Origin of the sequence: Pseudomonas sp. PB103 (assembly GCF_009764635.1) — a bacterium.
Lineage (GTDB): Bacteria > Pseudomonadota > Gammaproteobacteria > Pseudomonadales > Pseudomonadaceae > Aquipseudomonas.
Genome location: NZ_RWIL01000040.1, coordinates 57672 through 100217, shown reverse-complemented (window position 1 = coordinate 100217; position 42546 = coordinate 57672). Strand labels below are relative to the sequence as shown.

The 42546-nt window shown below is 59.7% G+C and carries 40 protein-coding genes (1 of these 40 cut by a window edge); 12 read left to right on the top strand and 28 right to left on the bottom strand.

The features are described from left to right. Positions 1-171: 171 nt before the first annotated feature. The 11 genes from EJA70_RS07470 to EJA70_RS07420 all read right to left on the bottom strand — a co-directional run bounded on the left by EJA70_RS07470 (position 172) and on the right by EJA70_RS07420 (position 10473). Complete coding sequence (locus EJA70_RS07470) at positions 172-981, bottom strand: MetQ/NlpA family ABC transporter substrate-binding protein (protein WP_158830332.1); 810 nt, start codon at positions 979-981, stop codon at positions 172-174. A 260-nt stretch (positions 982-1241) separates the two neighbouring features. Then, positions 1242-2162, bottom strand: a complete 921-nt coding sequence (locus EJA70_RS07465) for a sigma 54-interacting transcriptional regulator (protein WP_158830331.1) — start codon at positions 2160-2162, stop codon at positions 1242-1244. A gap of 52 nt (positions 2163-2214) precedes the next feature. Next, positions 2215-2796, bottom strand: coding sequence for an alpha/beta hydrolase (locus tag EJA70_RS07460; protein WP_158830330.1), 582 nt, complete (start codon positions 2794-2796; stop codon positions 2215-2217). Positions 2797-3068: 272 nt separating this feature from the next. Further along, positions 3069-3470 (bottom strand): biopolymer transporter ExbD, encoded by a 402-nt coding sequence (locus EJA70_RS07455; protein ID WP_003220570.1) that lies wholly within the window; start codon positions 3468-3470, stop codon positions 3069-3071. 1 nt (position 3471) lies between these two features. After that, positions 3472-4197, bottom strand: a complete 726-nt coding sequence (locus EJA70_RS07450) for a MotA/TolQ/ExbB proton channel family protein (RefSeq protein WP_158830329.1) — start codon at positions 4195-4197, stop codon at positions 3472-3474. A 45-nt stretch (positions 4198-4242) separates the two neighbouring features. Further along, entirely contained in the window at positions 4243-5073 is an 831-nt protein-coding gene (locus EJA70_RS07445; RefSeq protein WP_158830328.1) for an energy transducer TonB, read from the bottom strand. A gap of 262 nt (positions 5074-5335) precedes the next feature. Continuing rightward, positions 5336-5671 carry a hypothetical protein gene (locus EJA70_RS07440; RefSeq protein WP_158830327.1) on the bottom strand — a complete coding sequence of 112 codons (336 nt, stop codon included), beginning with the start codon at positions 5669-5671 and terminating at the stop codon, positions 5336-5338. Positions 5672-5738: 67 nt separating this feature from the next. Continuing rightward, the gene (locus EJA70_RS07435; protein WP_158830326.1) at positions 5739-6062 is read right to left on the bottom strand and encodes a hypothetical protein; all 324 of its coding nucleotides are present in this window, start codon (positions 6060-6062) and stop codon (positions 5739-5741) included. Positions 6063-6228: 166 nt separating this feature from the next. Then, complete coding sequence (locus EJA70_RS07430; protein WP_008081769.1) at positions 6229-6555, bottom strand: hypothetical protein; 327 nt, start codon at positions 6553-6555, stop codon at positions 6229-6231. A 190-nt stretch (positions 6556-6745) separates the two neighbouring features. Further along, positions 6746-8089, bottom strand: coding sequence for an aryl-sulfate sulfotransferase (locus EJA70_RS07425; protein WP_158830325.1), 1344 nt, complete (start codon positions 8087-8089; stop codon positions 6746-6748). A gap of 23 nt (positions 8090-8112) precedes the next feature. Beyond that, complete coding sequence (locus EJA70_RS07420; RefSeq protein WP_158830324.1) at positions 8113-10473, bottom strand: TonB-dependent receptor; 2361 nt, start codon at positions 10471-10473, stop codon at positions 8113-8115. Positions 10474-10638: 165 nt separating this feature from the next. Between EJA70_RS07420 and EJA70_RS07415 the strand changes: the two genes are divergently transcribed. Beyond that, entirely contained in the window at positions 10639-11583 is a 945-nt protein-coding gene (locus EJA70_RS07415) for a LysR family transcriptional regulator (RefSeq protein ID WP_158830323.1), read from the top strand. A 215-nt stretch (positions 11584-11798) separates the two neighbouring features. Then, a complete protein-coding gene (locus tag EJA70_RS07410; RefSeq protein ID WP_158830322.1) occupies positions 11799-13415 on the top strand; it encodes an alkaline phosphatase family protein in 1617 nt (538 codons plus the stop codon). Between the two features lie 107 nt (positions 13416-13522). Here EJA70_RS07410 and EJA70_RS07405 read toward each other — a convergent pair whose 3' ends face one another. Further along, positions 13523-14443 carry a TauD/TfdA family dioxygenase gene (locus EJA70_RS07405; RefSeq protein WP_008081764.1) on the bottom strand — a complete coding sequence of 307 codons (921 nt, stop codon included), beginning with the start codon at positions 14441-14443 and terminating at the stop codon, positions 13523-13525. A gap of 180 nt (positions 14444-14623) precedes the next feature. Between EJA70_RS07405 and EJA70_RS07400 the strand changes: the two genes are divergently transcribed. Beyond that, complete coding sequence (locus EJA70_RS07400) at positions 14624-15544, top strand: LysR family transcriptional regulator (RefSeq protein ID WP_007917649.1); 921 nt, start codon at positions 14624-14626, stop codon at positions 15542-15544. 77 nt (positions 15545-15621) lie between these two features. Here EJA70_RS07400 and EJA70_RS07395 read toward each other — a convergent pair whose 3' ends face one another. Next, positions 15622-16635, bottom strand: a complete 1014-nt coding sequence (locus EJA70_RS07395; protein WP_158830321.1) for an ABC transporter substrate-binding protein — start codon at positions 16633-16635, stop codon at positions 15622-15624. A 392-nt stretch (positions 16636-17027) separates the two neighbouring features. Between EJA70_RS07395 and EJA70_RS07390 the strand changes: the two genes are divergently transcribed. The 3 genes from EJA70_RS07390 to EJA70_RS07380 are packed head-to-tail and all read left to right on the top strand — an operon-like array spanning position 17028 to position 21063. Further along, complete coding sequence (locus EJA70_RS07390) at positions 17028-18626, top strand: ABC transporter permease (RefSeq protein WP_158830320.1); 1599 nt, start codon at positions 17028-17030, stop codon at positions 18624-18626. After that, a complete protein-coding gene (locus EJA70_RS07385; protein ID WP_158830319.1) occupies positions 18623-19438 on the top strand; it encodes an ABC transporter ATP-binding protein in 816 nt (271 codons plus the stop codon). Before EJA70_RS07390 ends, EJA70_RS07385 begins: the two co-directional genes overlap by 4 nt. A gap of 14 nt (positions 19439-19452) precedes the next feature. Next, the gene (locus EJA70_RS07380) at positions 19453-21063 is read left to right on the top strand and encodes an arylsulfatase (protein WP_158830318.1); all 1611 of its coding nucleotides are present in this window, start codon (positions 19453-19455) and stop codon (positions 21061-21063) included. A 129-nt stretch (positions 21064-21192) separates the two neighbouring features. On the opposite strand, the gene EJA70_RS07375 is transcribed toward EJA70_RS07380, so the two are convergent. Beyond that, the gene (locus tag EJA70_RS07375; RefSeq protein ID WP_158830317.1) at positions 21193-22266 is read right to left on the bottom strand and encodes a fatty acid desaturase; all 1074 of its coding nucleotides are present in this window, start codon (positions 22264-22266) and stop codon (positions 21193-21195) included. Between the two features lie 100 nt (positions 22267-22366). Here EJA70_RS07375 and EJA70_RS07370 point away from each other — a divergent pair, with 100 nt between their 5' ends. Next, a complete protein-coding gene (locus EJA70_RS07370) occupies positions 22367-23371 on the top strand; it encodes an AraC family transcriptional regulator (RefSeq protein ID WP_158830316.1) in 1005 nt (334 codons plus the stop codon). Positions 23372-23474: 103 nt separating this feature from the next. Here the strand turns inward: EJA70_RS07370 and EJA70_RS07365 are convergent, their stop codons facing one another. Next, positions 23475-24860, bottom strand: a complete 1386-nt coding sequence (locus tag EJA70_RS07365; RefSeq protein WP_158830315.1) for a heavy metal sensor histidine kinase — start codon at positions 24858-24860, stop codon at positions 23475-23477. Then, complete coding sequence (locus tag EJA70_RS07360) at positions 24850-25530, bottom strand: heavy metal response regulator transcription factor (RefSeq protein ID WP_158830314.1); 681 nt, start codon at positions 25528-25530, stop codon at positions 24850-24852. Before EJA70_RS07360 ends, EJA70_RS07365 begins: the two co-directional genes overlap by 11 nt. A 135-nt stretch (positions 25531-25665) precedes the next feature. Between EJA70_RS07360 and EJA70_RS07355 the strand changes: the two genes are divergently transcribed. Beyond that, on the top strand, positions 25666-26151 hold the full coding sequence (locus EJA70_RS07355) for a heme-binding protein (RefSeq protein WP_158830313.1): 486 nt from the start codon (positions 25666-25668) through the stop codon (positions 26149-26151). Positions 26152-26163: 12 nt separating this feature from the next. Continuing rightward, positions 26164-26574, top strand: coding sequence for a hydroxyisourate hydrolase (uraH, locus tag EJA70_RS07350; protein WP_008080038.1), 411 nt, complete (start codon positions 26164-26166; stop codon positions 26572-26574). A gap of 256 nt (positions 26575-26830) precedes the next feature. Here uraH and EJA70_RS07345 read toward each other — a convergent pair whose 3' ends face one another. Continuing rightward, the gene (locus EJA70_RS07345) at positions 26831-27508 is read right to left on the bottom strand and encodes a Crp/Fnr family transcriptional regulator (RefSeq protein ID WP_008080036.1); all 678 of its coding nucleotides are present in this window, start codon (positions 27506-27508) and stop codon (positions 26831-26833) included. 84 nt (positions 27509-27592) lie between these two features. Between EJA70_RS07345 and EJA70_RS07340 the strand changes: the two genes are divergently transcribed. Continuing rightward, entirely contained in the window at positions 27593-28117 is a 525-nt protein-coding gene (locus EJA70_RS07340) for a DUF962 domain-containing protein (RefSeq protein ID WP_008080034.1), read from the top strand. Between the two features lie 44 nt (positions 28118-28161). Here the strand turns inward: EJA70_RS07340 and EJA70_RS07335 are convergent, their stop codons facing one another. The 10 genes from EJA70_RS07335 to dibA all read right to left on the bottom strand — a co-directional run bounded on the left by EJA70_RS07335 (position 28162) and on the right by dibA (position 39104). Continuing rightward, positions 28162-30372 carry a GMC family oxidoreductase gene (locus tag EJA70_RS07335; RefSeq protein ID WP_158830312.1) on the bottom strand — a complete coding sequence of 737 codons (2211 nt, stop codon included), beginning with the start codon at positions 30370-30372 and terminating at the stop codon, positions 28162-28164. Further along, positions 30369-30881: a sorbitol dehydrogenase gene (locus EJA70_RS07330; RefSeq protein ID WP_158830311.1), complete on the bottom strand. Its 513-nt coding sequence runs from the start codon at positions 30879-30881 to the stop codon at positions 30369-30371. Before EJA70_RS07330 ends, EJA70_RS07335 begins: the two co-directional genes overlap by 4 nt. Beyond that, positions 30878-32245 (bottom strand): cytochrome C, encoded by a 1368-nt coding sequence (locus tag EJA70_RS07325; protein WP_158830310.1) that lies wholly within the window; start codon positions 32243-32245, stop codon positions 30878-30880. The genes EJA70_RS07330 and EJA70_RS07325 overlap by 4 nt, the downstream gene beginning before the upstream one ends. Before the next feature lie 242 nt (positions 32246-32487). After that, positions 32488-33477 (bottom strand): sulfate/molybdate ABC transporter ATP-binding protein, encoded by a 990-nt coding sequence (locus EJA70_RS07320; RefSeq protein WP_003220514.1) that lies wholly within the window; start codon positions 33475-33477, stop codon positions 32488-32490. Between the two features lie 3 nt (positions 33478-33480). Further along, positions 33481-34353, bottom strand: coding sequence for a sulfate ABC transporter permease subunit CysW (gene cysW / locus EJA70_RS07315; protein WP_008080021.1), 873 nt, complete (start codon positions 34351-34353; stop codon positions 33481-33483). 12 nt (positions 34354-34365) lie between these two features. Then, on the bottom strand, positions 34366-35184 hold the full coding sequence (gene cysT / locus EJA70_RS07310; protein ID WP_158830309.1) for a sulfate ABC transporter permease subunit CysT: 819 nt from the start codon (positions 35182-35184) through the stop codon (positions 34366-34368). A gap of 228 nt (positions 35185-35412) precedes the next feature. Then, positions 35413-36426: a sulfate ABC transporter substrate-binding protein gene (locus EJA70_RS07305; RefSeq protein ID WP_158830308.1), complete on the bottom strand. Its 1014-nt coding sequence runs from the start codon at positions 36424-36426 to the stop codon at positions 35413-35415. A 144-nt stretch (positions 36427-36570) separates the two neighbouring features. After that, entirely contained in the window at positions 36571-36753 is a 183-nt protein-coding gene (gene oscA / locus EJA70_RS07300; protein WP_007917682.1) for a sulfur starvation response protein OscA, read from the bottom strand. Between the two features lie 99 nt (positions 36754-36852). Continuing rightward, a complete protein-coding gene (locus tag EJA70_RS30810) occupies positions 36853-37212 on the bottom strand; it encodes a hypothetical protein (protein ID WP_178116838.1) in 360 nt (119 codons plus the stop codon). Beyond that, positions 37185-39104: a phosphodiesterase DibA gene (gene dibA, locus EJA70_RS07290; RefSeq protein ID WP_158830307.1), complete on the bottom strand. Its 1920-nt coding sequence runs from the start codon at positions 39102-39104 to the stop codon at positions 37185-37187. Before dibA ends, EJA70_RS30810 begins: the two co-directional genes overlap by 28 nt. A 146-nt stretch (positions 39105-39250) precedes the next feature. Here dibA and desA point away from each other — a divergent pair, with 146 nt between their 5' ends. Together desA and EJA70_RS07280 are read left to right on the top strand one after the other, a co-directional pair. After that, a complete protein-coding gene (gene desA / locus EJA70_RS07285) occupies positions 39251-40432 on the top strand; it encodes a delta-9 fatty acid desaturase DesA (RefSeq protein WP_008080012.1) in 1182 nt (393 codons plus the stop codon). Positions 40433-40667: 235 nt separating this feature from the next. Further along, positions 40668-41657 carry a sensor domain-containing diguanylate cyclase gene (locus EJA70_RS07280; protein ID WP_158830306.1) on the top strand — a complete coding sequence of 330 codons (990 nt, stop codon included), beginning with the start codon at positions 40668-40670 and terminating at the stop codon, positions 41655-41657. Between the two features lie 162 nt (positions 41658-41819). Here the strand turns inward: EJA70_RS07280 and EJA70_RS07275 are convergent, their stop codons facing one another. Beyond that, positions 41820-42546 carry the 3' portion of a response regulator gene (locus EJA70_RS07275; RefSeq protein ID WP_008080001.1) on the bottom strand. Its footprint extends 485 nt past the window's final position, so only the last 727 of its 1212 coding nucleotides appear in the window; its start codon lies beyond the right edge, outside the window; its stop codon occupies positions 41820-41822.

Here is a 42546-nt window from a genome sequence, read left to right as displayed (position 1 = left end):
CGGCAGCTCCTACAGGTGTTCATTTCCCTGTAGGAGCTGCCGAAGGCTGCGATCTTTTGCTTCTGGCTGCTGATTTTGTGAATTTACAAATCCAGCACACACAAAAACGCCGATGCCCATCGCTGGCCATCGGCGTTTTCACACCTTGAAGGGGGTGGTTCAAGCGTCAGATCAGAACGCCGGCAGTACCGCGCCGTTGTACTTCTTCTCGATGAACGCTTTGACTTCCGGGCTGGTCAGGGCTTTGGCCAGTTTCTGGATCGCGTCGCTGTTCTTGTTGTCCTCACGGGCCACCAGGAAGTTCACGTACGGCGAGTCAGCGCCTTCAATCACCAGCGCATCTTTCTGCGGGTTCAACTTGGCTTCCAGCGCGTAGTTGGTGTTGATCATGTCCAGATCAACTTCCTTCAGAACGCGTGGCAGCAGCGCCGATTCCAGTTCCTTGAACTTGAAATTGTGCGGGTTCTTGGCGATGTCTTTCGGCGTTGCAAGGGCGTTTTTCGGGTCTTTCAGCTCGATCAGGCCAGCCTTCTGCAGCAAGATCAGCGCACGGCCGCTGTTGCTGCCTTCGTTGGGGATGGCGATGGTCGCGCCGTCCGGCAGTTCAGCCAGGGTCTTGTACTTGCTCGAGTAGCCACCGAACGGTTCAACGTGCACACCTTGCACGGTCACCAGGTACTTGGACTTGTCGTCCTTGTATTTACCCTGGTTGAAGCTGTTCAGGTACGGCAGGGTCTGGAAGTAGTTGGCGTCCAGACGCTTCTCGCCCACTTGTACGTTCGGCTGAACGTAGTCGGTGAACACTTTGATTTCCAGATCCACGCCTTCTTTGGCGAGGGTCGGTTTGATCAGCTCAAGAATTTCAGCGTGCGGGACCGGGGTCGCGGCAACCACCAGTTTCTCGCCGGCGTTGGCCAGAGAAGCAGTCAGAGCAGCAGTCAGAGCAGCCGCCAATGCGGTAAACAACAGAACCTTTTTCATGCAGTGTCCTTATCGAAAATCACGGTCGCAAATGGCGACGGCATTTAATACGAGTGCCAGTGAAGTGCTATCTCTGGCGTGAAGCGGACAATACCGGGATTTTTTATTCCCGGACAATAACGTTTATTCACGTTGTTATTCCATTTTGCTCATACACGCACGCTAGACGTGTAGGAGCTGCCGCAGGCTGCGATCTTTTGATTTTCAACAAGTTAAAACGTTGAAAAGCAAGATCAAAGGATCGCAGGCTTCGCCAGCTCCTACAGGAGGCCGGTGTTTTTCAGCAGTTGCTTGAGGGCGGCCTGGTCGGTTGTGGTGCCAGTGGAGAGGATCTGGTTGATCTGGGCCTCGATCTGCGTCAGTAGCGGCGGCAGGTTCAGGTGTTCCGGGAGGATTTCGTCACCGGTGCTCACCAACAAGGCAAAGTGAATGACGTTTTCCAGCTCGCGGGTGTTACCCGGCCAGCTGTGTTGTTCGAGCACGTGCTGCGCCGCTTCGCTGATCAGCGGCACCGGCAGGTCGAGGCGCTGGCTGTAGATGCCGAGGAAGTACTCGGCCAGCGAGAGGATATCGCCGGTGCGCGCGCGCAAGGCCGGCAGTTCGAGATGGCCTTCGCTGAGGTAGTGATAGAGGCGCTCGTGGAATTTCCCGGCGTCCACCGCTTGTGCCAGATCAATGCTGGTGGCGGCGACCAGACGCACGTCGACCGGGCTCGGCTGATGCGCACCGACACGGGTGACTTCATGATTTTCCAGGGCAGCAAGCAATTTGATCTGGATCGGCAGCGGCAAGTCGCCGATTTCATCCAGGTATAGGGTGCCGCCGTTAGCCGACCCGAACCAACCGGCGCGACTGCTCGCCGAGCCGCTGAACGTGCCAGCGGCATAGCCGAACAACTCGGCATCGGCGTAAGTCGGACTGATCGCACCGCAATTGACCGAGACGAACAGACCGCTGCGATCACTGGCACGATGGATATGGCGGGCGAGCAATTCTTTACCGGTGCCGGTCTCGCCGCGGATCAACACCGAGATCGAGCGCGGTGCCAGTTGTTCCAGTTCTTCACGCAATTGACGCGAACGCGGATCGACGAACACCAGCGCCTTGGCGCGAATGCTCAGGGGGCTTTTTTCCGCATCGGGAAAGGTCAGCAACGGCTGACCGAAAGTTTCAAAACTCATGGCAGACTCCCGCCCAAAACCGCCGGAGACGGGGGCGTTGAAAGAAAAAAGATCAGGCGCGGCGGCGAGCGTGGTGTTCCATGCGGTTTTGCAGGCGATAGAGATACGCAAAACCCTGCTCCCAACGCTGATGCCCGGACTTCACATTGATGTGCCCGGCACCGGCAAGAATTCCCGCCTCGGCGCCCCAGTTGCGCGCCAGCTCCATGGCACGCGGCGCACTCACCGCGGCATCGTTGTCGGAGCTGACCACTTGGCTCGGGAATGGCAGCAAATCAGTCGGGATCGGTGCGAAATTGCGCAGCGCGGGTGCGCAGGCCGGACGTTCGACATCGGCCGGCGCGACCAGCAAGGCACCGCGCACCTGACGCAGGTAGTGCAGCGGCGCAGTGGCTGCCCAATGGGCAACGGTGATGCAGCCGAGACTGTGTGCGATGAGGATCACCGGCGTGCTGTCAGCGGCAATCGCCTCGGCCAGGGCCGCGACCCAGTCTTCACGACGCGGCGTCAGCCAATCGGCCTGTTCGACCCGCGCACTGTTCGGCAGGCTGTTCTGCCAATGGCTTTGCCAATGATCTTCTGGCGATCCTTGCCAGCCCGGCACAATCAGGTAGCGGATTGATTCGTTGCGCATGGGGAGCTCTCCTGCGTCGTGTCTGTTCCTGAACGAGTATAGGGACGGGATTTATATTCGTTAAGGAATAAGAAGCTATTTATTAAGACCTAAATTGCATATACAAAACCCTATGTAGGAGCTGCCGAAGGCTGCGATCTTCTGATCTTGTTTTTTAAAAATCAAAATCAACAGATCGCAGCCTTCGGCAGCTCCTACAGGGTTGATGTTCGACCAATAAAAAAAGGGCCGCACCCTGCCAAGGAGACGGCCCCGGAAAAACGTAAATCCTGTTACCGCGCGGTGATCACCGACAATTTGGTGATGCCCGCCCGCTCGATCGAAGCCATGGCGCGCGCCACTTCGCCGTAGTTCACCCCATCATCCGCCTGCAACTGCACGCGCACTTCCGGGTCCTTGGCCTTGGCCGACTTGAGGTTGAATTCCAGCAAGTCCGGCTGAATCTCATCCTTGTTGATAAACAGCTTGCCGGCGCCATCGATGCTCACCACCAGCGGGTCCTTCTGCTCGACCGGCGCCACCGCTTCGGTCTTCGGCAGGTTGATCGGTATCGCGTTGGTCAGCAGCGGCGCGGTGACGATAAACACCACCAGCAACACCAGCATCACGTCCACCAGCGGGGTCACGTTGATCTCGCTGAGCACCTCATCACTGTCTTGCGTGGAGAAGGCCATATCAGGACGCCTCCTTCACTTTTGCCGCGTTGCCCGGCGCTGCAACCTTGTGTGCCGTCGGGTGGATCAACACGCGGAACGCACTCTTCTGCGCCAGGCTGTAGAAGTCGTGGGCGAAGTCATCCAGATCCGCCGCGGTCAGTTTCAGACGACGCAAAAAGTAGTTGTAAACCAGCACCGCCGGCACCGCGACGGCAATCCCCACACCGGTCGCGACCAGTGCCGCACCAATCGGGCCGGCGACTGTTTCCAGGCTCGCCGAACCCGCTGCGCTGATACCTTTCAACGCCTCCATGATTCCCCACACCGTGCCGAACAAACCAATGAACGGCGACGTACTGCCGATACTGGCGACCACTGCCAGGCCTGTCTCCAGCGAACGACGCTCGCGGACGATCTGCTGACGCAAGGCACGCTCCAGACGATCCTGATGGTTGATCGCCTGGCTCAAATCCGTGGCCTGTGGCGCCTCGCCTACTTGAATCGCCGCGTAACCGGCCTGTGCCACTCGCGCGGCTGCGCCGGGTTGGGTCTCGCTCAATTCAGCAGCGGCATCCAGACTCGACGCCGCCCAGAAGCGTTTATGAAAACGCCGATCCTGCGCCTTCAGACGACCGAACTGCACAGCCTTGAGCAATGCCAGCCCCCAGGTGGCGACGGAAAAAACCACCAGCAGCCAGATCACCGCGCTTTCGATGGATTCCAGTGGAGATGCCAGTAACGTCATGATGTATTCCCTCGTGTAAACGTTTCGCGCGAATTTGGTTGCGGTTTAATGAATCTTGAAATCGATGGGTACGCTGACCCAGCCGTCCTGGGCGACATCGCCCTGCTTGGCCGGGACGAAACTCCAACGTTTGACGGCGCTTAAGGCCGCGTCGTCGAGCTGTTGCCGGCCACTGCTTTTTGCTATCTGGATCTCACCCGGTTTGCCGCTGGCCAACACATGCACGCGCAGCAATACCGTGCCTTCCCAACCGCGACGCTGAGCCAGTGACGGGTATTCCGGCGCCGGGTTTTTCAGGTACGCGGCGTTGGCCGAAGCGGGCGTCACCGGAGCCGGCGCCGGTGGTGCCGGTGGTGCCGGTGGTGCCGGTGGCGCGGGCGCAGCGACCGGGGCTGCCGGTTGTGGCGGCGCCGGTGGTTGCTCGACCGCTTTCGGTGCCGGTTTCGGAGGTTGCTTGACCACCGGTTTCGGCTTTGGAATCGGCTTCGGCGGCGGTGGAGGTTTTACCGCCAGTTCGTCTTCCACCGGCGGCGGAGGCTCGACCACCGGTGCCGGTGGTGGCGGCACGACGACCGGTGGCGCAGGCGGTGCCGGACGCGAGAATTCGATGGTCATCGGTGGAATTTCCGGCGGTACGATCGGCAGCACCGGCGTCTGCTTCTGGCTGATCCAGTAGATCACCGCGCCATGCGCCAACAACGCCAGTACAGCCAGCAGAATCGCTTCACGCCGGCTCAGAATGCCTTTGGGTGCACGTTGCAGGCGCAACTGCCCCAACGGCACACGATGGGGCCGGCCGAGATCGACCAATTCGCCACTCGGTGCCTGGCGCCACAGCACCTCCTGTGCACTGGCGGCGGTCTGGACATTGCCCATTGATTAACTCCCTGCGGTCTTTTTGCGAAGTACCGGACAGATCGCCGCTACATCCCCCGAGCGACCGGTCGTTGGGTGAATCATTGGAGCAATCGTTTATCTCCGAAAGTAATTTTTATCGATTTATTTAGATCATTAAGGAATATTAATTCTGCTTGATTCGCTGCGAGCCCCGGCGGGTAAAGGCTTGCGCCACAGTGGAAATTTACAATGCTTTTCAAGCATGAAAAATATTCGGCGAAGGCATGTGAAAACCCTTGTTTCAAGGCGTTTGGCGGATAAATTCGCGGGCTGTCAGGCCGACGTCTCCGTTATTTGCGACATCAGTCCCCATGGCCCTCAGCCGCGTGTATCGCTGATCAGCAGAAAACAGCACCCAGGCCTGCGCCATGCCCGAGGTAAATTCGACACTGAAACTGATGGCTACCGGGCCGGAGGAAAGGCCATGTTTGAAGTGATAATTGGCAAATCCCAAGGGATATTCGATCCCAGCCAGCGACAGCGTTCCGCTGCAAGTGCCGTGGCTGTCGTCGCCCTCTTCGAGGGTCAGCGTCGTATTGGAAGACTCGTGGCGATACACGCCGTTGATTGCGGACATGGTCAGCATCCTTGCTAAAGATTGAAAAAAACACGGTAGGCGCTGCCGACGGCTGCGCCTGAAGAAGTCAGGGGTGACGACGGAAGTCAGCGGGCAGGCTACTGAGCACGCCATCGAAGGTGACCCGGACGCAATGCCCACGAAGTTCGTGGGTACCCCGTGTCGATGAAAACAGCGACAGGGCGAAATACCCGTGGTCTTCCTGCGCTGCGATCAAGGTGACCGTGGTGGGGGGCTGATAGCCGTTCAGATGGGTGTAACGACCATTGATGATCGGGTAATCAACACCACCGTAATGCAGGGTGCCGCGAAAACTGCCGGTGCGGTCGTCAGAGTCGACGATCGTCAAGGTCGGGCCAGCAAACGTGCTGGAATAAAAAGCGTTTTGCATGGGAAGTGTCATCGCTGCGTGCGGGATTGCGAAACGAGCTTAATAGCGGCTCGCGGTAAACGCTGTCATCCACAGGTAGTCTGCCTCATATGAAAACGACTTATTTCCTGTACGAAAAAGCCGCCAGACTTCTTGAAAGTCTGGCGGCTTTTTTATTACAAGGGAATTACTGTTTTACAAACTCTCCGGCCAAACCCACTACATCACCATCAAAGTTAGTACGTGAGCCCACCGCACGAACTTTCGAATAGTTATGATCCGGCGAGAACAAGGTCCAGGACTGATAACCCGTGCCCTCATTCAACGCCGCGAACGTGATGATCGTAGGCTGCCCGGTGCTGTTCTGGAAATGGTAGTGACCGTACGCAATGTCGTAATTCACGCCGTTCTGGCTGAACTTGCCGCTGAACGTGCCGTTGGAGTCGTTGCCATCGGTAATCGTCAGTTTGGCGCCAGCGTTAGCGTTTACATAATTGCCATTAATGCTCGACATGATGCGACTTCCTTTATCGTTGGGATAAGTGTCTTCCGATGAGAGCAAGTTTCCTCCTGGAAACTCACGACTCAGAGAATGGTTCGACATTCCCCTGCTGTCCATGTGAACAACTAAATAAATTGCAATAAGTACTGTTCGAGTTACTCATAACTTATTGCCAATCAGTCGAACATTAATTCCAAATCAACTAACGGCTGGCGTTGGTCTGTTGCACACCGATGGCAGGCGCAATCACCGCCGTTTCCGAACGTGGCGTGCCGACGGGCACCCAGTCATAACTAACAGGTAACGCGCGATAGACCCAGTTGCTGATGGCGTCGCTGCCCGGCGCCTTGCCGAGGTACGGACTGACATATTCCCAGACGTTTTCGCCGCTGGCCGTGACCTGGAAAAACCGCCCGTTCATGCCTTCGTCGATCAACGTGTTGCCGTTGGGCAAACGCCGCGCGCTGCTGATGAACGAACTGTAAAACGCCCACCCCGGTTGTTTCGAATTGGCGGCGCTGTACTGCCAGACGATTTCGTTTTTCACCGGGTCGATTTCCAGCACCCGTGAACCGGCAATCAGCCCGAGGGTGACGTTCGGATAACCTGCCGACCCCTGATTGTCGAACACCAGCACATTGCCGGCGCCAGGCAATCCGGCAGGAATGATGTGGGCGTCATGCTGGCCGACAAACTGATCCACTGGGCGCGGCAGTGTCCGGGGCGCTTTCGGATTGATCAGCGGCAGATTCGGCCCGAGGCGCCAGACCACTTTGCCGCTGCTTTTTTCGATGATCGCGATGAAGTTGGCGTTGCGTGAATCAAACAGCAGGTTGTCCGGATTGAAGCGTTTATCACCGGCATCGAACCATTTGTTCGGCCCGACCACACTGAGGTTGTTGATGTGCAGGTAATCGGCATCCTCGCTCCCTCGCACCAGTTTCAATTGCTCTGGCGTGAAGCCGAATTCGTTGAGGTGCTCCGACGCCAGCCACTGCCATTTCACCGCACCGTCAGGGCCGACCTCATAGATCGCATCGTCGATCACCTCGGGCACTTTGAAGCCTTTGACCTTGTGCACTTTGTTTGCCAGAACGACGGTGTTGCCGTTGCTCAAGCGGCGCTGATCATGATGCTGCTGTGCCGCGCCACCGGGCGCCTTGTCGCCCCACTGCCAGACGACTTTGCCGTTCCAGTCCAGCTCGCCGATGCTCTGATTGCCCAGACCATTGCCGGCCGAACCGAGTTTGCCGGGGTCCTTGTCACTCAGTTGCAGCAGCACGTGCCCGCGCTCACCGCCGACCAGTTTCGGGTCGATGATCGCTGAGGGAAAACCGGCTTGCGGCCAATTCTTGACCTCGTTGCCGTTCATATCGATCAGGTGCGTCTGCTTGTCGGCGCCGCTGAAAATCACGTACTGATTGAAGGCTTTGTCCGGGTCGTAACGGGTGACACCGGTCGGGTACACGCTCGGTGCGGCGAACGCGCCTGCGCTGAACACCGCGCCGGACAACAACAGCGGAAAAGCCGTTTTGATGCGCAACATGATGCAGCTCCTTGAGTGACGAATCAGAAGTCGTAGCGACCGGTGACGCCGAGGGTGCGCGGTGTGCCGAGCAGGCCTTCATAGCCGCCGTTGCCGCCCGTCCACAGGGTCGTGTAATAGGTTTTGTCGAAGGCGTTTTTCAGCCACAGCGAGATGTCCCACTGCCCTTGGTTGAAGTCGCCGCGCAGGCCGGTTGAGAGGTTGACCACGGCGTAGCTCGGGATCTGTCCGTAGTCGGAATCCTCGACCGTGCCCACCGCTTTCGAGCGGAAGGCATAGCTGCCAGTGACGTACGGTTCAAAGCCGTTATCGAGATTCCATTTGTATTCGCCGTTGGCGTTACCGATCCATTTCGAAGCACCGACCACTTGATGGCCGCTAAGGTCGCAAGAGGCTGGAGCACCCGGTGCCTGGCTGATTTCCGGCGGGCACGGCGCGTCTTTGTAGGAGAGGTAGCTGACGTCGTTGAAGGAGCCGTTGAAGTTCAGGGTCAAGCCGCGCAGCGGGATGATCGTGCTTTCAAACTCGACGCCGCGCGAGCGCACGGAGCCGGCGTTGGTCAGGTATTGCACGCGATTGACGTCGTCGTAGGCGTTGGTCTGGTAGGCGTTGACCTGGGTCCAGAACACGTTGGCATTAAGCTGCAGGCGGTGATCCCACAGGGTGCTTTTGAAACCGAGTTCGGCGTTGTTCGCGCGCTCGGTGCCGATCAGCAGCGAGTCGGCGCCGGCAGTCGGTGCGGAGCCGACCGCGAGGTTAACGCCGCCGGATTTTTCACCGTGGGACAACGTCGCGTAACCGAGCACATCATCAGTGATGCGATAGCTGAGGTTGAGCAATCCGGAAGGGCTGGAACTGTACTGATTGAGATCGCCGGAATCGTAGGCACCGGTGCGACCGCGCCGGGCCGTTGCCGCGGCGCCTGTGACAGCCGCGCCACCGACCGGCGCATCGCGAGTGACCCAGGCATTCTTCTCTTCGTAGGTGCCACGTACGCCGGCGGTGAAATCCAGACGCTCGCTGAGGTGCCAGGTGCCTTGTGCGAATAGCGCGAAACTGTCGGTCTTGATGTGACCGTTGCCGACACTGCCGACATTGGCCAACGCACCGCGCGGCGTGCCGTTCCAGATGTCCGCTTGCGGGCCGTAATAGGCGAAGGATTTGTTGTCCAGATCATTGCCGAAGTAGTAGGCGCCGACGACGTAGTCAAAGAACTCGCCCTTGGGCGACGCCAGACGAAATTCCTGTGAGTACTGTTTGTCTTCTACCGAAACACCAGCGTTGTAAGTCGCCGCGACATTGAGACCGTCGTCATTTTTCGGGGTGAAATTCCAGAAGCGATACGAGCTGATCGAGGTCAGGGTGAAATCGCTCGGCAGCGTCCAGTTGGCCTCGACTGACGTACCGCCCTGATGCACGGTGACGTGCTGGTCGTTGTCCAGGTTGACCTTGCGGTGCGAACCGTTGACCAGGGTTGCGCCAGCGGCCGCCGCGCGCGCCGAGTAGAGATTGACACCATTGATCGTCGGCCCGGTGTTGTACAACACGCGGGTGCCGGCACTGGAATCCTCTTCGTTGTAGTCGCCGATCCAGCGCAGGTTGAAGTCTTCGTTTGGCTTGAACAGCAACTGCGCGCGGAAGCCATCGCGCGAGCCGCCGTTCAAATCATGGCCGTTGTATTCGTTCTTGATGTCGCCGTCGCTGCGTGTGCGATAAGCGGAAAAACGTCCGGCCAGTTCATCGTTGAGCGGCCCGGAAATCGTGCCCTTGGTTTGAAAATAACCGTCCTCGCCGACCGAGGTTTCGATGCTGCGCTCCGGCGTGAACGTCGGCGCGCGGGTGCTGATGTTGATCACCCCGGCGGTGGTGTTTTTGCCGAACAGAGTGCCCTGCGGCCCGCGCAGAACTTCGAGTTGTTCGATGTCCATCAAGTCGAACACCGCCATTCCCGGGCGCCCCAGATAGACGTTGTCGATGTACAGCCCGACGCTGCCTTCCAGACCATCGCTCGCCGGGTTGTTGCCCAGGCCTCGGATCGACACGCTGGATTGCCGCGCATGCATGTAGGCGACGTTGACGCTCGGCACCAGTTGCTGCAAATCCTGAATCCGGTAGACCCGCTGCGTTTCCAGATTCTGGCCGCTGACCACGCTCATCGGCGTCGGCACGTCTTGCGAACTTTCTTCGCGGCGGCGGGTGGTCACGGTGACCGTTTCCAACTGCGAACTGTTCGCCGCCGGTTTGCCTGCGGGTACCGGCGTCGGCACCTCCGTTTCCGCCGCGTAGCTGTGAGTCCAGCTGGCGCTGCCTGCCAGCAACAGGGCCAGAGGCAGGCGTTTGAGCCGTCGTGGTGTTAGGGGTGACGCGAGGTTCAACGGACTCATGGCGCGGCTCCTGGTCAAAAAACACACAGACATCGTCAGCGCTGTATATTCTTTTAAGTTATTTATTTATGGATTTACAAATATTTACTGCATAAGAGATTGCCTTTATAAGGAGTCGACCTAATGCATATCCAATGCATTTCCCGGATATTTTTTATGTGAAAAATGCATATCGACTTGCGGCAACTTCGTCACTTCATCGCCCTGGCTGAGCAACGCAGCTTTGTCGCCGGCGCGCAGGCCGTGAACCTGTCGCAGTCGGCGTTCAGCCGCAGCATTCAGGCGCTTGAGCACAGCGTCGGCTGTCAGTTGGTCGACCGTGGGCGCAAGGAATTACCGCCGACCAAACAGGGCCAGGTGCTGCTCGAACACGCGCGGCGGCTGGTCAGTGGTGCGCAGCAAATGGCCAACGAGATCAGCCAGTTCAATGGGCTGGAGGCCGGGGAATTGCGTTTCGGCTGCGGGCCGGCGCCGGCGGCGGGATTGATCCCGCGCGCGATCGGCAGCTTTATCGGTCGCTATCCGAAGGCGCGGGTGCAGTTTCAAGTCGAGGATTGGCAGAGTCTGAACAAGCGCTTATTGAGCGAAGAGTTTGAATTCTTCGTTGCTGACACGCGGCATTTCGAGGCGGACCCGGATTATCAGACGCATCGATTGCGGCCGCGTAAATGGCATTTTTGCTGCCGTGCGGGGCATCCACTCGCCGGGTTTGATCGGGTCACGGCCGAGCAGTTGATGAGCTATCCGCTGGCCGTCAGCATCCGGCCACCGAACTTGCGCAAAGTCATTGTCGACCTCAGCGGACGCCCGGATTTCACCCCGAATGTGGAGTGCGAAAACAGCTCGAGCTTGCTCAGTGTGGTGCTGCGTTCGGAGGCGATCGGGATTGTCGGCGCGTATTCGGATGCATTGCACCAGGCCAAGGGTGAGTTGGTGTGTTTGCGCATTGAAGGGTTGGCGGATGATCTGGAGGAGTTGTATACGCGTTACGGGATTGTCAGCCGGGCGGGGTATCGGTTGTCGCCGCTGGCGGAAGCGATGATTGAGCAGATCAAGGCGATTGATGCGGTGGATGAGGAGGTTTGTTCACTGGACGGACTCGCTGTCTGATCTACCGCTATCGCTGGCAAGCCAGCTCCCACAGGACTCGCGTCGAGCACACATCATCTGAACACTGCCGATACCTGTGGGAGCTGGCTTGCCAGCGATGGCGTCAGTGCAGGCACCGATGCATTCCCTGCATAAAACCCATTCCGCAAATGCACTTGCCGAACACCCCCGTCGACAGCGAAAACCCTCACCTGTCCCACTGACCGGTGAAACCCATGTCCACCCCGCCAAACCCCGTGCGCAACGTGCTGTACATCATGTGCGATCAACTGCGCCGCGATTACCTGTCCTGCTACGGTCATCCGCATTTGCACACGCCGAACATCGATCGCCTGGCCGCCGCCGGCGTGCGTTTCAGCCGCGCCTACACCCAAGGCACGATCTGCGGCCCGTCGCGGATGTCGGCCTACACCGGGCGCTACGTCAGCAGCCATCAGGTGGCGTGGAACGCCGTGCCGCTGCCGCTTGAAGAGCTGACGATCGGCGATTACCTGCGCCCTCACGGCATCCGCACCGCGCTGGTTGGCAAGACCCACGCGACCGCAAACATCGACGCCTTGCAACGCCTGGCGATCAACCCGGAGAGCGAACAGGCCGAAGTGCTCAACGAAGTCGGCTTCGAACCGTACTTTCGCCACGACGGCATTTTTCCCGATGACCCGCTGTTCGACGACAAACGCGAATCCGCGCCCTACACCCATTACTTGCGCGAACAAGGTTTCGACGGCAAAAACCCTTGGCACGACTGGGCCAACGCCGCCGAAGGCGAAAACGGTGAAATCCTCAGCGGCTGGCAAATGCGTCATGCGAATTTGCCAGCACGAATTCCCGAGCAACACTCAGAGACTGTCTACACTACAAATCGAGCCATCGACTTCATCACCGAGCAAGGCGAGAAATCCTGGTGTTTACACCTCTCCTATATCAAACCGCACTGGCCCTACATCGTACCGGCTCCGTACCACGCTTTGTACAGTACGAAATCGATTCTCGAAGCGGTCCGCGCGACGCCCTCTGAAGCCAGCAAACACCCCGTATACACTGCCTTTCGCCAGCATGAGGAAAGCCTCAACTTCTCCCGCGATTCAGTACGATTGACTGTAATCCCCACGTACATGGGCTTGATCAAGCAAGTGGATGATCAGCTCGGGCGTCTGTTCGACTTTTTGCAGAGCAACGGCCGTTGGGACGACACACTGATCGTGTTTACCAGCGATCACGGCGACTTCCTCGGTGATCACTGGCTCGGCGAGAAGGAGTTTTTGCTGGAGCAGGCGGTGGGCGTGCCGTTGATCGTGCGCGACCCTCGGGCAGCGGCGGATATCACGCGCGGCACGGTGGATGATCGACTGGCGGAAACCATCGATGCGTTGCCGACATTTCTTGCGGCATTGGGACTGCCGGACGCGGCGCATCGGCTCGAGGGGCGCTCGTTGATTCCGCTTCTTCACGGCGAAAATCCGGATTGGCGCCGCTATGCAATCAGCGAATACGACTACGCCTTTCAGGCGCCGGCGCGCGAGCGACTGGGCCAGCCGATCGACCGTTGCCGGATGACCATGGTGCGCAGCGAGCGTTGGAAATACCTGGCGTACGACGGCTTTCGGCCACAGCTGTTTGATCTGTTGAATGATCCGCAGGAGCTGCGTGACCTGGGTGATGACCCGGCGTTTGCGGCAGTGCGCGAGGAGCATGCGGGGTATTTGTTTGAGTGGGTGCGCGGGTTGAAGCGGAGGACGACCATCAGTCATCAAGAAATTGATTTGCGTGGGCAGCGGTTTCGTTACGGTGAGCCAGAAACCGAAAAGCTCGTGCAAATCGGCGTTTGGTGATTAAAAGCATCGCTGGCAAGCCAGCTCCCACAGGTTTTGCGTCGTTCACATCCTTTGTGTCCAACAACAATCCCTGTGGGAGCTGGCTTGCCAGCGATGGGGCCCGATCAGACGCCGACGATATCTGCGCCTTTGATGGTTTGACTGCGCTGCCCGTTCGCACCCACCGGCACTTCACCTTTGAGTGTCACCCGACGCACTACGCGATCCTGAGTGCCGTAATCATCAATCGCATAATGCTGCGTCGAGCGGTTGTCCCAGATCGCCACGTCACCGGCCTGCCAGCGCCAGCGCACGGTGTTTTCCTGGCGGATCACATGGCTCTGCAACAACCCGAACAGGTGCGCCGAATCCGCTTGCGAATAACCCTTGATGCGTTTGACGAAATGCCCCAGCAGCAAGCTCTTCTCGCCGCTGATCGGATGTACGCGCACCACCGGGTGCTCGGTCTCGTAAACGGTGGAGGTGAAGACCTTGCGATAGCGCTCCAGCTTCTCCGCGGAGACGTCCGGCTTGGCGCTGGCATAGTCGTATTCGTTGCTGTGCACGGCGACCAGTTTATCGGCCAGCTCACGCAGCTCGGTCGGCAAGCCGTTGTAAGCGGTGGCGGTGTTGGCCCACAGGGTATCGCCACCGAATGCCGGGGCTACCACCGAGCGCAGGATCGAGGCTTTCGGGTAGGCGTCGACGAAGGTCACGTCGGTGTGCCACGAGTTGGCGCGCTGACCTTCAGCGCCGTCCAGTTCGAGCAGATAACGCGTGCCTTCACGCGACGGCACGGTCGGGTGCGCCACCGGCTCGCCGAGCAGATGGGCGAAGGCTTCCTGACGCTGATCGTCGAGCTGGGTCTGTTCGCGGAAGAACACGACTTTGTATTGGATCAGCGCCTGTTGAATGGCTTCGACGGTGGCGGCGTCCAGCTCACCGGACAAATGCACACCACGAATCTCGGCGCCGATACGACCGGCCACCGGATGAATTTCCAGCGCGTGGACAGCGGGTTTTACGGCGAGTGCGGCATTGCTCATGGGTAGACCCTCATCAACTGCTTACGGTTGGCGGCAGCGAAACAACGCCCTATCTATATTCCATTTACATCTAATAGATATTCACATGCTTCGTTGACGGAATAAGAGCTTGCATTTAAAACCTCTAGCAACCCTCGTCGCAAATGCCTTCGAGCTATTTTTAGGATGCCGGAAAAGCATATGGATCTTCGCCAGTTGCGCTACTTCATCGCCCTCAACGAACACCGCAGTTTTGTCCGTGCGGCGGACGCGATGGGCATCACTCAACCGGCGTTCAGCCGCAGCATTCAGGGGCTTGAGCAAGAGTTCGGCTGCGTGCTGGTGGATCGTGGCAACAAGGATTTGCGCCCCACCCCCGAAGGCCAAGTGGTGCTGCAACACGCCCTGAGCCTGGTGCAAGGCGCAGCGTTGCTCAGTGCCGAAGTGACGCAAATGACCAAGCTCGATGCCGGTGAGGTGCACTTCGGTTGCGGCCCGGCGCCAGCGGTGAAACTGGTGCCGGATGCGGTGGCGCAATTCATCAACGCGCACCCGAAAGTGCGCACCTGTTTTCAGGTGGATAACTGGGAAAAACTCAGCCGCGCGTTGAGCCGTGAAGAGATCGAATTCTTCATCGCCGACATCCGCCATTTCGAGTCCGACCCGAACTTCCAGACCCAGGCGCTGACACCCAAACGCGGGGTGTTTTTCTGCCGGCCCGGGCATCCGTTACTGGCCAAGGAAAGCCTGTCGACCAACGACATGTTCGACTACCCGTTGGCAACCACGCTGATCCCGCCGGGCATTCGCAAATTGCTGGCAAACCTCAGTGGGCGCATCGATTTTTCCCCGACCATCGAGACCGAGCATTTTCCGGCGTTGGTGAAAGTGGTGCTGCAATCGAATGCGATTGGCGTGGGCACGGAAGAGGCGTTTGTCGAGGACATTGCCAAGGGCTCGCTGGTGTTGCTGCACTGGCGCAATCTGCCGCAGAACCTGGAGAGCATGAATGCACGCTGCGGGATCGTCAGTCGCACCGGGTTCAGGTTGTCGCCAGCGGCGCGGGCGATGATCGAGACGTTGGTGGCGGTGGATCGGCAGGAAGTCAGCGTCGCCGTTTAAAGATCAAAAGATCGCAGCCTGCGGCAGCTCCTACCTGGATTGATGTAGGAGCTGCCGCAGGCTGCGATCTTTTGCTTTTAGAGCTTGGCCGCTGACAACTCAGGCGCCACCCATTCATTGACCTTGAACGGCTTGCGAATCAGCTTCTGCTGCGCCGCCATATCTACCTTGTCCTGCAAGCTGCCGAGGAACACCGGATCCAAGGTCGACGGGAACACTTCGCTCAATTTCTGATCCTTCAGATCCTCGGTGAGGATCACCGGTGGATAACTCGCCAGCCCCGAAACCAGCTGCACATAGGCATCCTTGTTGCTGTCCTGGGTCAGCCATTCCACCGCCTGCTGCTGCGCCTTGAGCAATTTCGCGACTACCTCCGGGTGCCCGTCGACAAACTTGCCGCTACCCACCAGCACCGACTGCACACTGCCGGCACCGCCCAAATCCTTGGTGTTCAACGGCAACTCGGCCAAGCCCTTGACTTGCAACGCCGCCAACCCGGAACTGCCCCACGATGCATCAATCTGTTTGGCCGCCAGCGCTGCGGTCGCGCCGGTGAAGTCGAGGTTGATCACCTTCAAATCCTTCTCGCTCAAGCCCTGACTGGCCAGCGCCGCGTCGAACGACAGCTGCGTCGCGGTACCCTTGAAGATCGCCACACGCTTGCCCTTCAGATCCTGCAAGGTCTTGATCCCGGAACCCGGCACCACGCCGAGATACTGCTTCACTCCACGCGCACCGGCACTGAGCAATCGCGTATCGAGGCCGTTGGACTTGCCGATGATCGCCGCCAGATCGCCCAGATACGCCAGATCGACCTGGCCATTGGCAAACGCCTCATTGATCACCGGCCCGGCGCCCTTGAAGAAACTCCACTGAATCTTGATGCCTTGGTCGGCAAAGGCCTTTTCGAAGATCTGCTGATCGCGCAGTACGTCGACCACTCCGCCACCGCTGTGTTGGGTGCCGGCGCTCAGGTCGGGCACGGCGATACGAATTTCCTTTAGCTCATCAGCCTGCGCGGTGAACGCAAGCAGGCCCGCCAGCGCAGGAACGGCAAACAGACTGAAAACGCGTTTGAAGGGAAGGTTCATGGGTGCGGCTCCTTGATCACGACGGGCGTTGAGGAACCGAAAGTAGGCTGAAGCGATGCATTCACTTAAATACTATAAATGCACATTTTTATAGCTTTTTGAGCTAAGCAAGGCATATCGGGGCTTGCGGCGGCGTATGCATTAACAGCATCGAAAATATTCTTCGAATGCATTGGATGCGTGTGGGCTGGAGGCCTTAAATGGCCTCGCTTATCTCTCAAATGAATTTTTATCAGGTTTGTTATAACTATTTGTTTTTAGCTAATACCGCTAAAGATCGCAGCCTTCGGCAGCTCCTACAGGGGCAACGCAATGCCATGTAGGAGCTGCCGCAGGCTGCGATCTTTTGATCTTGACTCGATCTCGATCCAACCCGACAACGGAGGTCACCCATGGCCCGTCAATCCCTGCTCAGCCTGCCGCTGCCGGTGCCGCCGCTGAAACGCCGACGCACCTGGCCCAGCATCAATCAACGCGTGTTGCCATGGCTGCTGCCGCTCAGTCTGTTCGCCCTGTGGTGGCTGGCCGCGCGCAATGCCTGGATGAGCGAGCAGATCCTGCCCGCGCCATCACTGGTGTGGAACAGCGCCGTCGAGCTGGCGCATGGCGAGCTGTGGAGCCATTTGTGGATCAGCCTGCAGCGCTTGTTCTGGGGTTTGCTCGCAGGGATTTCGGCCGGTGCGGTATTGGGGGCGGCGCTGGGTTTCAGTCCGCGTCTTGAACGCTTGATCTTCCCGACCTTCGCCGGTCTGTCGCAGGTGCCGACGCTGGCGTGGATTCCCTTGTTCATGGTGTTTTTCGGCATCGGCGAAGTGCTGAAACTGGTGGTGCTGATCAAAGCCATCGTCGTTCCGGTGACCTTGCATACATTGGTCGGCGTACGCGATGCACAGCCAAAATTGCGCGAAGCCGCCGCCGTCTTGCGCCTGCCGCCGCACCTGTTGATTCGTCGACTGGTACTGCCCGCCGCCCTCCCCGCATTCATGGCCGGCGTGCGTCTGGCGCTGGCGGCCGGCTGGACCTCGTTGCTGGCGGTCGAGCTGCTCGCTTCCAGTGAAGGCATCGGCTACCTGATGGTCTGGGCACGCCAGCTGTTCATGCTCGACATCGTCTTTGTGTGCATTGTGGTAATCGGTGTGATCGGTGTGGCGATGGATCGCGGCATCGGCCTGCTGGACCGAAAACTGGTGCACTGGCCGCACCCAGCCACCGCTGAAATTCGTCGTGGCCCGCGTTATCAAGGCTGGCAGCGTCTGCAACCGTGGCTGTTGCCGCTCGGTTTGCTGGCACTGTGGCAAGTGGCCAACGATCAGCAGTGGGTCGACGCCAATATTCTGGTCAGCCCATTCGCCGTGTTGAGCACCACGTGGGATGGCTTGCTCGACGGCACGCTGATCAGCGGCATGGCACTGAGCCTGGGGCGTACCCTTGGTGGTTTGCTGTTGGGTGGTGGCCTCGGTTTCGCCCTTGGCTTGCTGCTGGGGCTGTCGCGCACCAGTGAAAGACTGCTCGGCCCGACCCTCGCCGCCCTGCGCCAGATTGCCATCTTCGCCTGGGTGCCATTGCTCACCGCGTGGTTCGGTCTCGGTGAACTGGCGAAGTGGGTATTCGTCGCCCTCGCCGCTTTCTTTCCGCTATTCATCGCCACCCAGCGCAGCGTCGCCAACCTCTCGCCGCAACTCAACGAAGCCGCGCAAGTGCTGCGCCTGAGCCTCGGCCAGCGCCTGCGCCGCCTGGTGCTGCCGGGCGCCGCGCCGGGGATTTTCGCAGGCCTTCGGCTGAGCCTGATCTACGCCTGGCTCGGCACCATCGGCGCCGAATATTTCATGCCGTCGAATGGCGGCATCGGCAGCCAGATGATCGGCGCACAACAACTGCTGCGCATGGACCTGATCATGGCCGGCATGCTCCTCGTCGGCCTGACCGGCGCCCTGCTCAACCTCATTGGCCAACGCCTGGAAATTCGCGCGACCCGCTGGAGACACGCATGAACGCACCCATTGTCAGCTTCAACCACGTAGGCAAATCCTTCGACGTCGACGGTTTCGAACTGGAGGCGATTCGCGAGTTCAACCTGGACATCGCCGAGGGCGAATTCGTCGCCATTGTCGGCTCCAGCGGCTGCGGCAAATCCACCTTGCTGCGTTTGTTGGTGGGTCTTGATACGCAATTTCGCGGGCAGATCACCGTCGACGGCAAAGCCGTCAGCGGCATCGGCGGCGAGCGCGGCATTGTCTTTCAGGAACACCGTTTATTCCCGTGGCTGACTGTCGCCGACAACATCGGCCTCGGCCTGGTCAACGAGCCGCTGAGCACTGCGCAGAAACAACAACGGATCAACGATTTCATCGACCTGGTCGGCCTGCGCGACTTCACCCGCGCCTATCCGCACCAGCTCTCCGGCGGTATGGCGCAGCGCGTGGCGATTGCTCGCGGCCTCGTCGCCAGCCCGCGCATTCTGCTGCTCGACGAACCGTTCGGCGCGCTCGATGCGTTGACCCGCCAACAAATGCAGGACGAGCTGTTGGCGATCCGCGCCCGCGCGAAAATCACCACAATCCTCGTTACCCACGATGTCGAAGAAGCGATCTTTCTTGCCGACCGCGTGGTGGTGATGGAGCCGCGTCCGGGGCGGATCAAGCAAGTGGTCGACATCGCCCTGCCCCATCCGCGCCAGCGCAGCAGTTTCGACTTCCATCAGTTGCGTGAAGAGCTGCTGCACGAGCTGACCAGTGACGACCATTACCAACCGAGCGTGCCGGTACAGATCCGCGATCTGCCGCTGACGTTCATTGCCTGCTGAACAGGAGTTTTGCGATGCCGCAACGTCCCAATTTTCTGGTGATTCTGGCCGACGATCTCGGCTTCTCCGACCTCGGCGCGTTCGGCGGTGAAATCGCCACGCCGCACCTCGATGCCCTGGCCAGCAACGGCCTGCGCCTGACCGATTTCCATACCGCACCGACCTGCTCGCCGACTCGTTCGATGCTGCTGACCGGCACCGACCACCACATCGCCGGCATCGGCACCATGGCCGAAACCCTGACCCCGGAGCTGATCGGCAAACCGGGTTATGAGGGTCACCTCAATGACCGCGTCGTCGCGCTGCCCGAGCTGCTGCGTGAAGCCGGTTACCAGACGTTGATGAGCGGCAAGTGGCACTTGGGCCTGACCGCCGAGCTGGCCCCGCATGCTCGGGGTTTCGAGCGTTCGTTCTCGCTGCTGCCCGGCGCCGCCAACCACTATGGCTTTGAACCCACCTACGATGAGCAAACCCCGGGCCTGCTGAAATCGACGCCGGCGCTGTACATCGAGGACGACACCTTCATCGACGAATTGCCCAAGGATTTCTATTCCTCCGATGCCTTCGGCGACAAGTTGCTGCAGTACCTCAAGGAGCGCGACCAGACCCGACCATTCTTCGCTTACCTGCCGTTCTCTGCGCCGCACTGGCCGTTGCAGGCGCCGGCCGACCTCGTCGAGAAGTACCGTGGCCGCTATGACGCCGGCCCGGAAGTGCTGCGCCTGGAACGCCTGGAAAAACTCAAAGCCCTGGGCCTGATCGAGCCGGATGTCGAGCCGCATCCGCTGATTCAATTGACCCAGCAGTGGGACGCGCTGAGCGAGGAACAACAACAGATTTCTGCGCGGGCGATGGAGGTCTACGCGGCGATGGTCGAGCGCATGGACTGGAACATCGGCCGGGTCGTCGAGTACCTGCGCCAACAAGGGCAGCTCGACAATACCTTCATCCTGTTCATGTCCGACAACGGTGCCGAAGGCGCGCTGCTCGAAGCCTTTCCCAAATTCGGCCCGGAACTGGTCGCGTACCTCAGCCAGCATTACGACAACAGCCTCGACAACATCGGTCGGGCCAACTCCTATGTCTGGTATGGGCCGAACTGGGCACAGGTGGCGACCGCGCCATCGCGTTTGTTCAAAGCGTTTACCACCGAAGGCGGGATTCGCGTGCCGGCGCTGCTGCATTATCCGCAGCTGGCGATCAAAGGGCAGATCAGCCATGGCTTCGGCACGGTGATGGACATCACGCCGACGATTCTTGATCTGGCAGGCGTGCGTCATCCGGGCAAGGTCTGGCACGGCAAACCGGTGGCGCCGTTGCGTGGCAAATCGTGGCTGGGGTTCTTGTCGGGCGAGACGGCGCAGGTGCATGACGAGCACACGGTGACGGGTTGGGAATTGTTCGGGCGAAGGGCGATTCGGCAGGGGTCGTGGAAAGCGGTGTGGATCCCCGGGCCAGTGGGGCCGGCGACTTGGCAGCTTTATGATTTGAGCAGTGATCCGGGGGAAATTCATGATCTGGCGTTGAGTCGGCCGGAGAAGCTCAGCGCGTTGATCGGGCATTGGCAGCAGTATGTCGAGGAGACCGGGGTGATTCTGAGTGAGTCGCCGTTTCAGCCGGATTGAGGGTGCCTGGTATAACGCTATCGCTGGCAAGCCAGCTCCCACAGGGTGCGATGCCGTTCACAAAACCAATGAATGACATAAAACCTGTGGGAGCTGGCTTGCCAGCGATGAGGCCCTCAAATTCAACCTTCAAGCCTGAGCTGTACGCACCTCTTCCTGCGCAACCGCATCTTTGCGAACAAACCGGTTCGCCCGCCCAAACGTCCCAAAATCATTAAACCGAACGCCCATCTCGCGCATCACCTTATGCGCCACCGGCACGGTCATCTGGCGAATGTAAAACGGCTCCTTCACCACGAAATGATGAATCCCGTGACTGCTGCCAAAGTTGAAGCAGAACGCCTGCAACGGCCACAACCACCAAGGGTTCAACACCTGGCACTGTTGCAGCACATTGCCCAGTTCAACATCGCCGTAGTAATGCATGTTCGAGCTGATGAAGTGCAGGCAAAACGTACGCAAGACATTCGGGCCGATGATCACCACGGCCGCAATATCAATCACCTGCATCACCGACAACGTCGTCACTGACCATTCGATCGGCGCACCCAGCAGGTACGCGATGCCATTGGCCGCATGAAAACCGAGAAACACATACCACGCGCCCCAATGCACCAGCGCCAGCGGCGCGTAGACCTTCAACGTGCGTTTGATGATGCTGAACTTGTGCGCCCAGGTCTTGGCTCGCAGCATGCGGATAAACGCCGACATCACGTTGTCGCCGACCATCAGCAACCGTGCAAAACCCCACGGCTCGCCGTTGGTGATCGCGCGCTCCTCCATGTCAGTTTCAGTGCCGGAGACCTTGTGGTGATTGAGGTGCAGATGGCGACGAATCCACGGATTGATCGTGCTCGGCCGCGCCAGCCACACCAGGCCCATCATCAAATTGTGCGGCACGCGCTGCTTGCGGAAATACATGCTGTGGATCAGGTCGTGCTCCAGCTCATGGGTCAGCGAAGCGAAAAACGCGTTGAGCAACAGGCACGCCCACCACGCCATGTGGCCTGTGATGTACCGCGTCGCCGAGCCAACCATCCCGATCAGGGCAAACGCCAGAATCCCCGCCCCCAGCGCGTCCTGATGCTGGAGAATCGGGTAGCGCTCACGCAATTCAACGCCTTTGGCCAGCACCACTTGGCGAATATGTGCTGATCGCTGGGCCGCATTGTGTCGCTGGGGACTTGCAGAAGTACCGTCCATGCTTCCATCCTCGGGTTTATGATGTTCGCATCGTGCCTCGCCGGGGCTTGAATCGCGGTAGCCGAGAACGCCAACCTGTTGACCGGAAGCGCCAATCAGCATGAAGGAACCGACCTCCCTCGCCAGCTGGACCCGTGCCTTGCGCAAGCAACTCGATGCGCTGGGGCTGGACAGCACTGCCCTGTGCCAACAGGCCGGGCTCGACCCCAATTTGATGGACGACCCCAACGCGCGCTATCCGCTCTCTGGCACCACGCGCCTGTGGGAAATTGCCGTGCAGGTCAGCGGCGACCCGGCGATTGGTTTGCGCGTGTCGCGGTTCGTCAGCCCGACCACGTTCCATGCCCTCGGTTATGCGCTGGTGGCCAGCGGCAGTTTGCGCGAGGTGTTCGAGCGCATCGTGCGTTATCACCCGGTGGTCAGCGATGCGCTGGAACTGGAACTGAGCCGCTGCGACGACCGCTATCAATTTCGTCTGAAAATTCCGTCAGGCAATCCGGCGCCGGCCTTCGAAGCCATCGATGCCTTCACCGCGATCTACGTGCGCACCTGCCGCAATCGCCTCGGCCGTGATTACGCGCCGCTGGCGGTTTACCTGCGCCGCCCGGAACCAAGCGATGCGCACCAATGGCACAAAGTCTTCCGCGCCCCAGTGCATTTCGGCTGCGCCGAGGATCGCCTGGAGTTCGCCCTCGCCGACTTCGACAGCCACCTCGACGACGCCAACCCGGAACTTGCCGAACACAATGAAGCAGTACTCAAACGCACGATGGCCCAACTCCAGCCGCTGACCTGGGAGCGCAAGGTGCGCGATGCCATTGAAGAACAACTGCCGGAAGGTGAGCCGAGCGCAGAACGGATTGCCCAGGCGTTGCATTTGAGCTTGCGCAGCTTGCAACGGCATCTGGCGGATGAGGGTTGTCGCTTTGATACGTTGTTGAACGAGAGCCGCGAGAATCTGGCGCTGCTGCACCTGCGCGATCCGCAGTGTTCATTGAGTGAAGTGAGCTACCTGCTCGGGTTCGCTGATACCAGCAGCTTCAGCCGCGCCTTCAAGCGCTGGACGGGGATGACGCCGGGGCAGTTTCGTGATGGGTTGCGTTGATCCAGAACCGGGTTGTCTGATCTGGCGCCATCGCGAGCAGGCTCACTCCTACAGGAGGAACGCATTCCAATTGTACGAGTGAGCCTGCTCGCGATAGCACTCCTTAATTCACCCCAAAACCCAGCTCAAAAATGGTGCCATCAGCATCGCTGCTTACCCGCACCTGCCCCCCATGCAGTTGCATGATCGACTGCACAATCGCTAGCCCCAAGCCACCCGAATCCCCCGGTTCTGCCCGTGAAGGATCGACGCGGTAGAAGCGGTCGAACAGCTTGCTCAGATGCTCCTGCGCAATCGCCGGGCCATGGTTGTGCACTTGCAACCAGCACTCACCCGGCTCGTCGCGGCGACGCAAACTGATCACTGATCCTTGATCGGCGTGACGCACAGCATTGGCCAAGAGATTGCCGAGCGCCCGTTGCAACAGTTGCTGATCAGCAAGCAGTTCACCATGCAACTGATTGTCCAGCCGCACCTCGCGGTCATCCGCCAAGGCTTCAAAGTAATCACACAGTTCACTGCCAACGCTGTGCAAATCCAGGGTTTGCAGATTCAGCGCGCGTTCGGCCTGTTCTGCACGGGCAAGGAACATCAGGTTTTCCGCCATGCGCTTTAGCCGTTCGAACTCTTCCATGTTCGACGCCAGCACTTCCTGATATTCCGCCGTGCTGCGCGGGTGATTCAGCGCCTGGCCGTTGCTCGCCAGCAAGGTGTGCAGTGGCGTGCGGATTTCATGGGCGAGGTCGGCGGAGAACTGCGACAGGCGCTGCACGCTGTCGTCCAGTCGCGCGAGCATGCCGTTGAGCGCCTGCACTGGTTCAAGCAGTTCGGCGGGCGTGCCATTGGCGGGCAGGCGTTGGTCGAGGCTGCGCAGGTCGATGCCGCGCACTGCTTCGCTCAACTGACGCAACGGTTGCAGGCCCCGGCGCAGCAACAGCAAGCCGAAGGCAAAAGCGAGCAACGCCCCCAGTCCAACCGACAGATACAAGCGCATGCGATAGCTGCCGAGCATCTGCTCGCGCTCGCTCAGCACCTTGCCGGCGATGATCGTCAGTGGCTCGCCGTTCGGCCCCTGCGCTTCGCCGGACAACAGTGCCAGCTCGGCACCGTCCGGCGCTTGCCACGTCAGCACATCGGGACGCTGTGGCGTTTGCTCGCGGGGGATCGCGTTCAGTGCGGGCAACTCGCGTTGGCGTGGATTGATCGCGATCACGCTCGACCCATCTGCACGCCGCACCAGTAACAGGCTGTCGAGATTGCCGAGCATGTTCTGATACAAACGCGGTCGAGCCTGCAAAGCCCCCAGGCTGTCGCTGTCGGCGAGCAAGGCGCGCACTTGCTCCAGTCGACCGAGCAACGCGAGGTCGTCGCGGTAGGCGATTTCCGAGGCCAGCGAGCGATAGAGAAACACGCCAATGGCGCTCAGCACCAAAGCGCAAACCAATGCGAACGCCAGCGCCAGGCGCCAGGCGATCGACCTAGAGCGCATCTTCAGGGGCTTCCAGCTGATAACCGACGCCGCGCACGGTGTGGATCAGTTTCGGCATGTACGGGTCATCGACTTTCGCGCGCAAGCGGCGCACCGCGACTTCGACCATGTTGGTGTCGCTGTCGAAATTCAGGTTCCACACCTGCGAAGCAATCAGCGTGCGCGACAGCACTTCGCCCTGGCGACTGGCGAGCAATTGCAGCAGGGCGAATTCCTTGTTGGTCAGGGCGATGCGCTGGCCACCACGGCTGACGCGGCGGCGCAGCACGTCGATTTCCAGATCGGCGATGCTGTACGACTCGGCTTCGCGCATCGGCCCGCGCCGCAGCAAGGTGCGCACGCGCGCGAGCAGTTCGGCGAAGGCGAAGGGTTTGAGCAAGTAATCGTCGGCGCCCAGTTCGAGGCCGCGCACGCGGTCTTCTATGGCGTCCTTGGCCGTCAGGAACAGCACCGGCGTGGCGCCGCGCTGGCGGATCAGCTGCAGCAATTGCCAGCCATTGAGGCCGGGGAGCATCACGTCGAGGATGATCAGGTCATATTCCTGCTGCTCGATAAAATAACGGCCATCGAGACCATTGAGCGCCACGTCCACGGCAAAACCCGACTCGCCCAGGCCCTTGGCGAGGAAATTCGCGGTTTTGGCTTCATCTTCTACGACCAGCAAACGCATGGCACACCTCGATTGATAGGCACACAGGCTAGGCGCCTTCGACGGCGTTGCCCATTACAAACTTGTAATCAGACTGACGGGGTTCTGACGAAGACCGGCGATTAAGGTGGCGACCTCAGCTTTTGGAGCCTGCCCATGACCGTCAAATACTTCGTTGCAAGCCTGATGATCGGCCTCAGTGGCGCGGCTGTCGCCAGCCCTGAACTGCCACGTCACGCCGACCTCGACCTGAAAACTGCACGCCTGCTCGCCGACACAGCGATGAGCAATTGCACCGGCACGGTGTCGGTGCTCGACCGTGGCGGCAATCTGCTGGTGACCCTGCGCGGCGATGGCGTCGGCCCGCACAACACCGCTGCCAGCCAGCGCAAGGCGTACACCGCGCTGTCGACCAAAACCGCCACTCGTTTGTTTGCCGAACGCGCTCGCAGCAATCCGGAAACGGCAAACCTCAACACCCTCGACGAATTGCTGCTGCTTGGCGGCGGTATTCCGCTGTTCGCGGCTGATGAACTGGTCGGTGCGATGGGCGTGGCCGGTTCCGGCGGCGGCGAGCAAGACGAAAACTGTGCGATCAAGGCGGCCGAGAAGGCCGGCCTGGCCACCACCCGTTCCCAATAAGGAGATGCATCGATGAATACTTTGCGCATGACTTTCGCCGCGCTCGGCCTGAGTGCTTTTTCAAGCCTGGCGCTGGCCGCCGGTAATCCGTTGAGCGTGCATGTGCTCAATCTGGAAAACGGCCTGCCTTCGCCGGGCATCAACGTGACCCTGGAAAAACACGTCGGCGAGAACTGGCAGCCTCTGGCTCAGGGTACAACCAATGAGCAAGGGCGGATTGCCGAACTGTTCCCGGCCAAACAGCCTTTTGAAGCGGGCGAATACCGCGTGGTGTTCAAGACCGGCGAGTACTTCAAGAAGGTCAAGCACGACACGTTCTTCCCGGAGATCCCGGTGATCTTCGAGGTAAAACAGACCGATCAGCATTACCACATCCCGCTGCTGCTCAGCCCGTACGGCTTCTCGACCTATCGCGGCTCCTGATCCCCATACAAATCCCCGGTAGGAGTGAGCCTGCTCGCGATAGCGGTATGTCAGTCACCCATTGGCTAACTGACAGATGGCTATCGCGAGCAGGCTCACTCCTACAGGTTCTGTGCTTTGCTCCAGATATAACCGACACCAAAAAACCCTGTGGGAGCCTGGCTTGCCAGCGATGGCGTCCGTTCAGCAAACATCAATGTCAGCTGATGCACCGCTATCGCTGGCAAGCCAGCTCCCACAGGGTCCGGGTGCATTATTAGATCGTGGCCAGGGCGCGCAATCGTGCGGCGTCGAGGATTTCGATCTCGCCGTACCCGAGGCCGATAATTCCCTGTCCCTGTAAATCCTTGAGGATCTGGTTGGTGGTCTGCCGCGACAGCGACAGCATCGACGCCAGTTGCTCCTGCGGCAGCTGCAGCACTCGGCGCGGCGCGTCGAGTTCGCCGTAACCTTCGGCAATCATCAGCAAGCGATGGGCCAGACGCGCCGGGGCCGGCAGCAAGCTCAGTTGTTCCAGATTGATAAAGGCCAGGCGCAGTTTGTGGCTCATCAGCAGCGCCAGATGTCGCCAGTACAGCGGCTGTTCTTCGAGCAGTTTCAGCATCGTTGCCTGCGGGATATTCAGCAGCGTACACGGCCCGACTGCATACGCATCATGGGTGCGCGGCTGACCATCGAACAGGCAGATTTCGCCGAACCAGTGCGGCGCCTCCACCAGACTCAACAACGCCTCCTTGCCCTGCTCGCTCACCGCGCCGATGCGCACCGCACCCTCGAGCACCGCGTACAAACCGCACGGCGCGTCGCCGCGCTGGAACAACCGTTGCCCCGCCGTCAGCCGCCGCTCCCGGGCCGCCGCCAGCAGGCTATCCTGAAAGGATGCCGGCAGATGGCTGAACCACTGGCCGCTTATCAGCCGTGAACGTATTTGCATAAACACTCCTGGATTGTCGCCTGCCTGACAGAGCGAACCCTGATCCCGAGGGATGATGCGATCAACCCTACCGGAGGAACAACAATGAAAAGCCTCGTCGACCATCTCAGTCAATACGCCGCCTACCACCGTGACCCGCGCAACATCGCCAGCCACTTTATCGGCATTCCGCTGATCGTGGTGGCCGTCGCGGTATTGTTGTCGCGGCCGGAATGGTCGCTGGGCGGGTTGTGGATATCTCCGGCCGTTATCGTGGCGCTGGCCTCGGCGTGGTTTTACCTCAGATTGGAAGTGAAGCTCGGCGTATTGATGACCGTGCTGATGGGCCTTTCCGTCTGGGCCGGGCATGCGCTGGCGCAGCAGAGCACCCTGATCTGGCTGAGCAGCGGCCTGGCGATGTTTGTGATCGGCTGGGTGATCCAGTTTGTCGGGCATCACTACGAAGGGCGTAAACCGGCGTTTGTCGATGACGTCAGCGGGCTGATCGTCGGGCCGCTGTTTGTGGTGGCGGAAGTGGCGTTCATGCTCGGTCTGCGCCAGGAATTGAAGCAGGCGATTGAACAGCGCTCAGGCCCGGTGACCCTGCGCGAACACAAAATCGCTCATTGAAAATTCAGGCGAGGTGCACCGCCGCGCACCTCGCCTGACGGGTTTTACAGCGTACCGAACGTCACCTGCACCGTCAGCGCGCCTTGATTGTCGGCGAGCCCGACACCGTAGCGGCCCTGCAGATCGTCGTTGATGCACAGCTGCAATTCGCCCTGCTGCCCCGGCGGAATCGGCGCCAGATCGCCGATCAGAAACGGCGCCCCGGTACTGCCGATCCGCCCGATCAACGCACCCTCATTGGCGCCCGGCAAGGTGTACCCGGGTTTGGCGATCAGCCCTGCGCTGCCGTTGCCATCGACCATGCCCCCGACCGGACTGGCTAACCAGCGCCCGCTGAGGTAACGCACCAGGCGCGGGCTCGGCCCGTTGATCTGCACGCCGGTGCCCTGCCAGGGCTGATTGGCCTGAACCTGCACCGTGGCGGTTTTCAGGTCGTTGGCCAAGGTGTCGCCGGCCTGAATCGACAACGCAGCGATGGTCAGGCTCGGGTTTGAAGTGCCGGTGCTGGGAAACACGCCATCACCGACCAGGAACAGGTTTTGGTGATCCCAGCTGCGCTGATTCTTGTCGACCACCGAGGTCAGCGGGTTGTCGCCCATGCGGTAGGTGCCCATCAAATGGCCGGCGCCCTGGAAGCTGTATTCGTCGCCCTTGTAGGTGAACCGTCCCGGTGGCAGGAGCTTGGTCAACTCGGTGGCGCCGAGCAGTTCAGTGATGATGTGCGTGGCGAGGAGCTTCGCCTGGCGGAAGCCTTCCTTGGTGTAGTCGGACAAGTCGTAGTGAATCTCCGGGCGCGGAATGCCCAGGCGATCCTTGTACTGCGTCGACGGCACGATGTAGCAGTTGGCGTTATCCGGATCGTCCTCGACTTGTTCCACCAGAAAGCCGATGCGGAACTGGCGGGTCAGCAAATCGTTGAGTTTCTGTACCAGCGCTGTGCCGTACAACACTTGCTGCGGGCCCTTGGCCGGTGGCAGTGGATTGGTGGCGCTGCCGTTGCTGCCATCAATCAGGTCGGCGACGGTGACGTAGGGATCGCCCACCGGCCAGTTGAAACCTTCATTGCCGATCTCGATCCGCCACGCCGCACGCTGACTGCGAAAGGCACCGTCGCGCAGGCTCTCGATGCCCGCCGTCGACACCGGCCCGCGATAGGGAAATACCGCTTTGCCTTCCGGCATCAAACCCCAGGCCAGGTAGATCGGATGATCCGCCAGGCTGCGCCCGACCTGACCGCTGCTGTTGGCCACGCCTTTGGGCCACGCGGGGCTGGTGGAGTTGAGCAGCAGTTTCGGCGTCTCGATGGCATGGGCGGCAATCACATAGCGCTGGCCTACCGCGACACCAGTCCCGGTCGGTGGGCCATCGCCCAACTGGTATTGAATGAACTCGATGCCACTGATGGATTTGTCCGCCGCCACCGTGACTTTGCTCGCCACGGTCTTGTACAGCACCCGCACATTACCGGTGTTCAGCGCGTTGTTCAGGGTGACGGTGGCGTCGTACTTGGCCTGGATCGGGCAGATCGGTGTGCAGTTGGTGTTGCCGGCGCACACCCGACGTCCCGCGTAGGGCTGCGAATTGCGTCCCGCCGGTGTCGGGCTGACCACCAATGGCAAGCCGTCAAACGACTGGCCCTGAACCGCCGCGACAAAACTGCCATCGACCAGTGACAACGGAATACTGGTCATCGGGAATTGATAACCGTCGGGGAACGTCATCCCCAGATACGCCTGATCCGCCACATTGGCGGCCACGCCGATTTCCGCCTCGGCCCGGCAGTAAGCGCTTTGCAGATCGTTGTAGCTGATCGGCCAGTCGACGCCGACGCCGTACAGTGACTTCAGGCGAAAGTCGTTGGGCACCATGCGCAGACAGGTCGCAACCCAATGCCAAGTGGTGCCGCCGCCGACCCGTTCATAGGTGCTGGTAAAGGCCAGTGGGCCCTTTTGCACCAGATAGCTGACCTCGGGATTGTCCCAGCCGAGAATCAGGTCGGCGATGGTCGCGCGCGGCGCATTCTGCTCGGCCGGCTTGCGCGGCGTGTCCAGCGTGCTGACCGGTGGATAGGGCGATTCCGGGGTCTTCAGGGTCGCCGTGTAAAAGCGTTCCAGATACTGATTACGGTTGGCCGGCACTTCCGGCCCCGATTCCAGTACCAACACTTTCACCCCGGCCAGACCCAATTGATAGGCGATGATGCTACCGGCCAGACCGGCACCGACGATCACTACGTCCGCTTGTTCGGTACTCATGACGACGCTCCTTGTTGTCCGCTGGCGGGAACCCCGGTGAAGTCTTCAAGGCTGGGCGGTACTTCGTTCCAGTAACCGAAGAAGAACTCGCTGTAACCCATGGGATGCGCCTGGGCGATTTTCCATGCCCAGCTCTGCGTGTAGGCCTGATCGGAAACGACCATCTGATCACCGGGCTGGTGGCTGCCGACGGCATACGGCTGATACCAGACGCCCAGCAACCACAGCTTCATGATCGAACGGGCGGCTTGTGCCGTTTGCGTGGTGGCCGGCTGCGCGCCGTTCATCAATACGGCCTCGGCGATCTGATCGGGCGGCACTTTATCGGCGAGCAGCGTTGCGTACTGGGTCAACAATGCCTGCAACACCTCGGTGGTGATGCGCGGTTCGATGAAGGCCAGAAACTGCGTCGGCAGATCGATCGGGTCGACCGAAGGCGCGATAAAGGTGAGCGGGATGCCCGTCAGGGCCGATGACAGCCCGGCGAAATTTTTCAGATCGGTGCTCATGGCTGACTCCTTGTCGCGCCCGTCGATTGTGCGCGTTCGAGCAAGTAGGTGAAGTCCGCGAAACTGGTGCGCGGCGATTCGGTGACGTGGGTGGCGGCATTACCGTGACAGGCGATGCAACTGGACGAGGCTTGCGGCACGGTGCCCTGGATGTAGGTTTCCAGGGTGGTGTTGGCGAGGAACGAAGGCGCCGGGCGGCCCAGGGGTTCGGTTTTCGAGATCTGGCACGGCGGCTGCGGCGTCAATGTCGGCCATTGCGTGCTGATCAACTGATAGTTGGCCCAGACACTCTTCGGGTTCACCGTGCGCAACAGCGTCTGATAGGTGCTGTTGAGGGTTTTGGTGGCCGGCGTCAGTGAGGCCTCGCGAACGATCTGCGACGGCGTGGCCTTGACCGCCGGATTCCACGGGCGCGGTGGTGGCTGATTGACAGGAGCCTGACTGCTGGCGTTGTAGAACAGATACGGGCCTTTGCGCTCGGCCACCGGGGTGGACTGCTCCGGCACGTTGTCGACATGTTCGAAGGTCGACCAGACCCACTGCGGCGCACTGCTGGTCTTGTGCACGATGTGCAGACCGACCAGCCCGACAGGTTCGGCCTTGCACGATTCCGGCACCACCGGGCCCTTGCTCGGGTCGCTGTTGCCCGGGGTGTAGACCAGCGCATCGACCGTATGGAAGCTCTCGCGACGGTCGCTGCCATCGAGCACCTTCCAGGAGGCCTTGACCATCAGCGAGCCGACCTGGCGGGTGTCGCTATTGCCGCAACTGAACGCCACCGTGTTCTTCGGATCCGCCGCGAAAAACTTCTGCTGGCCCTGAACGCTGTACAGACCGTTGTTGACGATGTCGTCAAACATCGGCTGGTTGACCACGATTTCGTTGCGCGTATACACCCCGCTCTGATCGACCAGCGGCCCGCTCTCAAACGGCTGGATAAACTCATCGAGCACGTCCGGTACTTTGCCCATCTGTTGCAGCAAACGTCCGGAACCCAAACCTTCACAGGCTTTGGGAAGGGTCGCTGGCGCATTCCAGGGGTTGGGTGTCTGGCCGTTGGCGAGGAATATCTGATAACTCTCTTTCCAGCTCTCCCAGACCGTCGCGCCATCCTGTTGGCCGATCGGCGTGCCGGTGTTCGGGTCACCGTTGTCCAGCGCCGGCCAGTTCAAGGCGATAAACGTCTGCCACGACATTTCATCGAAGTTCTGCTGCAGGCTGGTCAGGGAAAACGGCGGGGTCGCCGTAACATCGAAAGGTATCTGCGTGGACAGCGTCGGGTCGGCGCTGGCCAATGGGCTCAACATTGCGCCGAACAGCGCGCAGCCGAGCCACGGCGCGGGCCGGTGGACTTCCATTCTCATCGTCATCTCCTTGGCATCAGGGCCCAGGAGATACGCCGGTCCGTCATGGACTCTTCACTGCGCCTCCTGGCACAGACAGGAGATTAGGCAAGGAACCGATCAAGGTTGTCGGGGGCGTTAGACCAAATCGAGTTAAGTCCAATAGCCACACGACACACCTCCCTGTAGGAGCTGCGGTACGCTGCGATCTGTTGATCTTCAAAATCACTATCAAAGATCGCAGCGCCACCAGTTCTTTGGCGTTAGAGACTGGCGACTTTCTGCCAGACCTTCGGCTTGAAGAACAAGGTTTCACCCTTGGCCAGGCCGATCAGGCTGTCGTGGTCTTTCACCACTTCGGCTTCGATCAAGTCAGTCTGCCCTTCGACCTTCAATGTCACCCGCGTGGTCGCGCCCAACGGCCGGATGTCGCGTACTTCGGCGGCGTGGTGGTCTTCCAGTTCGTGTTTGGACAACGACACTTCGTGCGGGCGGAACAGCACGTGATTGTCGTCGCTCAGCAGCAAGCGGTTCGAATCGCCGAGGAAGTGATAAACGAAATCGCTGGCCGGGTTCTCGTAGACGTCGCCCGGTGAACCGATCTGCTCGATCACGCCTTTGTTCATCACCACGATACGGTCGGCGACTTCCATCGCTTCTTCCTGGTCGTGGGTCACGAACACCGACGTCAGGTTGATGTCTTCGTGCAACCGCGCCAGCCAGCGGCGCAGCTCTTTACGCACCTTGGCATCAAGGGCGCCGAAGGGTTCGTCGAGCAGCAGGACCTTTGGTTCCACCGCCAAGGCACGGGCCAAAGCGATGCGCTGGCGCTGACCACCGGACAACTGCTCCGGATAACGATCCGACAGCCAATCCAGTTGCACCATGTTCAGCAGTTCGTGAACCTTGGTCGCGATCTGGCTTTCGCTCGGACGCTGGTTTTTCGGTTTCATGCGCAGGCCGAACGCGACGTTGTCGAACACGGTCATGTGGCGGAACAAGGCGTAGTGCTGGAACACGAAACCGACGTTGCGATCACGCACGTCGTGGCCGGAAACGTCTTCACCGTGGAAAACGATATTGCCCTGATCCGGGGTTTCCAGACCGGCGATGATCCGCAGCAGCGTGGTCTTGCCGCAGCCCGAGGGGCCGAGCAGCGCGACCAGTTCACCGCTGTGGATATCCAGGCTGATGTTGTCCAGCGCCTTGAACGCATTGAAATTCTTGCTGACGTTACGCACTTCGATCGACATGAATTATTCCTCCGCGGCGCTGGCGCGCAGGCGGTTGATACGGTTTTCGCTCCACTGCTTGGCCAGCAGGATGAAGAGCGCCAGGATCAGCAACAGGCTCGCCACGGCGAACGCGGCCACGTGGTTGTATTCGTTGTAGAGGATCTCGACGTGCAGCGGCAAGGTGTTGGTCACCCCGCGAATGTGCCCGGAAACCACCGACACCGCACCGAATTCACCCATGGCCCGCGCGGTACACAGCACCACGCCATAGATCAGGCCCCACTTGATGTTGGGGACGGTGACGTGCCAGAACATCTGCCAGCCATTGGCGCCGAGCAGGCGCGCGGCTTCCTCTTCCTGCGTGCCTTGTTCCTGCATCAGCGGGATCAGCTCACGAGCCACAAACGGCACGGTGACGAAAATCGTCGCCAGCACGATGCCCGGCAGAGCAAAGACGATCTGGATATCGTGATCCTGCAGCCACGGCCCGAACAGGCCTTGCGCGCCGAACATCAGCACGTAGACCAGACCGGCGATCACCGGCGAGACCGAGAACGGCAGGTCGATCAGCGTCACCAGCATGCTCTTGCCGCGGAACGAGTACTTGCTCACGCACCATGCAGCGCTGACACCGAATACCAGGTTCAGCGGTACCGAAATGAGCACGGCGAACACGGTGAGTTTCAGTGCCGACAGTGCATCCGGTTCGAAGATCGCGGTGAAGAAAGCGCCGAGGCCATTCTTCAAACCCTGCGATACGACGATGAACAACGGCAGCAGCAAAAACAGGAAAAAAACCAGCCAGCCAAGGCCGATCAGGATTCTGCGCGAAGTGGCACTGCCACGGCGTGCAGCGTTGGCCGAAGAGGCGGCCGCAATAGACGATTGGGACATGTTCGCGCCTCCTTATGGGGTTTCGATGCGCCGCTGCAGCAAGTTGATCAGCAGCAACAGGACGAAGGAAACCACCAGCATCAACACGCCGATGGCGGTAGCGCCGGTGTAATCGTATTGGTCGAGTTTGACCATGATCAGCAACGGCAGGATCTCGGTTTTCATCGGCATGTTGCCGGCGATGAAAATCACCGAACCGTACTCGCCGACGCCACGCGCGAACGCCAGGGCAAAACCGGTCAGCCAGGCAGGCAGCAGCGCGGGCACGAGGATGTGGCGGAACACCTGCAAGGGTTTCGCACCGAGGCACGCGGCGGCTTCTTCGACTTCACGGGGAATGTCGGCCAGCACCGGTTGCACCGTGCGCACTACGAACGGCAGGGTGACGAAGGTCAGCGCGAGGGTTATACCGAGTGGGGTGTAGGCGATTTTGAAACCGAGGTCGGCAGCGAATTGCCCGACCAGACCGGCCGGCGCGTACAGCGCGGTCAGCGCGATACCGGCAACGGCTGTCGGCAGCGCGAACGGCAGATCGATCATCGCCTCGATCACCTTGCGCCCGGGGAAGGTGTAGCGCACCAGCACCCAGGCCAGCAGCGTACCGATGATGCCGTTGATGATCGCGGCACACAGCGCGGTGCCGAAGCTCAGCTTCAATGCCGCCAGCACGCGCGGTGCGGAGATGATCGCCCAAAACTGATCCCAGGTGAGTTGGGCGGCGTGGACGAACATCGCCGCCAGCGGGATAAGCACAATCAGGCTGAGGTACACCAAGGTGTAACCCAGCGTCAGCCCGAAGCCGGGTATGACGGGGGAGATACGACGCGACATAAAAGTCCTTGGTTAAAAACGCTTCAATGTGGGAGTGAACTTGTGGTGAGGGGATTTATCCCCGATCGACTGCGCAGCAGTCGCAAAACCATAGTTTGCGGTTGATTTGATTCACCGCAAATGTCGGCGTTGGGGCTGCTGCGCAACCCATCGGGGATAAATCCCCTCACCACAAAAGCTCACTCCCACATCTCAAGTGCCCAAACATCAGGCTCGTTATAAGTCAGATTACTGCGCCTGATAAATCTGGTCGAACACACCACCGTCATTGAAGAATTTCGGTTGCGCGGTTTTCCAGCCGCCGAAGTCCTTGTCGATGGTCACCAGATCCAGTTTCGGGAACTGCTGGGCGTACTTGGCAGCGACTTCTTTGTCACGCGGACGGTAGAAGTTCTTCGCGGCGATTTCCTGACCGGCCGGGCTGTAAAGATGCTTGAGGTAGGCTTCGGCGATCTGCTCGTTGCCTTTCTTCTCGGCGTTCTTGTCGACCACGGCCACTGGCGGCTCGGCGAGGATCGACAGCGAAGGCACGACGATGTCGAACTTGTCCGCACCGCCATCTTCTTTCAGCGCCAGGAACGCTTCGTTTTCCCAGGCCAGCAACACGTCACCCTGACCGTTGTTGACGAAGGTAATGGTCGAACCGCGTGCACCGGTGTCGAGAATCGGCACGTGCTTGAACAGGGTCTGGACATATTCTTTGGCTTTGCCTTCGTCACCGCCGTTGGCTTTCAGGCCATAGGCCCAGGCGGCGAGGAAGTTCCAGCGTGCACCGCCGGAGGTTTTCGGGTTCGGGGTGATCACCGAGACGTCGTTCTTGACCAGATCGCCCCAGTCCTTGATGCCTTTCGGGTTGCCTTTGCGTACCAGGAAGACGATGGTCGAGGTGTACGGCGTGCTCGCTTCCGGCAGACGCTTCTGCCAGTCGGCGGGCAGGGTCTTGCCAAGTTTGGCGATTTCATCGATGTCGCCAGCCAGGGCCAGGGTTACTACGTCGGCACGCAGACCGTCGATGACCGCGCGGCCCTGCTTGCCCGAACCACCGTGGGATTGCTGGATTTTCACGGTGTCGCCGGCGTGATCTTTCTGCCAGAACTTGATGAATTCAGCGTTGTAGTCCTGATACAGCTCGCGCGTCGGGTCATACGACACGTTGAGCAGTTCGTAATCCTTGGCAACCGCGGAACCGGCAAACACAGCGCTGGCCAGGGCGGCCAAAGCGTAACGGCGAATCGACGACATGGTGAAAGCTCCTGGAATTCTGGTGGTGGCTTTTTCTTATGACTATCTGGAATCGGGTGTGCCGGCTAAAGATCGCAGCCTTCGGCAGCTCCTACATAAATCCCCCGTAGGAGCTGCCGCAGGCTGCGATCTTTTGATCTTCACTCAGCCCGGTTGCTTACCCGGTTGCTGCAAACGAAACTTCTCTTTGCGTTCGATCTGCACGACTTGCGCGTTGTGCACAGTGATTTCCACCGCGCCGAAACGCAGATCGCGCAGGGCGCTCTGGATTTCACGCAAGATGGTGCTTTCGTCCTGACCGTCAACGCTGCGAAGGGATGCGCTCATGGTGCTGCTCCTTTGAATGGGATATGCCTGGCAGCGGGCGGCACTGCGTTCGGCGTGGGAGCAATATAAGAGAGGCGCGGATATTCTTAAAAAGACTATTTAAGAATGTTTATATAACTGAAAAACATTATGTGGCGGGCCAAGGGTTTGCGCCGATCTCAGAGCGACAGATAACCCCGTGGCGAGGGGATTTATCCCCGTTGGGTTGCGAAGCAACCCTGAAAATTTGGGACTGCTGCGCAGTCCAACGGGGATAAATCCCCTCGCCACAGGTTTTGTATTCACCGCAGATTTTGTATTCACCGCAGATTTTGTATTCACCGCAGATTTTGTATTCACCACAGATTTTGTATTCACCACAGATTTTGTGTGCACCACAGATTTTGTATTCACCACAGATTTTGTGTGCACCTCAGGTTTTGTGTCAGCTGTCAGCCAATAACAGGTGCTTTCATCCAATCAATCTCCAACGCCGGCACCGGCCGGCCAAACCAGTACCCCTGCCCCAGATCACATGCCTGCTCCAGCAAAAACACCGCCTGTTCCGCCTGCTCGATCCCTTCCGCATGCACCTGCATGCCCATGCTCCGCGCCAGCGCGATGATCACCCGGACAATCGCCGCGTCGTCCTCATCCCACGGCAAACCTGCAACAAATCCCTGATCGATCTTCAATTTCTGCACCGGCAAACGCTTGAGCCTCAGCAGCGACGAATAGCCGGTGCCGAAATCATCAATGGCCAGGCGAATCCCCAGTTCACGTAAACGGTGCATCTGCTCCAGCGCCACTTCCGGATCATCCATCACCGCGCTCTCGGTGACTTCCAGCTCCAGGTAGGCCGGATCCAGCCCAGTATCGCGCAGCACCTGCGCCACTTGTTGATACAGCTCACGACGGGCGAACAATCGCGACGAAACATTCACCGCGACAAACGACAACACCACGCCGGCCTGCTGCCACTCACACATCTGCCGACACGCCTGCTGCATGACCCAAGCGTCGATTTCGGCGATCAGCCCGGTGCGCTCGGCGATCGGGATGAATTCTGCCGGTGATACCAGACCGCGCTGCGGATGCTGCCAGCGCACCAAAGCTTCGACGCCGATCAAGCGACTGGTTTTCAGGTCATGCACCGGTTGGTAGTAGACACGCAGTTCCTGTTGTTCCAGCGCGCGGCGCAGTTCAAACGCGATTTCGACGCGTTGCTGGGCGTGGGCAGTGAGTTCTTCGGTGTACAGGGCATAACCGTTGCGTCCGCTGCTTTTGGCCTTGAACAGCGCGGCATCGGCATTGCGCAGCAACTGCTCGGCGCTCAGTGCATCGCTGGGAAACAGGCTGATGCCGATGCTGGCGTTGATGAACAGTTCGTGACCGTCGATGCAGAATGGCTCTTTCAGCGCATCGAGAATGCGCTGGGCCAGTGCCGCCGCCTGCACCGGCTGTGGACAACTTTCCGCGAGTACGGCGAACTCGTCACCGCCGAGGCGCGCCAGGGTGATCCCCGGCCCGAACAGTTCCTGCAAGCGCGCCGCCACCGCCTTGAGCAAGCGGTCGCCGATGTTATGCCCGAGGCTGTCGTTGATCATCTTGAAGTGATCGAGATCGAGCATCAGCAAGGCACAGCCGCGCTTGTGGATCTGCGCCGATGCCAGCGCCTGCTCGGCGCGGTCGCTGAACAGCAGGCGATTGGGCAGGTCGGTCAGCGGATCATGGTGGGCGAGGCGCTTGAGCTCGGACTCCGAGTCCTTGATCGCGCTGATGTCGGAGAACACCGCCACAAAGTGGCTGATCCGCGCCTGATCATCGTGAATGACCCGGATGGTTTGCCACTGTGGATAAATTTCGCCGCTTTTACGCCGGTTCCAAATCTCGCCACTCCACTCGCCCTGCGACTCCAGCGTGGCAAACATCGATTGATAGAAACCCGGCGGATGATGGCCGGACTTGAACAGGCTTGGCTGCTGCCCGAGAACTTCTTCGCGCTGATAACCGGTGATCTCCATGAAGGCGCGATTGACGTGCACGATCAACCCCTGATGATTGGTCACCAGCACCCCTTCTCGCGTGCAGTCGAACACCGCTGCCGCCTGACGCAAGCGTTCACGGTCTGCGTGGCGCTCACGCAAACGCGCGCCGATTCCCAGAAACGCACACAAACGCGCCCGCGCGAGGAAAATCAGCCCGGCGCTGACCGCCGCAAACAGGTAACCGTTGATCAGTTGCCAGCGGGCAAGATCGACGGAGCTATCGAAGAAATTGTTTAATAAATGATCAGAACCTTGCAGCCAGACAGCGGCAAGCACGAGATAGAGCAGCGCTGCACGCAAGGCATCGCGATAAGTGGCAGACATTCGGCTGTCCATGTCCCTACAAAAAGGTTGGAATTATAGGTCAAGAAACATCCAGCGACTCTTATCTGAAAGGGCGACTGGTTTTATCTGTGTGCTTAGTGATAATGCAACGGCTGTTTTTATCTTTATCGAGGGCCCTATAGCCTATGTGGTACGAAGGTTTTCTTGGCTTGTCGGCCTGGTCTCTGGTCGCAGTCACTCTGCTGATGACCCACGTGACAATTGTCGGCGTCACGGTTTATTTGCACCGTTACTCGGCCCATCGCTCGCTGGAGCTGAATGCTGGCCTGAAACACTTTTTCCGCTTCTGGCTGTGGCTGACCACGGCGCAGAACACCCGCGAGTGGACCGCCATCCACCGTAAACACCACGCCAAATGCGAAACCGAAGACGACCCGCACAGCCCGGTCATCAAAGGTTTGTCCACGGTACTGCGTACCGGCGCCGAGTTGTACCGCGCCGAAGCGCAGAATCCGGAAACCTTGCGCATCTACGGCAAGAACTGCCCGGAAGACTGGATCGAACGCAACGTCTACAGCCGCTACCCACTGTTGGGCGTGGCGATCATGGGCGTCATCGACCTGCTGCTGTTCGGCACCATCGGCATCACCATCTGGGCGATCCAGATGATGTGGATCCCGGTGTGGGCCGCCGGCGTAATCAACGGTCTGGGCCATGCGGTCGGCTATCGCAACTTCGAATGCCGCGACGCGGCGACCAATCTGGTGCCTTGGGGCATCCTGATCGGTGGCGAAGAACTGCACAACAACCATCACACCTACCCTAACTCGGCCAAGCTGTCGGTGAAGAAGTGGGAGTTCGACCTCGGTTGGGCGTGGATCAAAGTCTTCAGCTTCCTGCGTCTGGCCAAGGTTCAGCGTGTCGCACCGATTGCCCATCGCGTGGAAGGCAAAGGCAGTCTGGACATGGACACCGCCATGGCGATCCTCAACAACCGCTTCCAGATCATGGCCCAGTACCGCAAATTGGTGATCGGCCCGCTGGTCAAGCAAGAGCTGGCCAAGGTCGATCATTCGGTACGTCACCAGTTCCACCGCGCCAAGCGTCTGCTGTCGCGGGAAACCAGCCTGCTTGAAGATCGTCACCACTTGCGTATCCAGAACATGCTCGAGCACAGCCAGGCGCTGAAGGTAATTTACGAAAAACGCCTGGCCCTGCAGCAGATCTGGGTCAAGACCAGCGCAAACGGCCACGACATGCTCGCAGCCATCAAAGAGTGGGTTCACGAAGCAGAAGCCAGCGGCATCCAGTCCCTGCGCGACTTTGCCGGCCAACTGAAAACCTACTCTCTACGCCCTACCGCCTGACGGTGTAGGCGCTGCCGCAGGCTGCGATCCTTTGATTCTGTTTGTTGAAATCAAAAAGATCGCAGCCTCGTTTCACTCGACAGTTCCTACAGGCGTGCCGCGATGGCCGCTTGGCAGTATCCGGTAAACACCGGGAACTTCGCCCAAAATCCCCTATCTCAAAGACACTTCGCCATCCCGGCGGGCTGTACTGTGGCCGTTGTCGATTGCGGCACGCCCTTTGAGACTTGTGCCGATGGTCAATAACAACCAAAAAGACTCATCCTTCCCGCAGTGGCCCGAGGCCGCGCAAACCCTTATGGCGTTGATGCACGCGCAAGGCGAAGTCGCCCGCCTGAGCGAACGCGAGCAGCTGTTCAGCTCGCTGCTGGTCAGCGTCAACGCCGTGCTTTGGGCGTTCAACTGGGAAACCCGTCAGGTGCTGTACGTCAGCCCCGCCTACGAACGGATTTTCGGCCGCTCCGCCGGCCTGTTGCTCGCCGACTACAACCAATGGCGCGACAGCATCTACCCCGACGACCTCGAATACGCCGAACGCAGCCTTGCCGAAGTCCTGCACAAGGGCGCGGTGGAAGATCGCGAATACCGGATCATCGCCGCCGACGGCCAGGTGCGCTGGCTCAGCGACAAATGCTTTATCAATCGTCAGGACGAGCCCGGACAGCCGGTGATCATCGTCGGCATTGCCGAGGACATCACTGACAAGAAGCAGATGGAAACCGAACTGCATCGTCTGGCGACCACTGATGTGCTGACCCAAAGCAGCAACCGCCGTCACTTCTTCGAATGCGCCAACCGCGAGTTCGACGAGGCGCGTCTGCAAGGTTCACAGATGGCGTTCCTGCTGCTGGATATCGATGATTTCAAAATGATCAACGACACCTACGGCCACCCTGAAGGCGACAACGTGCTGCAACGGATTGCCGAGTGCGGGCGTGGATCGTTGCGCCGCGGCGACCTGTTCGGACGCATTGGCGGGGAAGAATTTGCCGCGGTGTTTCCGGGTTGTGCGCCGGACATGGCGATGCAGGTGGCTGAACGGTTGCAGCAGGAGATTCAGCGGTTGAGTTTCAACCACGACGGCCAGACCTTCGCTATCACCGTGAGCCAGGGCCTGACCAGCCTCAGCGAAGATGACGAAAGCCTCGACAGCCTGTTCGCCCGTGCGGATGCGGCAATGTACGAGGCCAAGCGCCAGGGCAAGAACCGCATCATCTCTGCCTGAATATTCGATTTGAAATGCGACCTGTGGCGAGGAGATTTATCCCCGCTGGACTGCGCAGCAGTCCCCTGCGTTTTTTGGATCAAAAGAGGGGCCGCTGCGCAGCCCAACGGGGATAAATCCCCTCGCCACAAAGGCTCGACTCTTAAGAAAGGTGTGGACGGGTTACTTACGCATCCGCATCAACTCCGGCAAGCCGATCTTAAGCAACCGCGCCGTGCGGCTCTTCGCCAGCTCCTCAACGCCTTCATGCTCGGTCAGGCGCGCCATCTGCGCCGCCATGTTCATCACCAGTGCTTCGCGTGAATAGACCCCGCCGCCGAGCTGGTAGACCGAGGCAATCAACTCCCGCAATTCCAGCGGCAAACGCCAACGTGTACGCAAGGCCGAACCATAAGCCGCACCAAACTCAGCCAGCGCCTCACCGACTTCCTCCAGCTCATCCAGCTCGCCACCGGCCTGCTGCCACTCCTGCAAGCAGCGCAATAGCGCCAGATCACCAAGCCGATGGAGCATGCCCGCGCAATAGCAGCGTTCCTGATCCAGATCGAGCAAGCGCGCCAAGGTGCGCGCGTATTCAGCGGTGTGCAGCGACAAGCCCCAATAACGCTCGGCATAGTCGGCCAGACACGGATCACTGAGTTTGGCACTGCGCTTGAGCGCCAGGCCGAGGATCAGGTTCATGCTCTGCCCGGTGCCCAGTCGATGCAGCGCCTGAGCCAATGTCTGCACCGGCGCACCATGGTGTTGCGCGGCGCTGTTGGCCGCCGCGATCAACACCGCGGTGATTTGCGGATCGGTTTTTATCTCATCTTCCAGCAGCTTCAGGTCGAGGCCATTGGGATTCAGGCTGCGCTTCACGGCCACTTGAACGTCGGTCATCAACGGCGCG

Coding starts and splice junctions, on each gene's coding strand:
- EJA70_RS07470 (WP_158830332.1), bottom strand. CDS start 981: ATGAAAAAGGTTCTGTTGTTTACCGCATTGGCGGCTGCTCTGACTGCT.
- EJA70_RS07465 (WP_158830331.1), bottom strand. CDS start 2,162: ATGAGTTTTGAAACTTTCGGTCAGCCGTTGCTGACCTTTCCCGATGCG.
- EJA70_RS07460 (WP_158830330.1), bottom strand. CDS start 2,796: ATGCGCAACGAATCAATCCGCTACCTGATTGTGCCGGGCTGGCAAGGA.
- EJA70_RS07455 (WP_003220570.1), bottom strand. CDS start 3,470: ATGGCCTTCTCCACGCAAGACAGTGATGAGGTGCTCAGCGAGATCAAC.
- EJA70_RS07450 (WP_158830329.1), bottom strand. CDS start 4,197: ATGACGTTACTGGCATCTCCACTGGAATCCATCGAAAGCGCGGTGATC.
- EJA70_RS07445 (WP_158830328.1), bottom strand. CDS start 5,073: ATGGGCAATGTCCAGACCGCCGCCAGTGCACAGGAGGTGCTGTGGCGC.
- EJA70_RS07440 (WP_158830327.1), bottom strand. CDS start 5,671: ATGTCCGCAATCAACGGCGTGTATCGCCACGAGTCTTCCAATACGACG.
- EJA70_RS07435 (WP_158830326.1), bottom strand. CDS start 6,062: ATGCAAAACGCTTTTTATTCCAGCACGTTTGCTGGCCCGACCTTGACG.
- EJA70_RS07430 (WP_008081769.1), bottom strand. CDS start 6,555: ATGTCGAGCATTAATGGCAATTATGTAAACGCTAACGCTGGCGCCAAA.
- EJA70_RS07425 (WP_158830325.1), bottom strand. CDS start 8,089: ATGTTGCGCATCAAAACGGCTTTTCCGCTGTTGTTGTCCGGCGCGGTG.
- EJA70_RS07420 (WP_158830324.1), bottom strand. CDS start 10,473: ATGAGTCCGTTGAACCTCGCGTCACCCCTAACACCACGACGGCTCAAA.
- EJA70_RS07415 (WP_158830323.1), top strand. CDS start 10,639: ATGCATATCGACTTGCGGCAACTTCGTCACTTCATCGCCCTGGCTGAG.
- EJA70_RS07410 (WP_158830322.1), top strand. CDS start 11,799: ATGTCCACCCCGCCAAACCCCGTGCGCAACGTGCTGTACATCATGTGC.
- EJA70_RS07405 (WP_008081764.1), bottom strand. CDS start 14,443: ATGAGCAATGCCGCACTCGCCGTAAAACCCGCTGTCCACGCGCTGGAA.
- EJA70_RS07400 (WP_007917649.1), top strand. CDS start 14,624: ATGGATCTTCGCCAGTTGCGCTACTTCATCGCCCTCAACGAACACCGC.
- EJA70_RS07395 (WP_158830321.1), bottom strand. CDS start 16,635: ATGAACCTTCCCTTCAAACGCGTTTTCAGTCTGTTTGCCGTTCCTGCG.
- EJA70_RS07390 (WP_158830320.1), top strand. CDS start 17,028: ATGGCCCGTCAATCCCTGCTCAGCCTGCCGCTGCCGGTGCCGCCGCTG.
- EJA70_RS07385 (WP_158830319.1), top strand. CDS start 18,623: ATGAACGCACCCATTGTCAGCTTCAACCACGTAGGCAAATCCTTCGAC.
- EJA70_RS07380 (WP_158830318.1), top strand. CDS start 19,453: ATGCCGCAACGTCCCAATTTTCTGGTGATTCTGGCCGACGATCTCGGC.
- EJA70_RS07375 (WP_158830317.1), bottom strand. CDS start 22,266: ATGGACGGTACTTCTGCAAGTCCCCAGCGACACAATGCGGCCCAGCGA.
- EJA70_RS07370 (WP_158830316.1), top strand. CDS start 22,367: ATGAAGGAACCGACCTCCCTCGCCAGCTGGACCCGTGCCTTGCGCAAG.
- EJA70_RS07365 (WP_158830315.1), bottom strand. CDS start 24,860: ATGCGCTCTAGGTCGATCGCCTGGCGCCTGGCGCTGGCGTTCGCATTG.
- EJA70_RS07360 (WP_158830314.1), bottom strand. CDS start 25,530: ATGCGTTTGCTGGTCGTAGAAGATGAAGCCAAAACCGCGAATTTCCTC.
- EJA70_RS07355 (WP_158830313.1), top strand. CDS start 25,666: ATGACCGTCAAATACTTCGTTGCAAGCCTGATGATCGGCCTCAGTGGC.
- uraH (WP_008080038.1), top strand. CDS start 26,164: ATGAATACTTTGCGCATGACTTTCGCCGCGCTCGGCCTGAGTGCTTTT.
- EJA70_RS07345 (WP_008080036.1), bottom strand. CDS start 27,508: ATGCAAATACGTTCACGGCTGATAAGCGGCCAGTGGTTCAGCCATCTG.
- EJA70_RS07340 (WP_008080034.1), top strand. CDS start 27,593: ATGAAAAGCCTCGTCGACCATCTCAGTCAATACGCCGCCTACCACCGT.
- EJA70_RS07335 (WP_158830312.1), bottom strand. CDS start 30,372: ATGAGTACCGAACAAGCGGACGTAGTGATCGTCGGTGCCGGTCTGGCC.
- EJA70_RS07330 (WP_158830311.1), bottom strand. CDS start 30,881: ATGAGCACCGATCTGAAAAATTTCGCCGGGCTGTCATCGGCCCTGACG.
- EJA70_RS07325 (WP_158830310.1), bottom strand. CDS start 32,245: ATGAGAATGGAAGTCCACCGGCCCGCGCCGTGGCTCGGCTGCGCGCTG.
- EJA70_RS07320 (WP_003220514.1), bottom strand. CDS start 33,477: ATGTCGATCGAAGTGCGTAACGTCAGCAAGAATTTCAATGCGTTCAAG.
- cysW (WP_008080021.1), bottom strand. CDS start 34,353: ATGTCCCAATCGTCTATTGCGGCCGCCTCTTCGGCCAACGCTGCACGC.
- cysT (WP_158830309.1), bottom strand. CDS start 35,184: ATGTCGCGTCGTATCTCCCCCGTCATACCCGGCTTCGGGCTGACGCTG.
- EJA70_RS07305 (WP_158830308.1), bottom strand. CDS start 36,426: ATGTCGTCGATTCGCCGTTACGCTTTGGCCGCCCTGGCCAGCGCTGTG.
- oscA (WP_007917682.1), bottom strand. CDS start 36,753: ATGAGCGCATCCCTTCGCAGCGTTGACGGTCAGGACGAAAGCACCATC.
- dibA (WP_158830307.1), bottom strand. CDS start 39,104: ATGTCTGCCACTTATCGCGATGCCTTGCGTGCAGCGCTGCTCTATCTC.
- desA (WP_008080012.1), top strand. CDS start 39,251: ATGTGGTACGAAGGTTTTCTTGGCTTGTCGGCCTGGTCTCTGGTCGCA.
- EJA70_RS07280 (WP_158830306.1), top strand. CDS start 40,668: ATGGTCAATAACAACCAAAAAGACTCATCCTTCCCGCAGTGGCCCGAG.